This window comes from Leptolyngbya sp. NK1-12 (genome assembly GCF_032598965.1).
In the GTDB taxonomy this organism is placed as follows: domain Bacteria; phylum Cyanobacteriota; class Cyanobacteriia; order Elainellales; family Elainellaceae; genus Elainella.
Genome location: NZ_CP053587.1, coordinates 689131 through 746801 on the forward strand (window position 1 = coordinate 689131; position 57671 = coordinate 746801).

The window sequence follows — 57671 nt, forward strand, 5'->3', positions numbered from 1 at the left end:
CTCCCACCAGACTCATCTGTTCCAGAAAACTCCTGATCTCTCTTCACATATTTCAATCAGCGCTATATTCTGAGAAACTTAAACCAATCCATTGCGTAAACCATTCTCTATCTTCCCCTGGCGAGGCTCACGAGCCGCATCTCCCTTACCCCCCTCCTCGCTTCTCTGTCCGTGCCAAAGAAACCTTCTGCGACCGTTTTGTTTTTCCTGCATGGAGCGGTTGCTCTTGCACTACTCGATAGGGTTCCAGCCTCTCTGTTCCGACCGCAAGATAATTTGTTTCGCTCCATTGACTCAGACGTTCGACGTTGCTTGAATCGGCAGCTAGGAGATGTTCTTCGATCAATTCACAGAGTAAATGAATCACCAAAATCTGCACCTCTTGAATTCTCTGAGTTTCTAGCGCTGGAATCACAATCGCAATATCAGCCAAACTGCGCAACTCACCGCCATCGCCACCCAACAGCGCAATTGTTTTCACGTTGAGCCGTCGGGCCGCCTGAAAGGCCGCAATTACGTTTTTGGAACGTCCGCTGGTGCTGATTCCCAACAGCAAATCATGGGCTTGGGCAAAGGTTTCCACCTGGCGCGCAAAGATATCGTCATAGCTAACATCGTTCGCCCAGGCAGTGAGAAAGGCTGAATCCGCCGAGAGCGCCATCGCCGGTAGTCCAGCCCGATGCGGACAGCAAAACCGCCCCACCAGCTCCGCCGCAAAATGTTGGGCATCCGCCGCACTACCTCCATTGCCGCAGATCAGCACCTTGCCGCCGCGCGCAAAACAAGCACTCATAGCTTGGGATGCCGCTTGAATTGCCGGACGCAGCAGCCGTTGCGAGCGCTGTACCGCGCTGATCACCGCCTCAAAGCCCCGATCCAGAATCGCTAACTGGCTGGCTTCTCCATCTGTGACTGGGCTAGCGCCGCTCAACACCTCTTCATACAGTGCCGCCACCGCACTCGTCACCTTTGGCCAGGTAAAATGCTCTTGACAGCGCCGGATCGCCTGTTGTCCCAACAAACTCCGGAGCGGTGAATTTTCGGCTAGATGCAGCAGCCTTTCGGCTAACAGTTCGGGCGCATTCGGCGGCACCAGATAGCCGGTCTCGCCATCTTTGACGGTGAATTGAATCCCGCCCACCCGCGAACCAATTACCGGCGTGCCGCAGGCCATCGCTTCTAGGGGCGTAATCCCAAAGGGTTCGTACCAGGGCGTAGTGACAAACACATCCGCTGCGCTGTAGTAATACTTCAGCACTTCCCGTCCCTTGCGTCCAGCAAAGGTGACTCGTGCGGCCACACCCAACTCCTGAGCAATCGCGCTTAAGCGACCAATTTCAGGCGTCAGTGCTGGATCGGGCGTATCGGCTTCACCACCAACGATCAGGAGCCGCGCCGCCAAGGATTGCTGCTTCAGCAGACAGGCAAAGGCCCGAATCACGTTGTCCACTCCTTTGCGCGGCACCATGCGACCAAGCTGGAGAATTAGGAACTCATCGGTAGACAATCCCAGCGTCAGGCGGGCATGGGCTTTATTGATTGCCCAAAACTCAACCGTATCAAACCCGCAGGGAATGACGCGAATACGATTTGGGTTGGCGTGGTAGAGCCGCAGCAGATCGTCTCGGTCTTGCGGGCACTCGGCAATCAGAAAATCAGCTTCCTGCACAATCCGATCCTCGATCGCAAACCGCTCATCGGGAAACTGATCGGCATCGCCTTGGTGCAAGCGTCGCACTCGTCCCAGGGCATGAAACGTGACAACAAACGGGATTTTCAGCAACCGTTTAATATCCGCTGCTACAAGAGCAGACATCCAAAAGTTAGCGTGAATTAAATCATACATCATATGTTGACGGCACCAATCCAACACAAATGCCGTAAACTCATTGATGTAAGGCAACAGCTTTTCTTTCGGTAAATTCATCGGTGGACCAGCAGGCACATGAATGACACGCACACCCTGCTGCCATTCGGCGACATCAGGCAGATGCTGATTGTCGCGCCGCGTAAATACATCGACCTGGTAGCCAATGGCCGCCAAATGTTTTGCTAATTGGCCCACATAGACATTTTGGCCACCGCTATCTACGCCACCAAAGATACCGAGGGGCGTGGCGTGTTCACTGATAAGAGCAATACGTTTAGTCATGATTGAGGAGGAGGGTAGGAGAATGAGGGAGATGCGGCTCGTGAGCCTCGCCGAACGAGGGAAGGTGCGGGAGATAAGAAAGGATACAGTTTGCGTTTGGTTCGGTTTATTTCTGAAGGAGGTCAAAGGAAATCTTTAAGTTGTCATCTACTCAAGGAGTTAGGAGCAGGACGTGAGGTTAAGCGGTGAGGGACTCAGGGCAACGGCTTGCTCAAAGGCATTCTGCCAGTTTTGGGTGAATCGCTGGATATTGAATCTTGCTCTAGCTTCGGCTTTCGCTTGCTGGCCTAATCGTTGTGCCAGATCGGGATCAGCAATCAACTCCTGCATGAATTGAATTAAGGCATCAATATTGGTGTCGATATAACCAGATACATTATTTTGAATCACCGTTACCAATTCAGTAGTCGCAAGTCCTACAATCGGTAGACCCAGCATCATGGCCTCGCAGACGGCTAGGCCCAAGCTGGTATACCGCACCGGATGAAAGAAAAATCGATAGCGCGATTGAAAGGCAGCTAACTGGGCATGGGGAATTTCACCTAGGCCACCGAGGGATGCCGCATCCATGCCGACGAGATCCAGCGGTACTTGCTGACGGGCAGCCTGAAATACATCAGATCCCAGTCGCCGTCCCCGCGTGCGCAACCCGTTAGCCACCACCAAACCCCGCGCCAAGTCGCCGCTGTATTCAATATCCTCTGGTACAATCACGCCATGCTCAATCACGCAAGTTGGGGTGCGGTTGCTGTCCCACATCAGGCGATTGAAATGGGTGACATGTACGAGTAGAAGATTGGGATCATCAACGACATGCTGAGTATCGGTTGGATGTTGACGTGGCGGATCGTGCTCTAGGTACAATCGCGGTAACTGTCGCTGCGCCTCAGACAAAATCTCGTATTGATCGATTTCATAATTACGGCGCGATTGAAATAGAATGCAGTCAAACGATTGATGGCGCACATCGTCAGCCGCAATGTCGTGCACATTATCGCCCCAAGCAAAGCCGCCTAAGCGTCCACCATAGCCCTCTGGTTTACCGGGTTTGACCGGCAGATAAAACTCGTGGGAAGCTTGAGTTAGATAATAAAGGTAGCTACCGTGGACATGCCAAGTGAGAATTCGTAACCGCATGATTCAGTACAGGAGGTTGAAAGTTGGATTCAGCGTTGCTTTGATTCGAGGAAGCACACAGGCCGGTGGCATTCACAAGATGCAGGTGATAATTAACAGTAGACACCGGATCGAGGGGAGGAGTAACACAGTGCGAGAGCACATTGCCACCGAACTCCCGCGACTGACCGATCCGAATCGGAATTGCGGCTAGGTAGCAGAGGTACGCCATTGTGTAGGGGGATTGATCGGATTCCGTAAAAATAATTGCGGCATCGAAACTACAGTGACGTACCGTTTCAATCAACTGAGTCAAACAGGTTGTAGCCAAAGGAGTAGACCGATCACAAGTCAGATTCAATAGTTTCCATTTAACATTCACATTCACATCCATAGCTACATCGGCATCAACCACATCTACATCAACTACATCTACATTAGCGGCTACAGCATTAGTAAGCAGTACGATCTCAGTTTGGGGCAGGGCTTGGCGCAAGGCTTGCAGAGCCGGTGCAACCTGATCCTCTAGCCCTGCTCCAGGAAGGCAACACAATAACCGCTGCATTGTCTGCCAATCAGGACGCATAGGCCATCTCCTGGTGTAGTAAGTCTCTAGCTTCTGCTAAAGTGGCCTCTACTGAGCAGCGACCCGTTCGACTCATCGTGTCATTGCTTGCCGCGAGTTGGATCACCCGATGACGCTTCTGGTCTAGAGGTGCCCAACGGTGGGGATCTGAATTAGAAAAGAGCACTACGCTTTTGACCTGTAGGGCTGCCGCCAGATGGGAAATACCCGTATCGTTGCAAATCAGCAGTCGAGCCTGTTTTAGCAAAACGGCTAGGGCACCGAGGCTAGTTTGCCCAGCTAGGTCGATACTGGGAAACTGCATCGTGCGAGCTACAGATTGGGTCAGACCAACCTCAGCATTCGTGCCGGTCAGCACAATTTGAAAGCCCTGAGCAGCCAGAGCATCAGCTACGGTAGCAAAACCTTGAGCAGACCAGCATTTGGTTTGCATACTCGCGCCTGGATGAATGCAGATGTAGTTTCGGGGCTGGAGTTCATAGGCCGATACAATTGCCTTACACTCATGCCAATCGGTTTGCCAAAGCGGAAATTCCAACTTATCTCCCTGTAAGGGAATGCCTAAAAACTCCAGCAGACGTAAGTGTCGCCAAATTTCTGGTTCCCGTTCTGGATAAGCTAAGAACCGTTGGGGATCGGGACAGGGCTGTCCTACTGGGAAAAAGCCCGCCGTTTGTTTTGCTCCTAACAGCGTTGTAAAGCTATTGATCATTAATCCACTGCCATGCATTTGCAAGGCTAAATCGAAACTGACCTGCTGCATTTGCGCCAGAAACGAGATTGTTTGCTGGGGAGAAACCGGCGCTTCTGGAATCCCAGGATAGCCTGGAAATTGCAGCCAATTCTGAATATAGCAATACCGCTGCATGAGATCAGCTGTTTCCGGCAACCCGATCCAGGTCAATCGTGCTTGCGGCAGCGCCCGATGCAAAGCCCGCAAGGCAGGAACCCAGCAGAGGAAATCGCCCAAACCAGGTAAGGCCCGTACCAACACAACAGTCCGAGGTAGGGGATGTCTTAATCGATGCTCTGCCTTCAGCAATCCCATCTTTTTACTCTTGTTTGTTTCTTGTTTGTTTCTCGTTGATGTCTCACGCTGCATCGACAAGTCTAGAGAGCCAAATTGCTCGAACCATTGCTGAATAAGTGCAAGCTAATAATTTCAGTCAATCGAATTGAATCAAGTAAATCAAACGTACCAATGCATGGTGTTATCCTAGTTGCTCCATTTGTCAAGATTCATCGTGCAATTGCATAAAGAATCAAATTTTTCACGAAGCCCAATTATGCAATTGCACACTTAAGAAAGATGACAACAAAAAACTGGGAAAGATATTCCTTCCCAGTTCATCACTTCGCATATTTGAATACAATTTCGAATGATCTTGTTTAGGATCTTGTTTAGGATCTTGTCTAGTTTCCACCGATTAACAGAAGCTAGAAACGCTGTTTGCGGCAGCGGGACAAGATCTCTCTGCGTTGTTGCTTCCAGAATGAAAATTCAGGCTGATCGCCCAAGTCCTTCAATCAGATAACCCAGCAAAGATTTATCAGTCAATCTGCTGATCTCTGACGAGGGCTTCACTGCGTCAAAGCTAAATCTACTTCTGATTCTAGCTTTTGTTTAGCAGCCTGAAATTCCTCACCTAATTTTTGCAGCATTGACTCATCCATACAGGATTCAACGGCCTCAAATAGCTCACTCTCTTCCTCCTCGATATGATGCAGCATCGTCTCTTGGAGGTAGGTCAACTTGGTTTGGAATTCCTCGTCTTTCGGATTGAGCGATTTCATCTGCTCCAAGAGAATTTTGGCAGAGTTGTGCTCAGACTCAGCTTCTTCTACATACTGCTTCGTCTCCTCATACTCCAGCATTGCTGGATAAAACACCAACTCCTCTGCTTTGGCATGCAGTGTCAGTTCCTTATAGATCTGATTAAAACAGGTGTGAGCTTTGGCTCCCTTAGCCTCTGCCATTTGCTCAAACAGCTGCTCTACCTTTTCGTGATCAGCCTCAATTAAAGAAAGAATGTCTTTCGCTTGCGTCTTCGTCATTTGAGTTCTCCTCAGGATCAAGCAGGTTGATTGCTATCAAAAACTGCATCGGCATACTATTTGAAAGTGCCATTGCCGTCGAGGCAAACCATCATCCTTTTGGTGGAATATCAAAGTCAAGAAGCGATGCCGTACAGCGTTTACTCTGCCCAAAGACAGACGTTACTGATCTATTTAGTTTCTAAGCTTAAAGAATTACACTGAAGCTAGCTCGTTGTCGTTGAAACTACACAGTTTTCATCTGCTGAGTTCAACGAGTTGAGCAAGCTAGCTGTCAGAGAAAAGAGAACGATTTAATCCAGCTCAAATTCAGGTGCAATGTCATGAATCAAGAACAATCAAGCAATTCAGTCGAAGCGGGCGCTGATAACTCTGATGAAAATTCTGGCATGAAAGCCGCTGCAATCAATCAGAATCCTGAGATTTCTCTAGAAGAAGCACGCAATGCTGCCGAGGGTAAAGCCAACAATGCTGCTGGAGGTCCTGCTTCTAGTACCGCAGAAGAGCATGTGCCCAGCACATCCGATCCCAACGCTTCAGATTTACCCAGCGCCAGGTAAACAAAACACGACCTGTGCGGCAATCAATCGCTGTAGATAAATCGCTGTAGATAAAAAGTCACAAGTAAGGTGGTTACGATTATCGATTGGATTAGGGTTGTCATTGGTCACGAGTTCTTCATGTAGGCAATCTCCCCCTACTGACCAATAGCAATTTGACTACTAGCCAATGGCGATAGGCAATGACGATAGGCAATGACAGTCAAACCATGAGTCATTGATCACCTTCCCATAACTCATTTAACAGAATTCCTAAACACCTGATTCAGTTCACCACTTTTCACAATTTAGGCACGAGATAGGCAATAGGCAGTAGGAAGACTGAAATATGAGTAGGATCCCGTTATTACACCAGTATGTAGAAGCCGCTTGCAAGCGGTTATTTGACCTATATCAGAGCGCTAGTACTTCATCCACGCTGCTACCTGATCTGCTGCCGATTGCCCTGAAGGAAATTGGCATCGTCTGTGAAGAGCTACAGATTGCCCTGAAGGAACTTAACCAACAAACCCAAAAAATTTCCGATACTCAGACTGAGGTCCAGGCAGAACGTCGGCGTTATCAGCATCTGTTTCAACTTTCGCCTGATGCCTACCTAATTCTAGACCAGGAAGGCAATATTCAAGAGATCAATCGGGCAACGGCAACGCTACTGAACCTACCCCAATCATTTTTGGTCGGAAAGTCTTTCTTTTGTTTGGTTGCCAATGAAGATAGAGCCTTGCTAAAGGAAAAACTAGCCCAGTTAGCCCACCAACCCTGTGTTGAGCTTTCCCTATCTGTTTCGCGCTATCCTACGGCCTTCTTTGATGCCGAGCTGACTGTGACAGGCGTGACCGAATCATCGGATGGTTCTTATATCTGCTGCATTCTGCGCGACATCACCACCCAAAAGCGAGCTACCGTTGCGTTAGAAGACTACATTCACGATCCCAGTCATAGTCACTCCCTGTACCACTACAGTCGAGGTGAGATTATTGCCCTAGAGCCACAGACCCTTTGGTTTGTAGCCCAGGGAGCCGTTAAGTTAACAACCCTGTCTGAAAGGGGTGAAGAAATTTTGGTTGGCATAGCCGGAAAATCAACGGTGTTTGGTTCCAACCTGACGGCCCTACCGACCTATCAAGCAACAGCCTTATCCAGGGTAAAGCTGGCGGCAATCTCTCTGCCTGAAATTAGCCAATCAGCCCAGCTTTTGCAGACCGTTCTCACAGCCATCAGTCAGCGGCTGCGGCAAACCGAAAGCTTTCTAGCGATCCATGGGCAAATGCGCGTAGAGGATCGGTTCAAGCAATTGTTGTTTCTGCTACAGCAAACCTTTGGACAACCGACTGAAAAAGGAACGCGGCTAGAGATTCGTCTGACACACCAGGATTTTGCTAGCGCTTGCTGTACAACCAGAGTCACAATTACCCGCTTGATTACCAAATTGCAGCAGGAAGGCAAGCTAGAAATCGATTCCCACAATCATCTCATCGTGAAAGAAGCCCTGTTTCAAAAAGATAAGCAGAGGCCAGCTTAGGAATACATCATTTGCTTGGATAAGCAGCGTATCGAAAATTGGAGAAATTAACCGTGAAAGTCCCACCAGAAATTACCTACCGAGGAGTTGAAAAAACCGACGCAATCGAGGCGCTGATTCAGGAAAAGATCGCCAAGCTGGAGCGGGTCTGTGATCACATCAGCAGTTGCCACATTGCGATCGAAAAGGAGCAGGAGCGTCCCCGTGATCGTTCACCTTACCGTGTCCGGCTTGATATCACAGTTCCTCCGGGCCACGAACTAGCTGCAGAAAGCACGATGGGGCATCAAACCCAATATGCTGACCTGGATGCCGTGATTCGCGATGCGTTTGAAAAGGCATGGCGACAGCTAAGAGATTTGTCGAAGCAACAGCAGGAGTATGGCAGAGGCAAAACCAACGACGGTGCCCAGGCCACAACAGCACTCGTGACAAAACTCTTTCCTGAACAGGGATACGGCTTTCTCAAAACGCTGGATGGACAAGATATTCATTTTGTACGCAATAGCATTCTCCACGATGATTTCGATCGCTTAGAAATTGGTACAGGAGTGCGGTTTGAGGCGATCGAGGACGAGGATGGAATTCTACACGCGACCACCGTGCAGATTGTGGATAAACCGGGTGCCAGTGTCGGCGATTCGGCTGAACCATTGATTGAGCCGCCGTTGGGTTGGGAGTAGTGGTTGAGAAAGATGGCCCTATAGCTCCATGCCGAATAAGTATTAGTCTGAAACCAGAGTAAAGCGTGTAGGGTGAAGCCAAGCCATGGTCAGACAAATCTCATAGACTAAAGCCACACGAGAGCAAATGCTTGAATACATTCGACAAGAGCGGTGAGTGAGTGAATAATTTAGGGATCAATCATTGAAAATTGCTTTCCCAGTAGATAAAATGGCAGAGTTAGAGATTGGTCAGTCAATCAAAATTGGCTTAAATTCAGTCCTATTAACTGTTGAGGAGACTCGCAGCCCGTCAAAATTTATACTAAAATAGCCGAAAAATTACTGACTGACATTCAAAATCTATTCGCTTCAAGGTATCAAGATATTAATATAATAACGTTCCCTATTTATCTATAGAGCAGTCGCATTTAGGCGCTAAGATGTGGGCATACTGGTCTGGTGTCAACCTCCGTTGATCAGGAGACCCGGCCATGGTTCCTCCAGCTTCATATCTGACTTCAGCCACTTTTAAACGCAAGCTGCCGTTGCGGTTGCTGCTCATCATTCCTTTTCTGCTGCAAATCTTCGCCGCCGTTGGCTTAACTGGCTATTTATCACTGCGAAATGGGCAGAAAGCGGTCAATGACCTAGCGGCCCAATTGCAACAAGAGACGAGCAACCGGATCGATCAACACCTGGATGCATTTCTTGACTCGGCGCGTAAGTTGAATGAAACCAGCGCCTATACCCTAGGGTCAGGCTTAATAGATATCAGAAATCGAGTAGCGGTCGGGCAATATTTTTGGAAGCAGGCTAAAACTTTTAATTTAGGCTACATTCTACTGGGGTTAAGGTCGGGAGAGTATGTGGCTTCCGGTCAGCTACCGGGGGATGATCGCTGGTTTGTGGAGGACATTGCTCCCCAAAAGTACGGCGATGCCAATGTGCGGCTTTATGAAGCTGGTCCACAGGGAGAGTGGGGTAAACTGGCCTTTCCACCAGCTCCCTATCCTTACCAGACCACCGATTGGTATGAAACAGTGATTCAAACCGGTCAACCAAGTTGGACTCCGGTTTATGCCTGGGAATATCCTCCCTATCCCTTGGCTATCGCCATCAGTCATCCTGTTTATGACCAAAACCGCAACTTGATCGGAGTTGTTTCCACCGATCGGCGCTTGAGTCAGGTCAGTGATTTTCTGAGGCGATTGGAAGTTGGAAAAACCGGCAAAACCTTTGTTGTTGAGCGCAATGGCTTTCTAGTCGCTAGCTCCAGTGAAGAAGCGCCTTACCGGGTGGTGGATGGCCAAGCCAAACGCATCGCTGCAACCGATAGCCGTGATCCATTGATCAAAGCCGCTGCTGAATACTTGTTCAACCAGGCTGGCTATACTGGTAAGCCAACAGATGCCCAGCAGCAAGAGTTTTGGCTGAATCACCAGCGGCAGTTTCTCCAGGTGGTTCCTTGGCAAGATGAACTAGGGTTGGATTGGTGGGTAGTGGTGGTGATTCCGGAAGCAGACTTTATGGGTCAAATCAACGCTAATACCCGCACAACTATTCTACTTTGTATCATTGCATTAATCATCTCAAGCATCTTAAGCATCTACACCTCTCGCTGGATTAGTCGTCCGATTCTCCGGCTCAAGCAAGCTTCCGAAGCGATGGCTAACGGACAGCTTGATCAGCAAGTCGAGGAATCAAACGTCAATGAATTGGGTGTGTTAGCGCAATCTTTTAATCGAATGGCGGCTCAGCTACGGGAGTCATTTACCGCTCTCGAGACCACCAACCAATCGCTAGAACTGCGAGTGCAGGAACGGACGGCTGAACTGCAAGAGGCTAAAGATGCTGCCGATCGGGCCAACAGAGCTAAGAGTGCATTTCTAGCAAACATGAGCCACGAACTGCGCACGCCTCTGAATGGTATTTTAGGCTATGCTCAAGTTTTACAAAATTCTAGAAGCCTGACCCAGCAGGAGCGCAAAGGCATCAAGCTAATTTACGACTGTGGTACGCACCTGTTGACACTAATCAACGATGTGCTGGATCTGTCCAAGATCGAAGCCGAAAGGATGGAGCTATTTCCGCATGGGCTGCATTTTCCCGCTTTTCTAGAAGGCATTGCAGAGCTTTGTCGGATTCGGGCTGACCAAAAGGGTATTCACTTCATTCGCCAGTTTGATCCAACGCTGCCCCTCGGAGTGTGGGTGGATGAAAAACGGTTACGCCAAGTATTGTTAAATCTATTAGGTAACGCGATTAAGTTTACCGACCACGGTAGTGTTACCTTCTTGGTTGAAGTTATAAACCACACGGCCATAGACGATCAGGTAACACAAGTTGCGAACGAATCTTCCCTCACTCATACGATTCGTTTTACAGTTAAAGATACGGGTATGGGAATAGCAGCAGACCAGCTTGAAAAGATTTTTCTGCCGTTTGAGCAGGTGGGAGAGACTCAGAAGCGAATTGAAGGCACCGGCTTAGGACTGGCCCTGAGTCAGAGGATTGTCGAACTGATGAACAGTAGCCTCCAGGTGCAAAGCGAACTGGGTCAAGGCAGCACCTTTTGGTTTGAATTAGCAGTTCCAGAAGCGTCAGAATGGGCCGCTGCAACGCGGGTGACTCGCCAGGGAAGCATCACTGGCTATCAAGGCCATCGCCATACAATTCTGATCGTGGATGATCGCTGGGAAAATCGCTCTGTGATTGTTAGCTTACTAGAACCGTTGGGCTTTGAGGTGCTCGAAGCTGACAATGGGAAAATGGGCTGGGAAACCGCACTCGCCCATAAACCTAGTGTAATCATTACGGATTTGATGATGCCGGTCATGGATGGCTATCAATTGCTCAAGCATATACGCGAATCAGATGCCCTATCAGATGTAATTGCGATTGCTTCGTCTGCTAGTGTATTTGAGAGCAATCAACAGGAAGCAATTGATGCCGGTGCAAATGTATTTTTGCCTAAACCGGTTCAGGCCGATCTGCTGCTGCAAATCTTACAGCAACAGCTAAAGTTGACATGGGTGTATGAACAAGCCGAAGCAGATCAGGCGGAGCTGTATGTTGGCACCATTGAACTTGCCGAGATCAGGCTGCCAGCGAGGGAAGTGTTAGAGCAACTGCTCACCCTGATTCAAGATGGGGATACCAATGGTGTTTTGCGACTGGCCCAACACCTGCTGGAATCGGAAGCAGCCTTGGCTCCTTTCGCCCAACAAGTTATCCAGCTAACGAGTAAATTCCAGCTCAATCGCCTACAAACTCTGATTGCAGACTATCTTGATCAATGCTGAAGCAGTATTGAATACGGAAGGGATTCTATCATGGCACCAGTTGCAAGCAACGGATTCATTTTAATTGTGGATGACAATTCAACCAATCTGTCGGTCCTTACAGAAGCACTGAGCGGCGCTGGATTAGACTTCCGGGTTGCTATGAATGGAGAAAGTGCCCTCGCCCTGGTTGAACGGCATCGCCCCGAATTGATTTTGCTGGACGTGCAGATGCCTGGCATTGATGGGTTTGAAACTTGCCGTCGGCTCAAAGCTAATCCAGCAACTCAAGCTATTCCAGTCATCTTTACAACCGCCCTTGCCGACAGAGACAGCAAAGCCCAAGGCTTCTCGCTTGGGGCAGTCGATTACATTCCCAAACCATTTGATCAAACGGAGGTGCTAGCCAGATTGCGGGTGCATTTACAGCTCAAACAGCTAACCGAATCACTCGAAGAACAGGTACGTGAACGAACTGCTGCCCTACAAAAAGCGCAGGTGCAACTCGTGCAGCAAGAAAAGCTCTCTAGCCTGGGCGAGATGGTGGCAGGCATTGCCCATGAAATTAATAATCCGATCAATTTTATTGCTAGCAACATGCAGCCGCTCCAGGAATATATTGCTGCAATCACAGAAATTTTGCATCTGTATCAGCAGGAATACCCGTCGCCATCGCCAAAACTGTTGGCGGCGATCAAAGAACTAGATTTAGAATTTGCCCTGGGAGACATCACCAAGATCCTGAACTCGTTTAGACTGGGCACCGAACGCATCAAGACGATCTCGACCTCGCTCCGCACCTTTTCCCGCTCGGATAGTGAAACTCAAGTTCTGGCAGATTTGCATGAAGGACTAGACAGTACCCTGCTGATCCTCCAGCATCGGCTCAAAGGAAAAGGCCATTCTCCTTGCATTGAAATCCTCAAGGTCTATGGCGCATTACCTCCCGTTCTCTGCTACCCAGGCCAAATGAATCAGGTGTTTATGAACCTGTTAGCCAATGCAATTGATGCCCTAGAAGAAGCGGCACTGCAGGGCAAATGGACTAACCAAACCCCTCAGATCCGGATCACAACTGAAGCAAAAGCCGATCAGCGGGTAGCAATCACCATTGCAGATAACGGGATTGGGATTTCAGAATCCATCCTCCAGCGCTTATTCGAACCACTATTTACGACAAAACCCGTCGGTAAAGGGACCGGCTTGGGGTTAGCGATTGCCCACCAGATTATTGTGGAAAAACACAACGGCACCCTCAGCGTCAATTCTCAAATCGGGCAAGGGGCGGAGTTTGTGATTGAGTTACCTGTGATTGGGTTACCACAGTGCTGATCCTATCGTAAATCAACCGCCGTAGAACGAATCATCCGGTCGATCAGGTTGGTCAACCGCTCAACCCATAGTAAGCTATTCAACTTAATTAAAACTAAGATCAGGGTGTTATCGCCGCCCGAAGGGCGACAACACCTCCTTTGGGTTTCATATTTAATTATGTTGTTCTACTTAATGATGTAAAAAGGCAGCAAATTGAGGGAAACAGCACTTAAACGGTCCAGAGATCGACAATCTGATTAAAATGTCACTACAATTGTGAGTAAGAGGTGCGGGTAGGCGGTCGATACAACCCAGCCTCTACCTCAAGAAAAAACGTTTAAGACTCTGTTGCAAGAGCAGTTGCAAGAGCAGTTGCAAGAGCAGTAGTTTACTCGCTTCTTTTACTATTGCTGCTGTTTACTCTTACTGCCTCCTAGCTTCACTGTCTTTTTCGTGATCTGCCTTATAGCCCTAATGTAGGCTATAGGTAAATTTTCTTATGTTCGATTGCAATACCTAGTTGATTAAAAAATCGTTTACTTATAACTGACGGTTAGTCTGACTGAGTAACGCATGCAGATTTGTGTAAAGGATTTAGCCAAGAGAAGCTATCTCGTGTTCAGAGCCGCCTGCGTCTAATTTTCGTAGTCTGCTAGCACATGGTTGGCATCTAGAATACCAGCCAGGACAGCAATGCACAAGCATTACGCAACTGAATCCGTATTTCATCGATAAACTGATGTATTTAATCTTTACCCAGGGAGGCAATATCCACAACATCAAATCTTCATATTAAAAATCGTTAATAAATCTACAGCTAAGAAGCAAATTTCTTTGTTATCTTGTTTGTGTTCGTTTGAATATAGCCCTTATATTCTCCACTTAACTACTGTTTCTCCTACTGTTTCTCAATTGAACTACTGTTGCCAACCAAATTCCTGCTTAAAAAACATCACTCTACTCCACAACAACACCCCAGCAACCACCCAACTGCTACTGCCTACGGCAACGCTGCGCGACCCACAGAAGCCAGCTACCACCCATCTACCGTTCGGCTGAGCCGCTCACGGCGAAGCCCATCCACTCCTACTAAACCTTGAGCAAGGAAATCAGTCCAATGCTGAACCTATCTAAACCGACAGAATTCACTAAGCCAGAAGCTAACTGTTTAGCCAGCTATGTGCTGGAAATGCTGACAGCCATCAATGTCGATGCCCTGAAGCCCTCCTTTACGCGGCTGCCAGAAGATCCCTACTTAGAAGGCCATTATCGGTTCAGGCGGCTTTCCCACTTTCAGGTGATGGGCAATCGGTTAATTCAAATGCCCCATCGTCGCCTGTTTCAAAGCAAACAGTACAATCCGCTGTTGGGAGATGTGATTCGCGAGTATGCCGAGCTAGAGGATGAGTTGATTCAGCTCGAAGACTTTCAACGATTGATTTGGGAATTCTTCCAGTTCTGTCAGCTTTGTTCGGATTCCAATGAAATCGCCGTGCACCAAATTCGCACTACCGCATCCTCGCAACAGTTAGGCAATCCCGCACCCGAAGGCATTCACCGCGATGGGGTTGATCTAGTCGGAATTTTCTCGGTCGATCGGTACGGCATTGACGGCGGCGAAACCCATCTCTACAAAACCAAAACCGACCCACCCGCCTTTAGCAAAGTTCTTAATCCAGGCGAATTTCTGGTATTCCGGGATGATCAATATTTCCACTACACCTCACCGGTCAAGACTGTAGATGTTGAGCAGGGTACGCGCGATGTGTTTGTGCTCACCTGCCCCGGTTTATTTCCGCCAGACGCCTAGGAGTTTGCTATGACAATGCTTGATCTGGATTGGATTCGCGCTCAGTTCCCGGCTCTGTCGCAGACCCTCAACGGCCACCCCGTTGTATTTTTGGATGGGCCAGGCGGCACCCAAGTTCCGAGGCGGGTGATTGAGGCGATTAGTCACTACCTGCGCAGTTCCAACGCCAATGCCCACGGAGCCTTTGTGACCAGTCGCCAAACCGATGCGCTAATGGAACAGGCCAGAGCTGCAGTTGCCGATTTTCTGGGCTGTGCCGACGATGAAGTCGTATTGGGGGCCAACATGACGACACTGACCTTTGCCATCAGTCGGGCGATTGGGCGCGAGTTGCAGCCCGGTGATGAGGTGGTGGTGACCAGCCTCGACCATGACGCGAATGTGGCTCCCTGGCTGGCATTGGCGGAACGCGGTGTGGTGGTTCGCACGGTGGATATCCACGAGCAGGACTGCACCCTAGACATGACCGATCTGGCTCAGAACATTACCGAACGGACCAAACTCGTGGCGATTGGCTATGCCTCGAATGCGGTCGGCACCATCAACAATGTGGCTCAAGCGGTGAGGCTGGCGCGAGCGGTGGGAGCTTGGGTGTTTGTGGATGCGGTTCACTATGCGCCGCATGGTTTAATCAACGTGCGCTCGCTGGACTGCGATTTTCTCACCTGCTCGGCCTATAAGTTCTTTGGCCCCCATGTCGGTATTCTCTACGCTAAACGCGAGCATCTGGCGCGTCTGCGTCCCTATAAACCTCGCCCTGCGCCGGATCAAGTTCCGTTTCGTTGGGAGACCGGCACGCCCAACTTTGAAGGCATTGCCGGAGTGGTAGCCACGCTTGATTACCTGACCGAATTGGGGCGGCACACCTCACCTATAGTCACCACTCGGCGTCAGGCCCTCAATACGGCGATGGTAGCCATTCAGGAATATGAACGCATCCTTTCCGAGGCATTGATTCCCCATCTGCAAGAAATTCCCGGCATCACGCTCTACGGCATTACTGACCCGACGCAGTTTGTCTGGCGCACGCCTACAGTGGGTCTGCGGATGGCGGGCTATTCTCCCTTGACTCTGGCTGAAGCCTTAGGCGAGCGGGGTATTTTCACCTGGAATGGCAACTTCTATGCCCTCAACTTGACTCAGCGGCTGGGAATTGAGACGAACGGCGGTTTGCTGCGGATCGGCTGTACCCACTACAACACCATCGAGGAAATCGAGCGGTTGCTGCATACGCTGCATCAGTTAGCGCTGCATCCGGTCGCCGCCTGATAGGAGGACTATGAACAAAATTCTCGTCACTGGAGCGAGGGGACAGATTGGGAGCGATTTGGTCAGTGCCTTACGCGAGCACTATGGAGCGACAAATGTGATCGAAAGTGGTTGGCGAGCACCGCCCCATCTATCTGAATCACAGCTTTTTGAAAGCTTAGATGTTACCGATCAGCGCCAGCTCTACAAATTGATTGAATACCATCAGATCGATACAATCTACCATCTAGCCGGAGTTCTATCCGCTAAAGGAGAACAGCATCCAGAACGCTGCTGGAACGTAAATGTTAACGGTTTGCGCAATGTACTAGAGGCAGCAAAATGCTTCGGCATCCAGGTATTTTTTCCCAGCTCCATTGCCGTTTTTGGTCCCCATTCTCCCAAACTCGACACCCCCCAAGTCACGGTTGAAGATCCGACTACGATGTATGGGATCACTAAGGTAACGGGAGAATTACTCTGTCAGTACTATGCTCAGCAGGGCGTCGATGTCCGCAGTTTGCGCTTACCTGGAATTATTAGCTACAGCGCTCCTCCTGGCGGCGGCACCACCGATTTTGCTGTCGAGATGTTCCACGCCGCTGTTCAGTTCGGCACCTACACCTGCTTTGTCCGTCCCGAAACCCGCCTGCCAATGATGTATATGCCGGACGCAATTCGAGCCATTCTGGGTCTAATGCAGGCTGCCCCTACCGCGATTACTATTCGCTCCAGCTACAACATCACTGCCGTCAGCTTCTCCGCCGCCGAACTCGCTGCCGAAATTCAAAAGCATCTCCCTGATTTTGTCTGCCACTACAAACCCGATTTTCGCCAAGCCATTGCCGACTCCTGGCCCTCGGTGATTGACGACTCCAGAGCACGTGCCGACTGGGGATGGAAACACAAGTATAATTTGGCGGCGATTGTGGAGGAGATGATTGGGGAGATAGGATTCAGGAGTCAGAAAGCTGGGAATTAAAAGGTGGGGGGTTTGATTTGGGTTAGTTCCACAAGTGTTGATCCAGAAAACCAGCGTAGATGCAAACTTCCGTGGAAAGGAGATGTATAAATGAAAACTAAAATGTTAGTAGAAAGCTTCCAGGATCAGTCAATGGTTCTGTGTCGCTTCGTTGCCTGAGCCGCCCACAGATGAATCGCGGGCTATTGAAGTAAGTCCACTATACGCTTGCGTTCCCGCAGGGTAGGGGACTAAACCTCTTACTTCGTCTGCTACTCTGCGAGCAGGCTGCTCCTACAGCAGACTTCCGCGATTAGCCCGCCATGGATTCGCGGCTGGGAGAAGTACGAAGTCAAACGCTGGATTGACCCAAAACTCTGAACAGACGCAGCTTCAACCAATTCTACATTCTGACTCCTGTCTCCTGTCTCCTGTCTCCTGTCTCCTGTCTCCCAACAATTATGAAACCCTCCCTCTCCCTCTTTCAATCAATCCTGGATGAGATCGATCAATCGCATCTCACCAAAACAGAACGGATCTTAACCACACCCCAGGGTGCGGAAATTAGCGTTGCCGGGAATCGCCAGGTGATAAACTTCTGTGCCAACAACTATTTGGGGTTGGCGAATCATCCAGGCGTGATTGCGGCGGCTCAAGCTGGTATTGCTGAGTATGGCTTTGGTTTGGCGTCGGTGCGGTTTATTTGCGGCACCCAAACTATTCACAAACAGCTAGAAGCTAAAATTTCAGAATTTTTGGGTACCGAGGATACGATTCTGTATACATCCTGTTTTGACGCGAATGGAGGTTTATTTGAAACAGTGTTAGATGCGGATTGTGCTGTGATCAGTGATGCCCTCAACCATGCCAGCATTATTGACGGAATCCGGCTTTGTAAAGCACAGCGCTATCGATATACCCACAGCGACATGCAGGAGTTGCAACAATGCCTGGAAAAAGCCCGTTCTGCTAAAATCCGCCTGATTGCTACCGATGGAGTGTTCAGCATGGATGGCGATATTGCCAAGCTAGAGCAGATTTGTGACCTGGCCGAGCGCTATGACGCTTTGGTGATGCTGGATGATAGCCACGGAACAGGAGTATTGGGTGCAACCGGACGTGGTACGGCAGAACACTGTGGAGTCATGGAGCGAGTCGATATTATCACCAGCACGCTGGGTAAGGCATTGGGCGGTGCATCGGGAGGCTTTACGTCGGGGCACAAAGTAATCATCGATCTCTTGCGGCAGCGATCGCGCACCTATTTGTTTTCTAATACATTGGCCCCTGCGATTGCTTACACCAGTATTAAAGTAATCGATATGCTTAGGCAGACCGATCAGCTTCGTCAACAGTTGATGGAAAATACCCGCTATTTTCGTCAGCAAATCCAGCAGCAGGGCTTCGAGATCAAAGCGGGGATTCACCCAATTACGCCGATCATGCTCTACGATGCCAAACTGGCGCAGGAGATGGCGCAGGCGCTGCTAGACGAAGGTATTTATGTGATTGGGTTCAGCTATCCGGTGGTACCGCAGGGGCAGGCGCGGATTCGGGTGCAGCTATCGGCAGCCCATACCCGCGAGCAGTTGGATCAGTGTATCGATGCTTTTACACGGGTTGGTCAGCGTTTGGGCGTCATTCCAGCCTGAAGGAGCCAGCCTGAAGGAGTGAACCATGATGGAATTACGAGAGGAATTACGAGAACAGATCCATATTTCACCTGATCGCCTGGATGCCTTGAATGCCGTTTTGGTTGATGCAGAGATGCAGGTGATCAATGACGTTCTGGCGATTGTTGCCAAATACGGCACGCCAGCAGAAATCAACGCTAAAGCTGAGCAGGCTATGCAGCTCTCTACCTTGCTACGACAGGTGGAACAGATCCGGCCTGATTATATTCCGCAACTGCATTGGCTGAAGGAACAGGCCGAGAACCAGGCTTTTATCAGCATTGCCGACTACCGCCGCCAAATTTTGGCTGACGCTGCCGCCAATATTAACTTTGCCGATGCATTTGCTGTAACGCTAGAAATCAGCGCTTGCCAATATTTTCCCTGGATTATTGCCGCCGCTGAGCAGGTGATAGCTCGCCAAGAGTTGCTGCCCGCTCGCTTCATTCAGGTGCGCAATATGAAAGAGCAGGAGGCCGATGGGGATCTGGTTGCCATTCTCGCCGCAATGCAGCTGATTGGCGCTAGTTTCGTCGCCACACTCGATACCAAAGGCACCGACGGTTCCAACATTCATCTAAACGGACCCAGCACCATTACTGGCTACTTTGGTGGAGTCGGTCAACCCAATGCCCATGCACTGCAATGGTTGGATGAATATCTTTATTACTACACCCGCTATGGAGTACGGCAGGTGTTGAATCTCAATCCCGGCACCGTGTTGCTCGGCTATCTGCTACATCGCCTTGGGGTAAATATCGAGTTCAAAATTTCTGTATTCATGGGCAACGACAACCCTTACTCGGCGCTGTGGACCCTGCTGACCGCCAAACTGTTTGCCAGAGATGATGGCTCTACGCCACTAGTTGGCTTCAACTGGAGCAATTCGGTAGACAACGACACCATTGAACGCACTGCTCAGATGCGACAGGCGCTGGGTTTGGAACAACAGGTGCGGTTTGAGCATCACATCACCGAAACCTGGAAGAGTATCGTGCGGCAACCCTACAATCGGCGGGATGAGCTGTTGGCCCTCGCAGATCACATTCCCAACATTTCGGCCAAGCATGAGGGCGGCGATCCAGCAATTGAACGAACTCGCGAACATCCTTCTGATATTCTCGATTATTTTCGTGATAAATCAGAGATTATTGCCGCTGGCGATTGGCAACACCTGACGCTGAATTTCCTTGATAAGTTAGATGCCGTGAATCAAACAGCCCAGGCATTGACCAAGCGGGGGTTGGCGTTTGTAGCAGCCAGGAAGCTGCATCGGTGAAAAGGTAAGTGAAAAGGCAAAAAACATGAATTAGGCTGGAGCCGCTCCCAACAGGCCCACAACACCAAATAACATACTCAGTCGCTCCCAAGCAATCAGGCGCTGGTAGGCATGGTCACTTCGCTGCTGTTGATACTGCACGAATGCAATCCCTAGACACAGCATGGTAACAGAGGCAAAACCACCGAAGACCAGGGGATGCACCATCGGCAGGTAGAAGAGTGCAATCGGGATCGAGATAATTAGCAGCACGACTAGCCCCCAGGCAATAAAAAAGGCCGTGTTGGCTCCCCAGCGATTGGCGACAGTAACCACACCTTGACTACGATCACCTTCTGCATCGTGCACATCCCAGATCAGCTCTTTGGCTAAGGTATAGCAGAACAGGAATCCAGTCGGATACAGCATGGCGAAGGGTTGACCAACCACTAAACTGCCCAGAAAGATCAAGGCGGATACGATTGCGGCAACAACCAAATTACCGAGGATACCGTTAACAAGCAGAATATGGGAGTAGTTCCATAGTAGAACAATACTAATAGCCACAAGCAGGAGTGGGTAGATCCCTAGTGGAATGGCAGCTAACACCGCCAGCCCAAACAGCCCAACCGCCAGCCACCAAGCCTCTGGCAACGATAGGTTACCCGATGGCAGTGGGCGTTCCGGGTGATCGATGCGGTCTTTTTCCACGTCCCAATAATCATTGATCACACAGGCAGCAGAAAACATTAAAGCCAGCACCGTAGCCGTCAGCAAATAATCAGACAGCGGCAGGGTTTTGTCGAGGGCATAAACCGTAGCCCAACCTGCCATACCGGCTACAATCGCCACGGGTAAGCGCAACAGATGAACTAATGCCTGAATCGAATCGATGCCATCTAGTTTCGCTAGCATAGAACGCACCTATAAACTCAAAGTAATTTGGAAATTGCCACCTGCATTCGCTCTAATGCCTTATTGATATTTTCTAAGGAGTTCGCGTAGGAAATTCTTAGGTATCCATCGCCATATTCACCAAAGGCTGTACCTGCCAGCACCGAGACGCCCGCCTCTTCCAGCAGATAATCGGCCAGGGCATTACAATTCAGCGGCAACTGCTGGACATTGGGAAAGGCATAGAAAGCACCTGCCGGTTTGAGGCAATGTATACCCGGAATTGCGTTTAAACCCGCCACGACCACATCCCGCCGCCGTTGGAATTCGGCCACCATTTGATCAACAAAATCCTGGGCTTCTCTCAACGCTGCCATGCCCGCAATTTGGGTAAAGGCACAGGTGCAGGAGTTGGAATTGATCATCAATCGCACGATGCCTTCCACCAACGGTTTGGGCAGAACACCGTAGCCGAGTCGCCAGCCGGTCATGGCATAGGTCTTGGAATGACCATCGAGCAGAATTGTGCGGTCCCTCATGCCCGGAAACTGAAGCGGACTAACGTGGTTACCGTCATAGAGAATGCGCGAGTAGATTTCATCCGACAGAATATAGAAATCGTGGCGCTCGGCCAGTTCGGCAATTGCAGCTAGATCTTCTGCCGCTAACAAACCGCCGGTAGGATTTTGGGGCGAATTCAGGATCAGCAAGCGGGTCCGGTCCGATACGGCTTGGCGCAAATCGTCAAGGTGAAACCGAAAGCCCACATCTTCCTTCAGCGGCAGCGGCACGCCCTTGGCCTCCACAAACCGAATCACCGATTCGTAGATTGGAAACCCCGGATCAGGATAGATCACTTCATCACCGGGATTTACCAAAGCCATCAACGTGAAGAAAATAATCGGTTTGGCTCCGGGCGTCACCACCACGTCACTCGGATCAACGACAACTCCACGGCTGAGGGTAATATATTCAGCAATCGCTTCCCGCAGTTCCGGCAGTCCTGCCGCTGGAGTATAGCCTGTGTAGCCATCCTTCATGGCCCGAAAGGCGGCTTCACAGATGGGAAAGGGGGTCGGAAAGTCGGGCTGGCCGATTTCGAGATGAATAATCGAGCGGCCCTGCGCCTCTAGCTGTTTTGCCTTAGCAAATACATCAAAGGCAGATTCGGTTCCTAAGCGACTCATTCGTTCGGCAAGTTCCATCGGCAACACCTCATGGATAATTTACGAATAAACTTCAGGATTGACACAGTGGGGCAAGCGCTTGCCCTGGAGTCCGGCGATTAGATTTTCGATGGCCATCGTCGCCATTTTGGTGCGAGTCTGGCGGCTGGCGCTGGCAATGTGGGGCGTGATGATCAGATTTTCTAGCGTCAACAAAGGACTATCGGACGGAATCGGCTCCGGCTCGGTGACATCAATCGCCGCTGCCGCAATCTTGCCCTGACTAAGTGCACGATACAACGCAGCCGGGTCCACCACAGCCCCTCTGGCCGTATTGATTAAAACCGCTGAAGACTGCATCTGCTCAAACTGGTAGTCGCTGAACAAATGGTGCGTTTGCGGTGTTAGGGGCGTATGAATCGTGACAAAATCTGCCCTAGCCAGCAGTTCCTCAAACGCAACAAACTCCACACCCAACTGCTGCTCCAACTCCGGCGAACAGCGGGTTTGATTCGTATAGAGAATCCGCATCTCGAAGCCTTTGGCACGGCGAGCAACGGCCTGCCCGATCCGGCCCAGTCCCACAATTCCCAAGGTGGCGCCGCCCACATCCGCTCCCAGCAGCAAATCCGGCTCCCAGGTCTGCCATTGATGAGCGCGAGTAAGCCGCTCCGCTTCCACCACTCGTCGAGCCGCCGCCATCAGCAACGCCCAGGCAAAGTCAGCCGTCGCATCCGTCAGCACATCCGGCGTATGCCCCACCGGAATTCGTCGCGCCGTTGCCGCCGCCACATCGATATTGTCGTAACCGACCGCCATCTGGCTAATCACCTTCAAATTCACACCGGCCTCAATCAAGCGGCGGTCAATCGGATCAGTCAGCAGGCAAAGCAACCCATCCACCTGCCGAATCCGGTCGAGCAACACCTCATAAGGCGGCGGCTGCCGTTGCGGCCACACTTCCACCGAGGCGAAGGCGTCGAGGGCGTCGAGGCTAGCAGGGAGGCGGCGGGTGATCAGGATTTTGGGCATGGTTTGGGAGGGGGTGGGGGGTAGGGGGTGAGGGGTGGGGGGTAGGGGGTGAGGGGTGATAATGAATGTTGGATGGGATGGTTATTGGTTCTAGTTAGTTAGGTGTCGTTAGGTCATAATGAGGTCACGATGCTTTTACATGGGCGGTGGTTTAACTTAAATATCGGCAATTGGTCGGATTTAAGATGATTTGACGTTGGCTACTATTTACTATTTGTTTACAAGTTACTATTTGTTTACAAAACACCAAGAAAATCCAGATTTACCAGAGAATTCCACAGTACCTATTACACCTCCCCCATCTCCCCACCCCCTACTCCCTACCCCCTACTCCCTACCCTCCACCCCTCACCCATAACACTCCCTAAGAACACGCCGCATGATTTTATTTGAGGCCGTCCGGGGGAGGGCATCGAGGATGACTAGATCGTGGATTTTGAACAGGGGGTTGAGCTGATGGGCGATGGCGGTTTGCATGGCTGCTTTTAATTCTGTCTGGGTTTGTTGGGTCTGGGGTGCAAGAGTGGCATAAATAATTAGCTGACTCGGTCCGCCGTTGGGTGGGGAGAAGGCAATGGCGGCAGCTTCTTGGATTCCAGATACGCGGCTGACGACCTGTTCGATTTCGGCAGAACTGACTTTGATGCCGCCCAAATTCATCGTGTCATCGACTCGGCCACAGACGCGGTAGTAGCCGTTGGGGAAGCGTTCGATGTAATCGCCGTGGCGACGGAGGGGGGTGGGAGTGGGGGGGGAGGGTGATCGGGAAAGTTTGAGATTGGCTTCTGTCTCCTGTCTCCTGACTTCCCCAAAATAAACCCGATGATGATCTTGATTTAGCAATTCGGTGGACAGGCCGATCGAGGGGGGAATGATGAAGGCTTCGCCTTTGTTGGCGGGATAATGGTCGGCATCGAGGATGATAAAGTCGAGGCCGAGGGCGGGGGTGGTGAAGCTGGCGGGAGCACAGGGCTGGACGAGGGTGCTGGTAATGTAGCCGCCGCCGATTTCGGTGCCACCGCAGTATTCGATGATGGGTTTGTAGTTGGCTAATGCCATGAGAAACAGCATGTCTTGTGGGTTGGAGCATTCACCGGTGGAGCTGAAGGCTCTGATGGCGCTCCAGTCTAATCCGTGCATGCAGTGGCTGGCTTTCCAGGCGCTGACCAAACTGGGCACAACACCTAACATTGTTACTCCTGCATTTTGGATAAATTCACCATACTCGCGCGTGGTGGGGGCACCGTCGTAGATGGCTAGCGTGGCGCGGTTGATCAAGCTGGCGTAGATCAACCAGGGTCCCATCATCCAGCCGAGATTGGTGGACCAAGCCAGGATGTCACCGGGGTGAATGTCGTGGTGTAGATGGGCATCGGTGGCGCATTTGATTGGGGTGGTGTGGCTCCAGGGGATGGCTTTGGGATCGCCGGTGGTGCCGGAGGAGAACAGGATATTGGTGTGGGCCGCGGGCTGAGCTGGAATCGGGTCGAAGCGTTCGTTAGAGCTGAGAAAGTCAGGCCAGGGGAAATCACCGGGTCGTAATCGGACGCTCGCAGTCGGTTTAGATGAATCTCTAGATAGAACAATTGCTGGAGGAGCCGCTGCCTCGATCACTTTGGCATAGAGCGGTAGCAGTTTCCCACAGCGTTGGATGTAGTCTTGCGTGAAGACCAGTTTGGCTTTGGCGATTCGTAGCCGGGTAGCAATTTCAGCCGCCGCAAAACTGTCTGCAATCGATACCACCACTCCACCCACCTGGATAATGCCAAGGTAAATCGCTACCGCCTCTGCCGTCATCGGCAAATCGATCGCTACCGCATCGCCGGGTTGCATGCCTAAATCTATTAGGCCGTTTGCTACCCGATTCGCCAAAGCTTTTAATTCTCCATAGGTCCAGCGGTTCAGCGGTTGATTTTCCGACTGAGCCAGAATTGCCGGAGCATCTTCTGCGGCTTGAAAACAGCTTTCGACAATATTCAGCCGCGCATCTACTAGCCAATCAGGAGATTCTATCCCATGAGATAGATCAACCAATTGGGTGTAAGGTTGCCGGAAGCGGATTCCCAACCGTTCAATTATCAGACTCCAGAAGGCGGCGCGATTCTGAACTGACCAGGCATGCAGTTCGGGATAGGAGCGGAAATTGAGCTGGCGCATCAATGCGGCGATGTGGGTCGCCTCGATCTGTTCGCGCGTGGGAAACCAGGCGGGCGGCGAGCCTTGTTGGCTATTCCACTGTTGGCTATCCCCCTCAGCAAAGGTCAGTTCGTATAGCAGTAGGTGCAACGAGAAGGGATGATGGGGCTGGAGCAGATCGCGAGTTAGGGTTTGCCAAGCATCAACTGCTGGTAGGGTCAGACACAACTCGATTTGCGGTAGAAGGGCAATCGCTTCATCCTTGTCTACACCGCACTCAAGCAGTTGCGCTAGTAACCCCTGCTGCATCATTGCCGCTGCCTCATGTTCTAACCTCACAGTCCAATCTCACATTTCAACCTCACAGTCCAGTCTCACAGTCCAGTCTCACAGTCCAATCCGATGCTGCCGGTCGCTTTCTAAGCCATCCCAAAATACCGCGATGGCATTGAGAATTTCCTGGCCGCCCTGAATGAATTTGGCTCGCTCAAAACCGGGTTGGAAATAAACCGCCTCTAGTTCTTCCAGCGTGTGACCCGCATGTTGGGCTTCTACGCGATTGTGCCAGGTGAAAAAGGCTAAGCGCAACTGGGGATGGCGAGTTTGTTTGATGCGCGTTAATCCGTCCTCTAGCTCCTGCCAGAACCCTGCCGCCGCCCAATTTTCCACAGCAAAGCTGGCTCCCTCGGCAATGTTGGGGTCGTCGCTGCCGTAGAGCCGCTGCAACTCATCGCAGAAATACAGCGTTGTAGCTGTGCCATGCTTGCGTTGACCAATATCTTCGTAGTGCAATCCCAGCCCTTCAGCCACGGCAGTCAACCATTCAAAATGGGCCGCCCGAAATCGACAAATGCCGCCATCTACCGTACCTGTGGTACTGACAAACTCGGGATCGCCTTCCCGGTCTTTTTCCTCATCACTTTTGGCGGAGGCATCGACTGAGCCATCGAGTTTGCGATAGATCACGCCCAGCTCATTCAGCAAAATCTCTCGACTGGCACGGGACTGTTGCAAAGTGGGCGAATTGATCACCTTCAGCAGAGCCGCCACCAAAAACTGATTCGAAAACACCGAGAATTGGCGAATAAAATGGCGCAGCTCGACATCGCTGGCTTGACCAGTCCGAAACCAAGCTGTATAGGCATTAGCCGTGATGATGCGGTGCTGCAAAAACTCCCGCTCGACCTGATGCAGAAAATCCTGGAACTCATCCACCTGCTGCGGCGTTAGCTCACCTCGATCTAAGCGGTCCTGAATCCGTGCAGAAACCGTGAGGGAATGAGAGGACGGTAATAGAACTGAACTCATACGGGAACTACTCCTAAACCGCGAAACGAATAACAAATGACCGGAATTGTCTAGCTCCTCCAGCTCAATGGGTACTGCATATCTTCTATATCAACCGCCTGCCGCGTCAGTTGCAACGGGCGAAACGTGTCAATCATCACGGCTAGTTCATCGGTGCGTTCTTTGCCAATCGAGCCTTCATACATGCCCGGATGGGGACCGTGGGGAATGCCATTGGGGTGAACCGTAATCGATGCCGGCTCAATGCCTTTGCGCGACATAAAATTCCCTTCGACATAGTAGAGCACCTCATCGGAATCCACGTTGGAGTGATTGTAGGGAGCCGGAATCGCTAAGGGGTGATAGTCAAACAGACGCGGCACAAACGAACAAATCACGAATCCAGGTGCCTCAAAGGTCTGATGTACTGGCGGCGGTTGGTGAATCCGTCCGGTAATCGGCTCAAAATCAGCAATATTGAAGGCGTAGGGATATAGGTAACCATCCCAGCCAACCACATCCAAGGGATGGTGCAGATAGAGATAGGTGGTGATTCGATTGCGAGCTTTTACCCGTACCTCAAATTCACCAGATTCATCGTGGGTTAGGAGGTGTTCCGGCGGGCGCAGGTCCCGTTCGCTGTAGGGTGCATGTTCCAACAATTGCCCGTAACGGTTGAGATAGCGGGCGGGCGGTTCGATATGGCCTTGCGCTTCGATAATTAGCAAACGCTGAGCCACATTTATATCCGGCACCATGCGCCACATCACTCCCGTCGGTATCACCAGATAATCGCCAGCTCGATAGGGCAAGATGCCATACTGAGTCTCTAAAAAGCCGCTGCCCTGATGAACAAATATCACCTCATCCCCATGGGCAAATCGATACCAATAGGACATCGGTTCCGTCGGATGGGCCACCGAAATGCAGACATCTGCATTCGCCATTAACGGAACCCGAGCGCTAATCGCATCTCCCTGACTTAAGGCTTTACCCGTGCGCAGATGCCGATGCCGTAACGGCCCCATCTCCTCAAACTCCAGCATCACCATCTGCTCCAGCCGAATTTTCTCAACCTGAGTCGGCGGATGCAGATGATAGAGCAACGACTGAACACCCGTAAACCCGCGCAATCCCATCAGCTCCTCATGGTACAGCGAGCCATCCGGCTGACGGAATTGGGTATGTCGTTTAGGGGGGACCGTGCCCAGACGGTAGTAGTACGTCATCGCCGCAACTCAAAACTTAAAACTCAAAACTTAAAACTCAAAACTTAAAACTCTATCAAAGGTTGCCTCTTAGCGCTTGTTCCCGTTCAATCGCCTCAAACAATGATTTGAAATTGCCTTCACCAAAACTTTCAGCTCCGTGGCGTTGAATGATTTCAAAAAAGAGGGTCGGACGATCTTCCAACGGCTGCGTAAAGATTTGCAGTAAATACCCCTCCTGATCGCGATCAACTAAAATTCCCAGGTCTGCTAGCCGTTCAATCGATTCATCAATCTGACCGACTCGCGCCGCCAGATCTTGATAGTAGGTAGACGGTACATGCAAAAACTCGACTCCGGCTTGCCGCAGCTGGGTGACGGTTGCGATGATATTAGCGGTAGAGCAAGCGATATGTTGAATTCCCGGCCCCTGATGGTATTCCAGATATTCTTGAATTTGGGATTTCCCTTTGGCGGGAGCGGGTTCGTTAATCGGCAGTTTGATTTTACCGGAACGGTCCTGCACAACTTTAGACGACAAGGCCGAATAGTTGGTTGATATAGCGTCGGCATCAAATTGGACCAGAAGCTGAAACCCCATCGTGTCGGCAAAAAACTGCACCCAGTGGTCCATTGCCCCCTGCTCAACATTGGCAACGATGTGATCAATCGCTTGCAGCCCTGCATCCGCATCGGGTGAGGTAGAGCGCGATTGAAATGCTTGAAACTCCGGCGCGAAATTGCCCCGGTAGTCCCGCCGATCGACAAATTTGATCAGGACATCTCCATAGGCATGAATGGCACTATAGCGGAATAGGCCATGCTCGTCTTCCACCAACGTCGGAGGTACTGCCCCCATCGCTCCCCTAGCCGTTACGGTTTTGTAAGCAGCTATCGCATCGGGCACCTCCAGCGCAATCACCGCAACGTGATCGCCATGTTTCAGCACCTGCTGAGCAATTGGATGATCAAGCGTCAGTGCTGTACTCAAAACAAACCGAATATGGCCCTGTTCAACTAGATAAGAAGCGACCTTGCGGCTGCCCGTCTCTAACCCTCGATGGGCCGTCGTTTTAAATCCAAAAAAAGCCTCGTAGAAACCGGCTGCTTGTCTAGCATTGCCGACATAGAATTCTAGATGATCATAACCAAGAATCGGAAAGAAATCAGTCATTAGATTCCTCCTGAGTAGAGGAAATACAAGCCGTGAACACTCTTCGAACCAATGCAAACTTTTAATAAGTTACGCTTAGAGCTTGTTTGTAAACAAAGATTGAGATCCCCCTAAATCCCCCTTTTTAAGGGGGACTTCAGAGATTTGACTCGGTTCCCTCCTTATTTAAGGAGGGTTAGGGAGGATCAGATGTGAAGTCGATTCTAGCCTCTTAAAATTCATTTACAAACAGTCTCTTAGAAAATGTTTATCAACTAATTTTTATCAACTAATTGTTTATCAATCAGGTTGCGTACTAATGGTGCCTACTAACGGTGTAAGTAATTACATACTACATCTGAATTAATCGCGTGAATAATTGTCAACAGAAATTACCAAAACCAATCGGAGCAGAAAGCACAACCAATAGCTGAAGCGGCAGCTAAATAACAAAAGAAATTTGTACAGGACAATATTGTAGAGTTGCTAAATTGCTCGCTTAAGCAGAGTTCCTAAGGCTTCTTGAATCAGTGGCAATGGGAAACTGACTAATTTGAGAAGCCATAATTAGATTATAGATTCAACTTTCTCAACTCGCCCAGTAAAATTAATTCATAAAATTAATTCATAAAATTAATTCACCGGTTCGTTTGATGCTGTTTCATCTGCTTTCAATCTACGGAATATTTGGCGTTACTTCATGCGTCTAGAGAAATAAATGTCATAGCACCAAGCATGATTAACAGCAGGAATATCCCAAGCAATGGCATGATCCCACTCGATCGGTCTTTTGTTCTGTTTGCTAACAAGAGTCAGGGGAACGAGAATCAGGACACCAAGAAGCAGATGCCGTTTGCAGTAGCTTGATTGATCGCATATGCTAATCTTGACCTGCCCAGGTTAAAAACCTTAAACCCAACAATGGGACTTGAGTAATCAATGCCTTCTCTGACTATTCCAATAGCGACTCTGCCCGCTAACCAACCCCGCTCCAGCCATACTGAGGCCATGCGCCAGGACACTATTGCCTATTTAGAACACCTCGCTCAGCAGGGAGACTACCTGCGCATTCCGTTGGCTTTTGGTTTAAGCGCTTATTTCATCAATGACGCTGAGGCAGTGCAGGAGATTTTGCTCAAGCAGGCTCGTAAGGTTGAGAAGCCGTGGAATGTCAAACAAGTTGCCAAGGGGGTGTTTGGTGAAAACCTGTTCACCAGCGATGGCGAGTTATGGCAGGTATTGCGCTCCACACTCCAGCCAGCATTCCAGGCTAAGCGGCTGAATGCTCAGGTTGATATGATGGTCGATACAACCCACTCCCTAATGGCGTCGTGGCAAGTAGGACAAGTAATCGATATTCCGACCGCCATGATGGATCTGACGCTGGGAATTACAACCCAAGCGCTGTTTGGGCAAGACTTACGCCAGAGTGCTACTGCCACATCGCTGCTGCGCTTTTTAGATTTATTCTCGGAGCTGATCAGTCGTTTTCCCTTGCCCCTCTGGATTCCGACCCCAAAGCATCTCGAAATTAAACGCCACTTTCGCCTCATTAATAACTATTTCAAAACGCTGGTTGCAGCACGGCAACAGTCGGGGCAAGATAACGGCGATGTGCTGTCGCTGCTAATTCAGGCGCAAAAGACAGACTCCTCTGATCGATTGAGCGATCAGCAAATTTGCAATGAGGTTTCCAATCTCTTTGCGGCTGGCTATGAGGTGGTTTCCCACACGCTAGCATTCACCTTCTATCTGCTCTCACAGCACCCGCAGGTTGAAGCGCAGCTCCGCGAGGAATTGGACAATCTGCTAGGTCAGCGAGCCATTACCGCCGCCGATTTGCCGCAACTTACCTATCTAGAGATGGTGCTGAAGGAGTCAATGCGACTGCTGCCAGTGACGACGGTATTGGGGCGGCAGGTGGTCGAGGAGATTCAAGTTCCTGCCGGCTACAGGCTTCCAAAAGGCAGCCTGGTCCTGATCTCCCCCTGGACCCTACAGCGCCGAGCAGATTACTTTCCAGACCCTCTCAAGTTCGATCCAGAGCGATTTCGAAACCCGGAGGCTATCCCCAAGTTTGCCTATTTACCGTTCTCTGCCGGTCCGCGAGTATGCATCGGCAACCTGCTAGCAATGATGCAGATGAAAGTAAATTTGGCTGTCTTATTGCGAGAATACCGCTTTTCAACTGTGCCGGGCTATCAGTTTCAACCCATCTACCGCTTCAATACTCGCCCGCAGAATGGTTTACCAATGGTGATAACGCCATCTACCCATTCACCCAATCCTGATCACCAGATAGGTGTAAACTAACACATGTTTGACTATTTAGTGATATACATTAAACAACATAAGCTGTTGCTGTTTAACTTGCTGTTAAACTTGTTGTTTAACTTGTTGTTAAACCTGATATTAAAAGATAGAAAAGGGAGACAGATAGCTGATCCTTTACAATGCAGAATAGAATTGAGCTAAATGTGTTACAGTTTTCTGCAGCTAATATGACGAAATAATATAACAAAAATGACAGTCACAGTATTCCAAGAGACGACTGAGATGAGCTAGAATTGGGGAAAATGTTTTCCTCTAGTCGTTTTGCTGAATCAAAGTTTGAAATTTAAGGGTTTGAAATTTAAGGGTTTGAAATTTAAGGGTTTGAAATATTTTCAAACTTCTGACTCCTATGCTCCCTCCCCTCCACCTCCTGCTTACCTCCATCGTGGACTATGCTGGCCTGTTTCCACCCGCGCAGCTCAATTTGTCGGAAGCAATGGCTACCTATGCCCAGGCGCAGTCGTCTCCCCAGTCGTGGATGCTCAATTGCTTTATTTTGCCCGCCACTCATCTCTCCAATTGGATCAAGCTGCTGCCTCAATTCAGCCATTTTTCCATCCAGCCTTGGCCGCTGAGTGTGATTCTTTCCCAAAACTGGACTACTGAACTGGAGCAAATCCAGTCGCTCATCGCCGCTGAAAAAGGCGACCGGCTGCAAATTCGGACCTTAGAAGTTGCTCCCCTGCCGCCAAGCGCCATCTCGACAATCAGCCATCAGTTGCCGCCCGAAATCGAAGTCTTTTTTGAAATCCCCTTTGACGCTGAGCTAGAGCCATATCTCCAAGCATTGCACCAGGCCGGCAGAGCCGCCAAACTGCGCACCGGGGGCATCAATTCAGACCAATTTCCTGGCTCATCCCAGCTAGCTCAGCGAATTTTGGCCTTAGCAGAAGCTGCTATTCCCTTCAAAGCAACGGCCGGCCTGCATCATCCACTTCGGAGCCGCTATGCATTGACCTACGCAGCCAACAGCCCAACCGCAACCATGCACGGCTTTCTCAATCTAGCGATCCTAGCGGCATCGGCCTATCAGCACTCTCTCTATCAGCACTCCCTGCCCCTAGAACAGGCGGTTGCCCTCCTGGAAGAAACCTCGCTCGCCCAGTTTCAATTCAGCAACACAGCCATTAGCTGGCGCAATCAGCTCCTTTCTACAGATGCCATCGCCCAGACTCGTCAGCTATTCTTTCGCTCATTCGGCTCCTGCTCCTACCAAGACCCCATCACCGATCTGGAGCAGCTAAAACTTCTTTAGATTTTTGCAGGAGCCAGGCTTCCCAGAGCGTCAGCCGACGGGAGCCAGAAGTCAGGAGCCAGGAAGTCAGCAACCAATTCCAACCCTCCCCCATCTCCCCTCGTTCGGCGAGGCTCACGAGCCGCATCTCCCCCATCTCCCCCATCTCCCCTCGTTCGGCGAGGCTCACGAACCGCATCTCCCCCATCTCCCCCATCTCCCCTCGTTCGGCGAGGCTCACGAGCCGCATCTCCCCCACCTCCTCCACCTCCCCAACATGATCTGCTCCACCGACGCTACCCACAATCCCGATCTACGCAGTTGGCTCGAATCCGCCAACCAAGCCGACACGGATTTTCCGATTCAAAATCTGCCGTTCGGGGTATTTCAAACTGGCATGAACGGGCCACGGATTGGGGTGGCGATTGGCGACCAGATTCTCGACTTAGCCGCCTGTACTGCGGCCGGAGTCTTCCAAGAGCTGCCAGAGCCGCTGCAAGCCGCCTGCGCTGCTGCAAGCCTCAATCCCCTGATGGCGCTGGGAGGAGCCGCTTCCTTGCCGTTACGCCACCATCTCAGCCAGTTGTTGCAAGTCGGAGCCACCCATCCGCCGGCTGATCAAATTTTGGTGCCGATGGCCGAGGCTCAGTTGCTGTTGCCGGCCACCATTGGCGACTATACCGATTTCTATGCTTCGATTTTTCACGCCACGAACGTCGGCAAGCTGTTTCGCCCCGATCAGCCTTTACTGCCCAACTACAAATATGTGCCAATCGCCTACCACGGACGCGCCTCATCGATTGTGGTCAGCGGTACGACGATCAAGCGGCCTTCTGGGCAACAAAAGCCCGCTAACGCCAGTGCGCCCGTTTTTGCTCCGTCGCAAATGCTGGATTATGAGCTAGAGGTGGGCTGTTTTGTCGGCACTGGGAACGAACTCGGCCAGCCGATCGCCATCGACCGGGCAGAAGACCATCTGTTTGGGATTTGTTTAGTCAATGACTGGTCCGCTCGCGATATCCAGGCGTGGGAATATCAGCCGCTTGGGCCGTTTCTGTCTAAAAGTTTTGCCACCAGCATTGCCCCTTGGGTGGTGACGCTGGAAGCTCTAGCGCCGTTTCGTGGTGAAGCCTTCGCGCGGCCAGCTGACGATCCGCCCAGTTTGCCCTACCTGACCTCGGCGATGGACCAACAGTGTGGCGCGATTCACCTGACGTTGGAGGTCTGGCTATCTTCGGCTCAAATGCGTCAAGCTCATTTGCCGCCTTTGCAGGTCAGCCACAGTTCGCTACAGCAGCTCTACTGGACCCTGGCCCAAATGCTGACGCACCATAGCAGCAATGGCTGCAATCTGCGGACCGGGGACCTATTCGCCAGCGGAACTGTTTCGGGACCAGAGGCAGGTATGCAGGGCTGTTTGCTGGAGTTAACGCAGCGTGGCAGCAATCCGCTCGTTTTACCGACTGGGGAAACGCGGTCCTTTTTAGCCGAGGGCGATGAAGTGATTCTACGGGGTTATTGCGAACGTGAGGGCTATATCCGCATTGGGTTGGGCGAGTGTCGTGGGCAAGTCATCTCAAATTAATACTAACGAGGTAGCATCGGCAACATTCATCTATTTATAATGTGGTTAGATGCACAATGGCTTCTGATCGCTACGTTCTACCATCAACTCTGAATTACCTGACTCTGATCACTATGCTCTGAGCAACTCTGAGCAACAAGTTTTGAGTGGAAAGTTCATAACGCTTGCAGTTTTTTCTCCAGGTTAGTTGTCGTTTATTTGTCGTCTATTTAGAGTGCTGCTGGCTTAAAGCACCTTAATCTAAAGCAGCAGAGCACTCGTTTATCGATTGGTTAGAACACCATTGGCTAAGACGCTGACTGCGCCTAATGCTGAGCATATTCAGTAGATCGCAGATCATGTTGAGATCCCCCCAACCCCTTACAAAAGGCTACGGTGCATACACAAGTCCTCTCGGCCCCCTAAATCCCCCATTCATGGGGGACTTTCAGTCAACGTTAAACCAATTTTTCCCATGCTTTAGACCAAATCAGGTTCGGAAGTCCCCCATTTATGGGGGATTAGGGGGCTAAAACGCCTCGAATCCTAACCAACTCGATTTGTGTGTACACCGTAGTTACAAAAGGAAGGAACCGTAGGCGAAGCCTGTGCCTAGCACATACCAACCGTAGTTTGAAGTCCCCCTTATGTTGGCGAAGCCTGCCCTGCGGGGAAAAGGGGAATTGTGCGATGCACACGCTGCGCGAACAAACCCAAGTCTAGGGATCAAAACAAATTTGTTTTCAATCGATTGATAGTGCTTAGCATCTTTTTGCAGTCACTATTGGCTGATTAACCCATTGCCTGATCGTTCCTTTCTGAGTTCTAGCCAAACACAACGATTAAACAGCTCAGGAGAATTGTAATGAAGCGGATTGAAGGAAAATTTATTGGCAGCGGTGGCCTCGATCTGTACTATCAAAGCTGGCATCCCGACCCGGAAACAACAGAAAAAACTCAAGCAACGGTGGTGATGGTGCATGGCCTGGGTGGACACAGTAGCTTATTTGAACCGGCTGTCGAGTATCTCGTGCCCCAAGGCTACGAAGTGTACAGCTTCGACCTCCGGGGTCACGGACGTTCACCTGGACAGCGAGGCCATGTTAATCAGTGGGCAGAATTCCGCGAAGATCTGCACCAATTTATGCAGCAGGTTCATCAGCAAAACCCAGACCGTCCCTGTTTCCTCTGGGGTCACAGCTTGGGCGGTACGATTGCGCTTGATTATGCCCTCCATTCACCCGAATTTTTAGAAGGCTTGATCGTAACAGCACCTGCGTTGGACAAAATTCGCGTTTCGCCGTTTAAGCTAGCGCTTGGCTACCTGCTGTCGCGGATTGTGCCTCGATTTAGCCTCAAGATCGGTCTGCGCAACGATGTCTGTCTCAAGAACCCTGAAATTTGCGTCGCCTATCTCCAAGACCCACTGCGTCACGAATATGGCAGTGCGCGGTTGGCGACCGAGTTTTTTGCTACCGTTAACTGGATTTATCGCCATATCTCCGAGTTAAAGGTGCCGTTGCTGCTGCTGCACTGCCGGGAAGATGAAGTCACCCTAGCCGAGGCGAGCCGAGAATTTTTTAAGCAGATTATATTTCTAGATAAAGAGCATCGTGAATATTCAGGTTGCTACCATGATTTATACATTGATGGAAATTATCAGGTGTTAGCCGATTTGAACCACTGGCTAGAGCGACACACTGGGGAAGATGATCAGTCCTTTACTCCCTGTCCGTCTTAAGAGGGTGGATGGGGGGAATTGGAGGGGGGTGCTGTTTCGGTGTTGCTGAATTGCAGTAAGATGCCCTCCAGACGTGAGTGAGATGCTCACACGACAAGGACAATTACGCAACCGTGCGAGCATCTTGTTCACGGATTCATAGCACTATTCAGCAACGTCGCTGTTTTTAATAACTGTTTTTAATAACTGTCTCGAGCAGGCTGCCCTAATTACTCTCAGAAAAGCTTCAAAAACTTAACATTTGAGACTTATTTTCTCAAGAAATGTATAAAGCCTGACATTTTCATAATTGACTCGCTAGACTAAAACTAACAGCTAGAGAGAGTTAGGCGTATTAGAGCCAAAATCTCAAAGCGTTTGTCTATTATTACTAATTGCTACTAACCTGAAAGGAGATTCTGGATTCAAAACTCAGGAATCAGAAGTCAGCATCCGTCTTACAGGTTGCATCTCAAAACTGGTGATTGGTCATTTATCTGCTCAGAAAACCGCAATGACATTAGAATATCACTAAAAGCATGTCACCAATGGTGCTATTGCCAGTGCTAGTGCCAGTGCTATTGATAGTGTCATTTGTGATTCATTTTTACTTCCAAAAAGGCTCTACAGAAAATTGGTGATTTGCAAATCATTCACGAAGTTTGTGGCGTGAGGATGAATTTCAAGGCTGGTTACTATGCGTTGCACACCCAGGTAGCAGGTGGGCATTGTCAACCCTTGGATTAGGTTCGCCATTGGCCTTGTCTGTCCTGTGTGAGTAAACAGTAACTAGACTGTAACTACTGACCAATCACCAGAAAAATTCTACTGGCCAATCACCAGAAAAATTATTGAGCAAACACTGCATCAAACATGCATCAAACACTGCATTGGAGAAGGGTTTCTTCTTCTAAGAGAAATGGTATGCACTAAAACGACTCAACAAGCTGCACCAGAAGCCAGATCACAAGGCGCATCAAAAGGCGCATCAGAGGAAGTGGTCCGAGGATATACCCTACCTTCACTTCTAAATGATGCCTGCGTTGATACTCCCAATCCCCATGCCTTCAACCAATGGACGGAAGCCGGATGGCAACCGCTATCCAATCAGGCATTTCGAACGGCGGTTGAATCTTTGGCGCTGGGATTAGTGGAGTTGGGGTTAAAGCAGGGCGATCGGGTTGCCCTACTGATGCACAGCGATATTCACTTCTGCATCGCCGATCTAGGCTGCCTGCTAGCCAACTTGGTAGATGTCCCGATTGATCTAACCCAAACCCTCGAACATATTATTTTTGTGCTGCGGCACAGTGAGGCCAAAGTTCTGATCATTTCCAATTTGGATTTGTTGACCCAGATTGCGCCTTATCTGGAAAACACCGCATTGCAGCAGATCATCATAGCCACAGTACCAGACCACTGGACCCCAGCGACTGCATCCACCTCCAAGTCGGCCCAGAGCAAGGCTGAGCCAATTCCTGAAACCGCCTGTCTCGATGTGCCGATGCTGCTGCATCCGGTTGCCAATCACCCGGCCGGTTCCTTTCCTTGCCATCTGCCGGTTTATTCACTAGCCGCCATTCAAACTAAAGGTCAGGAGGTAGGGCCAGAAACTGAATCGCGACTCCAGCAGTTGCATGCCAACTTGCAACCGTCTGATTTGGCGACGATCGTTTACATCCCCGATGAACATGGCCAGCCCCAGGGAGTCATGTTGACCCACGAGAATCTGTCGGCCAATGCCCTCACCTCGTTTGCCGTGATTCCTGGTTTGAGGCGCAGTGCAGAAGTTGTCCTTTCTTTTCTGCCGTTGAATCATGTTCTCGCTCGTACCCTACTGTACGGTCACATCAGCCAGGGATACAGCATCTATTTCTCTAATCCGAATCATGTAATGAAGCATCTCCAGCAGGTACATCCGACCATCCTCGTAACAGTGCCGCTATTGCTGGAGAAAATTTATAGCAAGATTCTGGAAACCAGCCAGAAATCCGGGTCGGTTCTAGAGCAGGTCCTGTTGCGCTGGGCCTTGGCATTGGCTCGGCAGTACGAACTGGGCAATCCTCCGCGAGGAGTGTATGCCCTTCAGCTCAGGCTCGCCGACTGGCTGGTGTTTGCCAAATGGCGGGCACTGTTTGGCGGGCAGCTTACCTATCTAATTTGTGGTGGAGCGACCCTGCGCACCGAATTAGCGAATCAGTTTGCCGCTGCCGGACTGCCGATCATGAACGGCTATGGTTTGACCCAGGCCAGTGCGGTCGTCTGCTGCAATCGGGGTGAACTGAATCGGGCGGGTACGGTCGGCACTCCGATTCCGGGCGCAGAGGTCAAGATCGCGGATGATGGCGAAATTTTGATCCGCGGCCCCTATGTCACACCGGGCTATTACAAAAATCCGGCAGCAACTCAGGCAGCGATCGATCCAGAAGGCTGGCTGCACACCGGCGATCTGGGTCAATTTACCACGGAAGGGTTCCTGCAACTGACTGGGCTGAAAAAAACGCTGTTCAAACTTTCGACCGGCAAATACATCGCGCCCCAGCCGATCGAACAACGGTTGAACCAATCGCCCTTTGTCAGCGAAGCCATTATCGTCGGGGCCGATCAAAAGTTCTGCGCGGCTCTGTTGGTTCCCAATCTGGAGGCGTTACACAGCTATGCCCTAGAGGTGGGGCTGAATCTACCTGCGGAGGAACTGCTGAAGCATCCCTGTGTACTAGCCCTGTATCAGGCAGTCGTGAATATGGCCAACTGTCACCTGCCCTATTGGGCGACGGTGAAGCGATTCCGCCTACTTCCTGCCACGGTCATCTCTGCGGCGGTTGAAGGAGGCTCTTTAACAAGCTCTTTAACGACCAATCGGTCTCAAACGCTGCAAGCATTGGCTGATGAAATCACTGCTCTATTCGCCGAGAACCCAACGCGAACCATCAAACTCACCAGCTCGAAGCGGAAACACAGAGGATTTTTCAAACCGAAGCAATCTCCAGTTCATGAACCAATGAACGAACCAGTTCATGAATCAGTTGATGAACCAATCGAAGCACTCTGTCCCACAATTCCGGTGACGCCCTGTCCAGTGGTAGCTCAGTCGCTGAACCCCCGTCTGACGACCCTCCGCTCGGTTGTGCCCTTCCTGTTAGGGACTGGAATCAATCTGCCTGATCTGCCGAGCCGAATTGCCAAGTTAACCGCCATTTTTTGACGTTTCAACAAGAGGTTTTTAGCATCATGTTTAAGCCATTCCGAACTGCTGCTGTGCTGGGGGCAGGCGTGATGGGAACCCAAATCGCGGCCCACCTTGCCAACGCCGGTCTGATGGTCGAACTACTCGATCTACCGGCTGCTTCTGCCTCCAAAAATGACCTAGTCGAAGCAGCGTTTAAGAAAGCCCTTAAACAGTCGCCTCCGATTTTCTTTACCGAGAAAACCGCGCATCGGGTCAGGCTGGGCAATTTCGAGCAGCATTTTGACCGCATCGCCAATGTGGATTGGGTGATCGAAGCGGTGGTAGAGAACCTAGACGTGAAACAGCAGTTGATGCAGCGGCTGGAAGCCACCGTTAGCGAACAGACGATTATTTCCACCAACACCAGCGGTTTACCGATTCAGGCGATTGCCCAAGGCCGCTCTGATTCCTTCCGGCGGCGATTCCTCGGCACTCACTTTTTCAATCCGCCTCGCTATCTGAAATTACTGGAATTGATTCCCACTGCCGATACCGATCCGCAAGTTTTGCAACGGATGCAGTGGTTCGGGCGGCTCCATCTCGGTAAGGGCATCGTGGTCGCCAAAGACACGCCGAATTTTATTGGCAACCGAATCGGCATGTATGTCACCATGCTGGGTTTACAAGCCTGGATCGAGCAGGGATATACGATCGAAGAAATTGACGCCCTCACCGGCACGCTGATCGGACGCCCCAAATCGGCCACCTTCCGCACGGCGGATTTAGTCGGACTCGATACTCTACTGTACGTGGCTGAAAATCTCTACCCCGCCATTCCAGACGATGAGAGCCGCGAGACCTTTCGGGTACCGGAAGTACTGCGCAAACTGGTGGCCACCGGCACGCTCGGCGCTAAAACCGGCCAGGGATTTTACAAAAAGCAAAAGGGTGAAATTCTCTCCTTGAACCGGGAGACGCTGACTTATGAGCCAGCCAAACCGCTGAATTTCGATATTCAGTCGATTCAGGCCATCGAGAAACTGCCCCTAGCCGAGCGTCTGCGGGCACTCTACCGTGATTCGGGCCGAGCCGGAACCTTCTTCCGTCAAACCATGCTGGCCATTTTGGCCTACAGCGCCCGCCGGATTCCCGAAATCGCCGATCATCCGATCGATATTGACCGGGCCATGCGCTGGGGTTTTGGCTGGGAGCTGGGACCATTCCAGATCTGGGATGTGCTGGGATTTGACACCGTCTGCGCCGATATGAAAGCCGCCGGTATCCCAATCCCCGGTTGGGTCGAGAAAATGCACCGCAACAACACCGAAAGCTTCTACTGGAATCACTATGCCTATGAGCCAACGTATCAGTACGTGCGGGTAGAAACCCCTGCGGATGAACTATCCCTCGCCGACTTGAAAGCCAATCCAGACTGCATCCTCTGGGAAAATCCAGAAGCAGCCCTGTTGGACTTGGGCGACGGGGTGGCGCTGTACGAGTTTCGCTCCAAAGGCAACACCCTCAGCCTGAATGTGGTCAAGGGATTGGCCGAAGTTCTCGACCGACTGGAAAGCGACGATGCGCTCAAAGGCTTGGTGATTGGCAACGACAGCCCCAACTTTTCCGGCGGCGCAAATCTAGCAGAAATTGCCATGATGGCCCAGTCCGGTCATTTCGATGCGCTTGCCGATCTAATCGTGCAGTTTCAGTCGATTCTGCAACGCCTGCGCTATGCCAGTAAGCCGATTGTGGCTGCAATTCAGGGCCGGGTGTTGGGAGGTGGCTGTGAGCTGGTGATGGCCTGTCCGGAAGTGGTGGCGGCTGCCGAAACCTACATTGGCTTAGTGGAACTCAGCGTCGGCCTGATTCCAGGAGCAGGCGGCATTATGCGCACCGTCGCACGAGCTGTGGAACGAGCCGGCTTTGAGACGCCCGAGGCCGTGCGCCCTTACCTGAAAGCCACCTTCGAGACGATTGCCACGGCTAAAGTGTCGAACAGCGCCTACGAGGGGCAGGCCCTCGGCTTCCTGCCGCCCACCGCGACGATTGTGATGAATGGCGAACGGCGACTGTACGTTGCCAAACAGCAAGTGCTGCATCTCGACCGCCTCGGCTACCAGCCTCCTCCAGCCCAAAACGCCATCCTGGTTTTGGGTCGTCCGATGCGAGCCGTTTTAGAACACGCGGCCTACATCTTCCAGCAGGGCGGTTTTGCCAGTGAATACGACCGCTATTTAGCGAATCAATTAGCCTACGTCATGACCGGCGGCGAGCTAACTACAACCGCATTTGTCTCAGAAGACTATCTGCTCCAACTCGAACGCGAACGCTTCCTGCCGCTGCTGCACCAGCCGAAAACGCAGGCCCGGATTGGTCACATGTTGAAAACGAAAAAGCCACTGCGAAATTAGAGATGGAGGAGATGCGGCTCGTGAGCCTCGCTGAAGGAGGGGAGATGAGAAAGGTGGGGATGATGGGGAAGACAATATGATGAACATAGGGAAATGAAATTATGAAAGACGCATATATTGTTAGCAGTGTCCGTACTGCGGTGGGTAAGGCTCCTCGCGGTACGCTTCACACGATGCGGCCTGATGACATGGGGGCCGTTGCTGTAAAAGCAGCGATCGAGTGTGTTAAAGGACTGGAGCCAGCGCAAATCGATGATGTGATTTTGGGCTGTGCCTTTCCGGAGGCGGAGCAGGGCTTTAATCTGGGGCGGATTGTGGCCCAGCGGGCTGGATTACCCGATTCGGTAGCGGGCTGTACCGTGAACCGATTCTGTGCCTCTGGACTGCAAACGATTGCAATGGCAACCCAGGCCGTTATGACCGGACAGGCGGAGGTGATGGTGGCCGGAGGAGCCGAGTCGATGAGTTTGATTCCGATGGGAGGACACACCCTTGCTCCTAATCCCGACCTGATCGAGACAGCACCGCAAGCCTACTGCACGATGGGCTTGACCGCCGAAAATGTAGCCCAACAGCACCAGATTTCCCGTGAGGATCAGGATGCCTTTGCTCTGCGCTCGCACCAACGCGCCCTAGCCGCGATCCAAGCTGGCAAATTCGCCGAGGAAATTGTGCCGCTTCAGGTACGCGAAACCGTCTACAGCGATGATCACCTGGAAACTCAAGAAATCCTGTTTCAAACCGACGAAGGACCGCGTCCCGACACCAGCCTAGCGGCCTTAGCCAAACTACCGGCAGTGTTCCATACCCAGGGATCGGTAACGGCGGGAAACGCCTCCCAAATGTCGGATGGAGCAGCGGCAACGGTGGTGATGAGCGAGCGCATGGTGAACCAATTGGGCGTAAAACCAATCGGTCGGTTACTAGGATTTGCCACCGCCGGCGTGCCACCCGAAATCATGGGCATTGGTCCAGTCGCGGCTGTTCCGAAAGTGCTGCAACAGGTGGGTTTAACGCTGGATGATATCGGTTTAATTGAGCTGAACGAAGCCTTCGCCGCCCAAAGCCTCGCCGTGATCCGCAAACTGAATCTAAATGAAGAGATTATCAACGTGAACGGTGGTGCGATTGCCCTCGGACATCCTCTGGGTATGACCGGAGCCAAACTAACGGCTACAATCCTGCACGAAATGAAACGCCGCCATGTGCGGTATGGTCTAGTAACCATGTGCGTTGGTGGCGGTATGGGAGCGGCGGGGGTGTTTGAGAATTTGATGGGGTGATGGGGAGATGCGGCTCGTGAGCCTCGCCGAACGAGGGGAGATGGGGGAGATGCGGCTCGTGAGCCTCGCCGAACGAGGGAAGATGGGGGTGATGGGGAAGGTTATTTGATGGTCCAGTGTGGGGAGTTATTAATTAGATGGACAATGCCGCTGAGAATTTGGTTGTAGGTGGCGTATAGGGTTCTGCCTTCGGGTGGGTCTAGATAGTGGCATTTGACGGCGAATTTAATCCATACTTGGGTTTCTGCGACCTCGGCTTCACAGTCGTTGAGTTTAGCGACAAAAGCAGCTTGATAACGCCGTTTTCTCCACGCTTCCGCTAAATTGGCACATACCGAACGAGAGGATCGCCGCATCTGATCGGTCAATGCATACCGCTCCTCGACCGGAAATCTCTTAGACAACTCAAAAATCCGCATTGCCGCCTCAAACGCCATCTGGTAAACCACCAGATCCTCATGACTCCTAACCAACCTCACCTTCCCCATCTCCCCCATCACCCCTCGTTCGGCGAGGCTCACGAGCCGCATCTCCCCCATCTCCCCTATCTTTCCCATCACCCCTCGTTCGGCGAGGCTCACGAGCCGCATCTCCCCCATCTCCCCTATCTTTCCCCTACTCCTCAATCAACAATCGGAGAAACCCCATGCTCCAACCAACCATTAGCATCCCTAGTTTTCTGATTCTCGTTTTACTGCTCGGCTACCTGGGCGTTCCCCTCTGGCTGTGGACAATTTATCTGGCAGCTGTGTTGTTTATATTCAATTCACCATTCTGGCTCTGGGGATTGTTTGGCATCATAGCCGTGATGCTGAATTTATCTCTTGTGCGTCGCTCTTTGATTACAGCTCCAATCATGCGAGCGATTCAGAGATTCAATGTTTTGCCTAAGATCTCAGAGACGGAAAAGGCAGCAATTGAAGCCGGAACGGTTTGGGTCGAGGGCGAGTTTTTCTCCGGTGCACCCAACCTGACACGTCTAGCTGAACAGCCCTATCCGCAGCTCACGCCGGAGATTCAAGCCTTTTTGGATGGGCCGGTCGAGCAGGTCTGCCGCATGGCAACGGATTGGGAAATCTATCGCCGCAAAGATCTGCCGCCGCAGGTGTGGCAGTACCTGAAGCAAGAGCGCTTCTTTGGCATGATGATTCCCACCGAATACGGCGGACTGGGGTTTTCTAATCTGGCCTATAGCACGGTGATGGTGAAGCTGGCGTCGCGCTCGTTTATTCACACGGCTACGGTAGGGGTGACGAATTCCCTGGGTCCAGCGAAGCTGCTGCTGAATTATGGCACTGCGGCCCAGAAAGATTACTATCTGCCGCGTTTGGCCAGAGGCGACGAGATTCCTTGTTTTGCCCTGACTGAACCCCAAGCCGGATCGGATGCGGCCAGTATCACGTCCGAGGGCATTGTCTTTCGCGGTGAAGACGGTAAGCTATATCTGCGTCTCAACTTCCGCAAACGCTACATTACCTTGGGAGCGATCGCCACGCTGATCGGGCTGGCTTGCAAACTGCGGGATCCGGAGAATCTACTTGGCAAAGGCGAACAGGTCGGCATTACCTGCGTGCTGGTGCCGGCAGATACGCCGGGAGTCATCCTGGGGCGACGGCATGACCCAATGGGCGTTCCGTTCTACAATTCGCCAATCGCAGGTGAGAATGTGGTCGTGCCGGTCGAGCAGATTATTGGTGGGGTAGAGCAGGCGGGTCAGGGCTGGAAGATGCTGATGCAAACCCTAGCGGCCGGTCGCGGCATTAGTTTTCCGGCTACCTGCACCGGCATCGCTAAGCTGGTGACGCGCGTGACAAGTGCCCATGCCACGGTGCGCCGCCAGTTCGGCCTCTCGATTGGCCGGTTTGAAGGCATCGAGGAACCTTTAGCCCGGATTGCCGGATTCACCTACCTGATGGAAGCTGCCCGCCTCTACACCTGTGCCGCTGTTGACCAAGGAGAACGGCCCGCGGTGGTGTCTGCGATTGCCAAGTATCACTTCACCGAACTGTCGCGTCACCTGATCAATGACGGCATGGACATTCTGGGCGGCTCCGGCATTTGTCGCGGACCCAGAAACCTGTTGGCGAATATCTACACCGCCACGCCGATTCCGATTACGGTAGAAGGCGCAAATATCCTCACCCGCACGATGATGATCTTCGGTCAGGGCGCCATTCGCTGTCATCCCTATGTCTACCAAGAAGTTACTGCGCTCCAAACCGGAGATGTCATCGCCTTTGATCAAGCTCTCTGGCAACACATGGGCTTATTTGTTCGCAATAGTTTTCGCGCCGTTTTGCTCCATTTATCGCAAGGTATGATTGCTCGTTCTCCGGTGTCGGGACCCACGGCCAAATATTACCGCAAACTGGCTTGGGCCTCTGCCACCTTTGCCAGCCTCACCGATCTGGCGCTGATCGGGTTAGGCGGCAGCCTGAAGCGCAGAGAAACCCTGACGGGTCGTTTTGCTGATGTTTTGTCCTGGCTGTATCTGGGTACGGCTACCCTACGGCGATTTGAGGCGGAAGGACGCAATCCCGACGATTTACCCCTAGTGGACTGGGCAATGCAGTACAGCTTTGCCCAAATTCAGCAGGGCTTTGAGGGGATTTTCGCCAATTTTCCCATTCCGGTTTTGGGTGCCCTGTTCCGAGGGCCGGTTAGTGCTTGGTGGCGCTTCAATCCGCTTGGTAGTTCACCCAGCGATGCCCTCGGCCATCAACTCGCCCATGCCCTGCAAATTCCAGGTCAAATTCGCGACCATCTCACCTCCCATATCTACCTACCCAGCCATCCAGACGAAGCCCTGGGTCGCCTAGAGCAAGCCTTTCGCCTCAGCGTGGCCGCAGAAGATATTTTGAAAGCGATCAAAACCGCCAGTCGGGCCGGCCACCTGCCGCAGGCCAAACCGGAAACACTACTCGATGCTGCTGTAGCTGCCGGTGTGATCACCCTGGACGACGCCAACCTCGTGCGCGAAGCCGAACTCGTGCGCAATGATGCCATTCAGGTAGATACCTTTACCCTGGAGGAATACCAGCAAAATCAGCCATTGCCAGAATTCCATTCGGTCGAATATCGCTAGTTGACCCTTGAAATCACGAAGGTTCAGGCAGGAAAGGATATGATAAAACCTATCACCGTCGATTCCAGCTTTGTCTACGGTGAGTGAACTTTAGGCGTAGCCGGTGTAGCCGATGGTAGCGATTCAGCTTCGACAATTCGAGATCTTGCCGGGACAGTCATTGCTGCTCCATGGTATAGGTTGGTCTGAGTTTGAAGCCATTCTGGCGGAACTGGGAGAGCACCGCAGTATTCGGATTGCCTATGACAATGGTTGGTTAGAGCTAATGACCCCACTGCCCGAACACGAGTATTTCAAAGAAACAATCAGCGATGCGGTCAAAGACATTGCAGAAGAACTGAATCTTGACTACGAAAGCTATGGGTCTACAACCTGGCGGCAGCGAGCCAAGCAAGCCGGACTAGAGGCAGACAATTGTTTCTACTTCCAAAATGAAGCTCGCATTCGCGGCAAGCTCGAAATTGATCTAGACCATGACCCACCTCCCGACCTCGCCTTGGAAATCGACATTACCCGCAAATCGCTAGAGCGCTTTCCAATCTACGCTCGGCTGGGTGTGCCCGAACTCTGGTGTTACGACAGCGGAACGCTGAGAATTTATTTACTTCAGCAAGCGCAGTATGTGGAGGTAGCTCAAAGCCAAGTGTTTCCTTCGCTGGCCATTCAGGAGTTGCCCCGCCTGATTGAGACGTATCGCCATCAGGGTCGGTTGGCGTTGCGGCGCGCCGTGCGAGCGTGGGTCAAAACTCAGAAGTAATGCCTTTGGGCAGCCTCTTTTGTCAGATTTTTTTGGTGGATTCTTCTGTCAAACTATAGATGAAATGAAGATGAAATAACGAGTTTTAACAGGAGGAGATATGACTGCACTACACCGATCGGCATCCGCCACTTGGACCGGCACCGTACAGCAAGGGCAAGGCCAAATTAGCGCCACCAGCAATGTGCTGAGCAACACCCCCTACAGCTTTGCCACTCGCTTTGAAAATCAATCGGGAACCAATCCTGAAGAACTCATTGCTGCTGCCCATGCCGCCTGTTACAGCATGGCCCTGACGCTCACCCTCAGCGAAAAAGGATACCAGCCCCAGCAGGTGCAAACCCAGGCCACCTGCACAATTGAATCCCAGAATGGCGGCTTCAAAATCACGACCATGCAGTTAGAAACTCAGGGTGATGTCTCCGGCATTGATGCTGAAACCTTCAATCAAATTGCCCAGGAAGCGGAACAAATCTGCCCGGTTTCTAATGCTTTACGCGGCAGTGTGACAATCAACCTCAAAGCATCTTTGAAATAACACCAGGCTCGATTAACGGGAGTTGGGGCCAGATCTGGAACGATGGTCAGTGAGCAATTGACACAGTTGATTGCAGTTGATTACAGATAAAACTCATCATCCAAGAGCTGCCCCAACGCCTTCAGTAGTGACACCAACTCGAATATCTTCTTAACCAAGATAGCTCAATGCAATCGTTTAGTGACGAGGACGCAGATAAGGTTGGCCTCGATACAGCAAAGGCTGAAAGCTTGACGGAATTTGCACATCTGACGAGTGATTATCGGTCAGCTGCAGTGGGGTCATTAAATACAAGGTCTCCAGTATATAGCGTACCCCTCGATACGACAGATGCAAAGTTGATGAACTGTTAGATAAATCATTAGATGAAGCATTAGATGAGATATCCAGTATATAGCGCACTCCTCGATATAACAGATATATAGTTGATGGATCGTTGAGTGGGTTATTGGATAGATGGTTAGATGACTTTTTAGATGAAGCGTGATTGAATCCTTTCATAGCAGTCCTCCATTTCAAGAGTAATTTAGGAAAGCAAATGAACCAGCAATCAAGACAAAAGCGTTGATTGAATTAGCAACCTTTGCGCATCGAGAAGAACTGCTTTGCAGGTCGGGGAGTTGTGCCCAAGCTAGCGGTAGCGCTCGATCAAATCGCTGTTTCGATTGGCTGGCATAATCATGAGTTTGCCGGAACTAAACCAACAAAATTTCTCAGTTTGAGTCGCTGTTTTGTTGCAGGTGTTGCAGGTGTTGCAGGTGTTGCAGAAGCAAAGCTGAGACGTTTCGGTTCTCCAGATCAGTGATAGTCAGTAACAGCAGGAGATGCTACAGCAATTCACTGTAAATGTTGCAAAGAAACACTTGAAACAACAGGAGCTAACCGATGAAAGCCGTAGTAGAGTTACTGGAAGCTTATCGTCGATCGCGTAGAAGGGTAAATGCACGCGAATTTTTACGCTTAATTGTGCCCGATCCAGATGCCCACGCAGTGACGCTCAACCAATATCGGTTCAACGAGGCAGCTAGCTGCACAGAGCTAGCAACCCTGATTCAGCAACTCGATGGACAACCACCAGAGCTAGTGCGGGATCTCGCCCAGCATTTGGCTGAAGAAGCGCAACATGCCGCATGGCTGACCGAGCTATTAGTTGAGCTAGACTTGAGCGTCGAGAATCCACCCCGACTGTCCTACCTGAGCGAATTCAATCATTTGCTCGATCCACAGGTAAAGCAGCCTCACCACCACGAGGATTTTGTCATTGCGTCCTTAGCGGCTATCAATGCCAGCGAAAAACGCGGTTGTGAAAATTTTGCCGCTCACATTTATGTGCTGAAACAGCAGCCCCAAACCGCAGAGGTGAGCAAAATTTGCCAGACGATCGAGCGGATTTGGGTTGAGGAAGTGGAACATATTCACTGGGGCAATCGCTGGTTGGCTCACATCGCGGCTCAAAGTCCTGCCCATCGTCGCCAAGTAGAAGTTGCCAAACTGCGATATGGCTTAATCGAACAAGCCGCCTACAAGGCCACGCTGGATCTAACCATTGGTGCCGAATGGCGGCGAGTTCAAGACTTAGTCTCGATTGCTAGAACCATGCCGCTGTGGACGGGAATTCAGTATTTTGTCACTCGGCTGCCTCGCACTGTGCTCGCTCCTGATCTGCAAATCACCCGCATCTACTACATTCGGCAAGCATTGCAGCAAAACCCCCAGGAATTTCTCAAACTTCTGCCTACGCTGATCTGGGGGGCATCATGAAACACTATCGCATTCTGACTGTCGATGGGGGAGGCGTGCGGGGGCTGATTTCTGCCATCTGGCTCCACCACCTCCAGCAGCAGTTGAGCCAACCCATTCAAACCTATTTCGACTTAATTTCTGGCACCTCTAGCGGCAGTATTATTGCCTGTGGTTTAGCCGCCGGCATCGATACCCAAACCCTAGTGAATCTGCTGCTCCACGATGCCCAACTCATGTTTCCCTCCTCCAAGACCAGCATCTGGCAACCGTTGAGTTGGTTGTTTCGGGATCCCTATCGACATCCAATTTATGACGGAACTGCGATGAGCACATTTCTGCAGCAGATGTTTGGCGGAATGCGCTTCGGTGAGCTTGTGAAACCCACGTTAGCAACCAGCTACGACATGCTGAATCGCACACCCCTACTGTTTCACAGTACCGATTTGGCTCACGCCAACTTGCCAGTTTGGGAAGTTTGTCGGGCCTCTACTGCAATTCCGGCCTATTTCCCGCCCCATACCGTCTCTCTGCAGGGGCAAGCCATTCCCTGCATTGATGGCGCATTTGCTGCCAAAAATCCGACTATGAGCGCCATTGCAGCAATGTTCAAGGCAAATCAACAGGTAAATCAACACTCTACTCAACCGCTCAATCTCGATCAGATTGTGGTCGCCTCTTTTGGGGTTGGACGGTTGAAACCTGAGGTGTCTGCGGCACAGGCCCGCCGTTTGAGAGCGTTAGCATCGGCAGTACCGCTAGTCCATGCCTTGGTGGATGGTCCTGCCGATCTGACTGACTCTCTCGCCGAACAAATGCTGGCTGCCAATCATTACTTTCGCTTTCAAACCGCGCTCGCAGTCGAGGACAAAGTAGACGATACGGATCCAGCTCATTTAAACCTCTTAGCAGACGCGGCAGAGACTTATATCAACGGCATTGGTAAAGCCAAACTCGATGCCCTTGCCCAACTTTTGACCCAGTCTCAACAACGGACAGAACGACCCATTTCGCTTTGGCCCGTTGCCGTGCGATCGGCATGTTAAAGCTGCAATCTTGATTGCGCAACATGGTTTTGAATCAAATTCCATCCAATGCGGTTTGGTAGGACCTCGGTTCGTTCACCATACCGCAGTTTTGATATTTCAGCTCGATAGATACAGGGTTGCCATACTAGTTCTTAGTTTTGAGTTTTGAGTTTTGAGTTTTAAGTTTTAAGTTATGGAACCTGCACAATGTAGCCTGTTGAGCTTGGTGCTCTGTAGCTCAATCAAAGGGAAATGGTACAGATGAATAGACAGAGAGTCATAGCTATTTTTCCATTCATTATGCATGTATAAATTCGCACATCAATTTCAGCAATTCTTTAGGCTTCTCTCAGCGCTTTCTCAGTTTTTCCCCCAACCCTGCTTAGGTCAACCAGCCAGTATGGATAGCACAGACTAACCAAGTGCTATTTATCTACTGAGGGAAGTATGATCGACTCTATTAAGGCATCTCCAGCCGGACTCGGCCTCGTGGACCAAGCGAGGCGCAAGAAACGGTGGAACAAAACGGCCGAAGTTTGGTGCAGTCAGGCATTTACATCGAGAGCAACGCTGAGTCGCTTTTGGGCTGGTCAGGCAATCCGTAGCGAGATGTTTATCGCCATCTGCGAAGCGGTCGGGGTAGATTGGCAAGCAGTAGCAGAACCGCATCCGGCCAACGATCCATCGCATCGTCAGGCTAGTGACCGTACTGCGCCAAACTCCACTAACTCGAGTCAGGAAATAGGCTCCTACATAGAACCGTACTGGGACAGACCTACCTGTCCAATTTGGGAAGAAGTTCCAGAACCAGCGTTCTTTTGTGGCCGCACTAGCGAGTTGCGAACCCTTGAAAACTGGATTGGATCGGATCGCTGTCGTTTGGTCGGACTACTGGGGCTGGGTGGAATCGGCAAAACGGCTTTAGCCGCTCAGTATACCCAATTACATCGAGATGAGTTTGAATTTGTAATCTGGCGCAGTCTCAGCCCTACTCTTTCACCCGCCCAACTCCTCACCGAACTGCTCCAAACCCTGTCAGGACAACAATTCAATCAGAGCAATCAGAGCAATCAGAGCAATCAGAGTGAGAAGCCAGACAGCCAAGTCCTGATTCAATACCTACGCGCCCACCGCTGTTTAATTATCCTGGACGGAGTAGAAACCCTTTTGCCGAGTCAGAGAACGACAGATGATAGGAGTCAGTTAGCAAATGCAGAATATCAGGCTGAATATATCCAGCTACTAACTAAACTAGGCGAAGCCAATCATAGAAGCTGTGTTCTGTTTACCTCTAGAGAATACCCATACCAGCTATCCAGGCTTGAGGGCGAAGCCTTTCCCGTTCGCTGCCTGCATCTGGGTGGGCTATCCCCGACCGCAGTTCAGCAACTCGCTCAAGCCAAGGGCAATCTAATTGGCGCAGTAAGCGAGTGGGCGGCCCTAACCGAGCGTTATGCAGGTCATCCCCTAGCGCTAAACCTAGTTGTATCAACAATTCGCAATCTGTTTGGCAGCAATATTACAGCTTTTCTGACTCTGCTTGACCACAGCCCTTTCCTGATCGAAGAGGTGCAGGAGTTATTAGAAGCACACCTGGATCGACTTGGTAGAGTACCCCAAGATTTGCTGAGTTGGTTAGCGCTCAACCAAAAGCCAGTTACTCTGGAGGAGCTACAGGAAGGACTTGCCTATTCAATTTCAACCAGTGAACTGATGCAGGCCATTGCTACACTCCAACGGTGTGCTCTAATTGAAATCACCACCGCATCGAGCTGTAGTCATATTGGTCAAGAAACAGTGACGCTGAAGTATACAACAAATTTACTAATTCAACAAATTAGCTGGCCATTTGGCAGGCATTTTGCCACTACAACCAACTCGAATAACATGAACATACTCAATGAGCAATCAGATACACCTGAAGAAATAGCAATGTTTAATATCAGACAATCTTCTCATCCTGAGCGAAACAGAGAATCTGTGCTCAATTAGGTCAACAAGCCATTTACCCTACAGGCAGCCTGATGGATCGTTAAAGAAATTGCTGTTAAGCTGCTGAAGGCTACTCAAACTGCCCCCCTACCATTCCTAGCGTACATCCACCGTTTTCGTTACTGGTTGGCGTAGCTTGCCGTTGGCTGAGGGCTAGAATCCTCTACTCAAATTAGCTGTTTCGCACTTGTACGCATAAGACCATTTCCCTTTGATTGAGCTACAGATCACCAAGCTCAACAGGCTATATTGTGCAAGTTCCATAACTTAAAACTACGTGCTCTGCACAGGCTACGCCACCAAAACTCAAAACTAAGAACTGGCATAAGACCGTGACATTTCGTGCGACTGAAGCTTGATTTCCTCCTCAGGAATGACTTAGCCTCTAAACTAATGATTTTCTCTGATTGAATCAGAGTTAGGATAATGAATCAACTCAAACAAAAATTCAGCCTGATCATTCCGTTCGCATTATCGCTGATGGTAGGATTGGCAGTTCTGATATTTACCCCAATAGCCACCGCCCAAACGCTGACCTCAACTGAATTGCCAGCCGTAGAATGGTTGAAATTTCAAGTTCCAGCGGCCCAGCAGCCTGACTTCATTGCACAAGACGCAGCGATTTGGACGCCCGTTTTGTCTAGCTATCCAGGGTTTCAAACCAAAGAGATCTGGACGAATCCAGACCGCCCTGATGAGTTAGTCATAGTGATTCACTGGGATAGTTTTGCTGATTGGCAAGCCATTCCCAAGAACGTTCTTGATCGTACCACTGAAAAATTTCACGCGGCAATGAACGCCGAATATACACCAGAGGCAACAGGATTTCGCCTAGCATGGCGTTCTGATTCGGAATAAATCACCTGGGTTATGACACTGTTCCACAGATTACAGGTCCACAGATCACAAAGGTCGAAGGTCAAATGACAAAAGCGCTTGATTTCCCTGTTGGCCATCCAGCTGCCAAGTCTACCCACAAACTGCCGCTGCGTTGGGTGCTAGTTGTTCCCTTTGTTCTGCAAATTTTTGCCACAGTGGGATTGACCGGCTGGCTGGCTTTGCGTAACGGACGGGAGGCAGTCAACACGGTAGCGGCCCAACTGCGCAACGAAGTGGCAACGCGAGTGCAAGAACGTTTGCAAACCGGCATGGAGGTTCCCCACCTGATCAACCAACTGAATGCCAATGCCCTCAGCCTCGGTCAGTTAGATTTATCGGATCTGCCCAGCCGCGAACGCTACTTTTGGCGACAGATCAAAACCTTTCCCCAAGTAACTCACACCTTCATTGGCACAGCCGCAGGAGAATATATTGGCGCTAGACGCCTACCCGATGGCAAGCATCAAATCGATGTGATTTACCAACCTCAACCGACTGGCGAGGTTTACTACTATCCCACCGATGAGCAGGGTCGGCGCAAGCAACCACCCCAAATTGGCCCTGAACTCGATACGCGGGTGCGCCCTTGGTATCAAGGGGCGATAGCGGCTGGAAAACCAGTCTGGAGTCCAATCTATGTCTCAGCCGATGGCGGTCTGGCCCTGAGCGCGGCTGAACCCGTGTACGACAACCAAGGCAAGTTTCAGGGCGTCTTGGGTACGGCCTTTCTCTGTGGCGAGCAGGTGAATGAATTTCTGCGCAGCTTTCAGGTGGGTAAAACTGGACAGGTATTCATCATGGAGCGAACCGGCGATCTCGTCAGTACCTCCACCGCCGATCCGGCCTTTATTCAAACCGGCAACAGCACCCAGCGGATTCCAGCCATAGCCAGCCAGAACTTACTGACTCGACAGGCTGCGCAAGCTCTGCTGAATCAGTTTGGAGATTTTCGCCAGATCAATCAATCGCATCAACTCGATTTCGAAATTGACGGAGCCAGACAATTTCTGCAGGTGACGCCCCTGAGCGATGGCCGAGGCTTAGATTGGCTGATTGTCGTGGCTGTACCGGAGTCCGATTTTATGGCCCAAATCAATGCCAACACTCGCACCACCATCCTGTTGTGCTTGACGGCGCTTGGGTTGGCCATCGGATTAGGAATTCTCACCTCTCGCTGGATCAGCCAGCCGATTCGTCGTCTGCGAGAATCGTCCAGAGCCATTGCCAGCGGTGAATTCAATCAACGGGTTGATGGGGAAGGAATTGACGAACTAGCAGGTTTATCCCAGTCCTTCAACCAAATGGCCGAACAGCTCCAAGCCTCTTTTACTGCCCTGGAACGCACCAACGCGGAACTGGAGAATCGCGTCGAACAAAGAACCGCCGAGCTAAAGACGGCAAAGGAAGCAGCCGACGCCGCCAACCAGGCCAAAAGTGAATTTTTGGCTAACATGAGCCACGAGCTGCGCACACCGCTGAACGCGATTCTTGGCTTTACCCAAATTATGAGCCGCGATCCGCTTCTCACTACCAGGCAGCAGGAAAACTTGCACATCATCAGCCACAGCGGTGAACATCTCCTAGAAATGATTAATGATGTGCTGGAGATGTCAAAAATCGAAGCTAGACGCATTACTCTGAACCAAAATTGCTTTGACTTACGAAGCTTTTTGAATACATTGAAAGAAATGTTTAGACTGAGGGCCGAATCTAAACATCTACAGCTGATTTTTGAATCTAGTTCTGACCTACCTCTGTCTGTCAAAGCAGACGAAAGCAAGCTGCGGCAGGTTTTGATCAATCTGCTGAGTAACGCAATTAAGTTTACTGAAACCGGACATGTCATAGTCCGAGCAGCAGTTAATCACAGTTATAAATTAGGAACAGCCAGTGAAGTAGCATCTTCAGATTTTGATAGCCAACAACCAATAAATCAAAAACCAGACGACATTCAACCAATCATCATTCATTTTGAAGTGGAGGACACCGGCCCCGGGATTGCGGCGGATGAACTAGAAGCCATCTTTGAACCCTTCACCCAAAGCGAAACCGGGCGACGCTCACAGCAGGGAACGGGGTTGGGCTTACCAATCAGTCGCCAGTTTGTTCAGCTCATGGGTGGCAAACTCACCGTTACCAGTACTGTCAATCAAGGCACCCGCTTTCAGTTCGATATCCAGGTTCAACCGACAGAAACAGCCGAGCAATCGGCTCAGTCCTCCTTACAACGGGTCATTGGGTTAGCTGCCGATCAGCCAACCTACCGGATTCTGATCGTAGACGACCGCTGGGAAAATCGTCAGGTCTTGATCAGACTGCTGACGCCAATCGGATTTGAAGTCTGCGAAGCAGAGAACGGTCAGCAGGCGCTAGAGCGATGGCAACAGTGGCAGCCCCACCTGATTTGGATGGATATGCGGATGCCGGTGATGAATGGCTATGAGGCAACGCAGCAGATTCGGGCACGGGAGCAGGGGGAGGATGCGGCTCGTGAGCCTCGCCGAACGAGGGGGGAAAATGGAGGAGATGGATTGGCTGCTCGCGTTACGAAAATTATTGCCCTCACAGCTAGTACGTTTGAAGAAGACCAAATGGCAGTTTTTAAGGCAGGCTGCGATGATTTTGTCCGGAAACCGTTTCGTGAGTCCACTATTTTTGAGAAGATAGCAACCCATTTGAGTGTGCGTTATGTTTACGCAGCCAGCGAGCGAGTCGCAGCGGCTGAACCGACCGAACCAGACAGCCTGCCATCGTTGGAAGCGGCTCTAGCACTCATGCCCGTTGATTGGGTAAGAACACTACGACAAACAGCACTACAACTCGACGGTAAGCAAATTTTGCAGCTGATCGAGCAAATTCCGGCAACTCAAACGCTGCTGATCCATAGCCTCACCGATTTGGTGAAGAACTTCCGATTCGATAAGATTACAGATTATGCTAACGAAATCTTGCAGCAGGAAGGTTAATGGCTCAGACGCGGGCAGAGTTCTCTAGAGCAAGAATTGTGGTGGTCGATGACACACCCGAAAATTTGCATGTCCTATCCAGCATGTTGACCGAGCGTGGATATGATGTTCGCGGTGTAACCAGTGGCCTGTTCGCATTGCAAGCTGTAAAAGCCGCCCCACCTGATTTGATACTGCTCGACATCCACATGCCTGACATGGACGGATATGACGTTTGCATGGCGTTAAAAGCCGATCCGCAGACCTATCGGATTCCTGTCGTTTTTATTAGTGCGCTGAACGAAGTTATCGATAAAGTCAAAGCCTTTTCGGTTGGAGGAGTAGACTACATTACCAAGCCGTTTCACCTAGAGGAAGTGCTGGTGCGGGTCGAAAATCAGCTAAGTTTGCTCAACATGCGGCGGCAGTTAGAACAGCAAAATGCCCAGCTTCAGCAGGAAATCCAAGAGCGTAAGCGGGCGGAGGCTACCTTGAAGGAAATGCTAGAACTGCGCGAAGACCTATCGCGGATGATCGTGCATGATTTGCGCAATCCCCTCACCACAATTCTGCTCTACAGCGATTTTCTCCTGCGTCGAGGAGAACTGCAAGATCGAGCTAGACAGAGTGCTGAGGTGATTCAATCAACTGCTCAGCAGCTAGAGGCCATGATTAATGATTTGTTGGTCATGGCCAAGATGGAATCGGGAAAGCTGATCCTCAACTGCACTGAGGTTGATTTGAATTATCTGGTGATGGAAGTGGTCGAACATTTACGAGCAATTGCCGACCAAAAGCAGATTCAGCTAGTTGCTCAACTTCCCGACCAGAAACAGAGTGTTTCTATCGACGCTAATTTGTTCCGTCGCGTTTTGGACAACTTGATCTCGAATGCGATTAAATTTTCTCCTGCCAATCGTTCAGTGATTGTAGAAGTCGCCTATCCAACGATTGTCGCCACGAACTCACGCTGCAAACAAGCCAAAATTTCTGTAATCGACCAAGGTTTGGGAATCACCGAAGACCTCCAGCAACAGATTTTTGAAAAGTTCACTATCGGCGACTTAGTCAAAGGCGTACCCCAACTAGGGTTAGGATTAGCATTTTGCAAAATGGTGGTTGAGGTTCACGGTGGCAGCATTTGCATTGAACCCAATCAACCCCAAGGCTCGATCTTTATCCTGGAAGTTTAACCCAATTAGCGATATACATCACTGCATCACTTCACCGTATCTCTGCCTTTTAACAGAGCTGAATTTATCCTAAGGTGGAAGCCCAACAAACAGGCAGCCAGTATTCTATAAGACAAATCGCTTCAATATCTTTACTTGTCCTGGAGAGCAGGTAACTGTTAAGAGTGTCGCACACAGTCTCTACAAAACGGCGGCAACGCCACCCAACTGCCCGGCAATACATATTAAGGAGAAAAATCATGACCTCGAAAACTCCTCCTGATGATCGACAAGATGACGTTAGAAACGACCCACAGGACAATCCTGGACTTGATACCGAAGTTCCTGTTACAGAAGAAGGCGATACTCCACTGGATGAGCGTCGTCGGATGACGGGACAAGAAGCCGGTACTGATGTCCGCCCAGGCGCTGAGTCTGAAGCTCCTGGAGGGGCTGTGACGCGTCCAGGGTTACCCAACCAAGGGACAGACTCCCGCTAAAGAGACTGATATTTCTATTGGAGTATTTAGAGTATGAGTTGGTGAGAAAGCTGTATACCAACTCATACTTTTATCGTGATGGTCTATAGAAGCAAATTAAGAAAAGCATTGATATAGTGTTTGCCACAACAATATTTCTGTCCTAACTGTCGTGGCGACGGCTATAATTTCTGATACCAAATTAGAAATATTCGATTAGAATGAAACTAGAAAAAGGAGCAAATTTCCAAACGCTTGGAAATC

At 50.8% G+C, this 57671-nt stretch carries 42 protein-coding genes; 28 read left to right on the plus strand and 14 right to left on the minus strand.

Translation table 11 applies throughout. The features are described 5' to 3' along the window. Positions 1 to 145: 145 nt before the first annotated feature. From HJG54_RS31215 to HJG54_RS31235, 5 genes are all read right to left on the minus strand, one after another. Positions 146 to 2152 carry a glycosyltransferase gene (locus HJG54_RS31215; RefSeq protein ID WP_316437029.1) on the minus strand — a complete coding sequence of 669 codons (2007 nt, stop codon included), beginning with the start codon at positions 2150 to 2152 and terminating at the stop codon, positions 146 to 148. Positions 2153 to 2311: 159 nt separating this feature from the next. Further along, entirely contained in the window at positions 2312 to 3289 is a 978-nt protein-coding gene (locus HJG54_RS31220; RefSeq protein WP_316437031.1) for a glycosyltransferase, read from the minus strand. Then, complete coding sequence (locus HJG54_RS31225; protein WP_316437032.1) at positions 3252 to 3854, minus strand: glycosyltransferase family 9 protein; 603 nt, start codon at positions 3852 to 3854, stop codon at positions 3252 to 3254. The genes HJG54_RS31220 and HJG54_RS31225 overlap by 38 nt, the downstream gene beginning before the upstream one ends. Then, complete coding sequence (locus HJG54_RS31230; RefSeq protein WP_316437033.1) at positions 3844 to 4902, minus strand: glycosyltransferase family 9 protein; 1059 nt, start codon at positions 4900 to 4902, stop codon at positions 3844 to 3846. Before HJG54_RS31230 ends, HJG54_RS31225 begins: the two co-directional genes overlap by 11 nt. A gap of 533 nt (positions 4903 to 5435) precedes the next feature. Continuing rightward, complete coding sequence (locus HJG54_RS31235) at positions 5436 to 5909, minus strand: hemerythrin domain-containing protein (protein ID WP_316437034.1); 474 nt, start codon at positions 5907 to 5909, stop codon at positions 5436 to 5438. 323 nt (positions 5910 to 6232) lie between these two features. On the opposite strand from HJG54_RS31235, the gene HJG54_RS31240 reads away from it, so the two are divergent. The 10 genes from HJG54_RS31240 (at position 6233) to HJG54_RS31285 (ending at position 20222) form a co-directional block, all read left to right on the plus strand. Then, positions 6233 to 6469, plus strand: coding sequence for a hypothetical protein (locus HJG54_RS31240; RefSeq protein WP_316437035.1), 237 nt, complete (start codon positions 6233 to 6235; stop codon positions 6467 to 6469). Between the two features lie 328 nt (positions 6470 to 6797). Further along, positions 6798 to 7991 carry a PAS domain-containing protein gene (locus tag HJG54_RS31245; RefSeq protein WP_316437036.1) on the plus strand — a complete coding sequence of 398 codons (1194 nt, stop codon included), beginning with the start codon at positions 6798 to 6800 and terminating at the stop codon, positions 7989 to 7991. Between the two features lie 53 nt (positions 7992 to 8044). Continuing rightward, on the plus strand, positions 8045 to 8674 hold the full coding sequence (locus HJG54_RS31250; protein WP_316437037.1) for an HPF/RaiA family ribosome-associated protein: 630 nt from the start codon (positions 8045 to 8047) through the stop codon (positions 8672 to 8674). A 473-nt stretch (positions 8675 to 9147) separates the two neighbouring features. Continuing rightward, positions 9148 to 11958, plus strand: a complete 2811-nt coding sequence (locus tag HJG54_RS31255; RefSeq protein ID WP_316437038.1) for a hybrid sensor histidine kinase/response regulator — start codon at positions 9148 to 9150, stop codon at positions 11956 to 11958. Between the two features lie 30 nt (positions 11959 to 11988). Continuing rightward, a complete protein-coding gene (locus tag HJG54_RS31260) occupies positions 11989 to 13269 on the plus strand; it encodes a sensor histidine kinase (protein WP_316437040.1) in 1281 nt (426 codons plus the stop codon). A 1099-nt stretch (positions 13270 to 14368) separates the two neighbouring features. Beyond that, a complete protein-coding gene (locus HJG54_RS31265) occupies positions 14369 to 15061 on the plus strand; it encodes a 2OG-Fe dioxygenase family protein (RefSeq protein WP_316437042.1) in 693 nt (230 codons plus the stop codon). A gap of 9 nt (positions 15062 to 15070) precedes the next feature. Next, the gene (locus tag HJG54_RS31270; protein ID WP_316437043.1) at positions 15071 to 16330 is read left to right on the plus strand and encodes a cysteine desulfurase-like protein; all 1260 of its coding nucleotides are present in this window, start codon (positions 15071 to 15073) and stop codon (positions 16328 to 16330) included. 10 nt (positions 16331 to 16340) lie between these two features. Then, positions 16341 to 17291 carry an NAD-dependent epimerase/dehydratase family protein gene (locus tag HJG54_RS31275; RefSeq protein ID WP_316437044.1) on the plus strand — a complete coding sequence of 317 codons (951 nt, stop codon included), beginning with the start codon at positions 16341 to 16343 and terminating at the stop codon, positions 17289 to 17291. Positions 17292 to 17731: 440 nt separating this feature from the next. Next, the gene (locus HJG54_RS31280; RefSeq protein ID WP_316437045.1) at positions 17732 to 18922 is read left to right on the plus strand and encodes a glycine C-acetyltransferase; all 1191 of its coding nucleotides are present in this window, start codon (positions 17732 to 17734) and stop codon (positions 18920 to 18922) included. Between the two features lie 25 nt (positions 18923 to 18947). Next, the gene (locus tag HJG54_RS31285) at positions 18948 to 20222 is read left to right on the plus strand and encodes a hypothetical protein (RefSeq protein WP_316437046.1); all 1275 of its coding nucleotides are present in this window, start codon (positions 18948 to 18950) and stop codon (positions 20220 to 20222) included. Between the two features lie 30 nt (positions 20223 to 20252). Here HJG54_RS31285 and HJG54_RS31290 read toward each other — a convergent pair whose 3' ends face one another. The 7 genes from HJG54_RS31290 to hppD all read right to left on the minus strand — a co-directional run bounded on the left by HJG54_RS31290 (position 20253) and on the right by hppD (position 29098). Beyond that, positions 20253 to 21116 (minus strand): geranylgeranylglycerol-phosphate geranylgeranyltransferase, encoded by an 864-nt coding sequence (locus HJG54_RS31290; RefSeq protein ID WP_316437047.1) that lies wholly within the window; start codon positions 21114 to 21116, stop codon positions 20253 to 20255. Between the two features lie 17 nt (positions 21117 to 21133). Next, positions 21134 to 22300, minus strand: a complete 1167-nt coding sequence (locus HJG54_RS31295; RefSeq protein WP_316437049.1) for a pyridoxal phosphate-dependent aminotransferase — start codon at positions 22298 to 22300, stop codon at positions 21134 to 21136. 21 nt (positions 22301 to 22321) lie between these two features. Further along, complete coding sequence (locus HJG54_RS31300; RefSeq protein WP_316437050.1) at positions 22322 to 23293, minus strand: 2-hydroxyacid dehydrogenase; 972 nt, start codon at positions 23291 to 23293, stop codon at positions 22322 to 22324. A 348-nt stretch (positions 23294 to 23641) separates the two neighbouring features. Continuing rightward, entirely contained in the window at positions 23642 to 25768 is a 2127-nt protein-coding gene (locus HJG54_RS31305; protein WP_316437052.1) for an AMP-binding protein, read from the minus strand. Positions 25769 to 25816: 48 nt separating this feature from the next. Beyond that, positions 25817 to 26737, minus strand: a complete 921-nt coding sequence (locus HJG54_RS31310) for a hypothetical protein (RefSeq protein ID WP_316437053.1) — start codon at positions 26735 to 26737, stop codon at positions 25817 to 25819. Between the two features lie 50 nt (positions 26738 to 26787). Continuing rightward, the gene (locus tag HJG54_RS31315) at positions 26788 to 27945 is read right to left on the minus strand and encodes a homogentisate 1,2-dioxygenase (protein ID WP_316437054.1); all 1158 of its coding nucleotides are present in this window, start codon (positions 27943 to 27945) and stop codon (positions 26788 to 26790) included. 55 nt (positions 27946 to 28000) lie between these two features. Beyond that, on the minus strand, positions 28001 to 29098 hold the full coding sequence (hppD, locus tag HJG54_RS31320; protein ID WP_316437056.1) for a 4-hydroxyphenylpyruvate dioxygenase: 1098 nt from the start codon (positions 29096 to 29098) through the stop codon (positions 28001 to 28003). A gap of 918 nt (positions 29099 to 30016) precedes the next feature. Between hppD and HJG54_RS31325 the strand changes: the two genes are divergently transcribed. Both HJG54_RS31325 and HJG54_RS31330 read left to right on the plus strand, forming a co-directional pair. After that, complete coding sequence (locus HJG54_RS31325; protein WP_316437057.1) at positions 30017 to 31390, plus strand: cytochrome P450; 1374 nt, start codon at positions 30017 to 30019, stop codon at positions 31388 to 31390. A gap of 370 nt (positions 31391 to 31760) precedes the next feature. Next, positions 31761 to 32666 (plus strand): hypothetical protein, encoded by a 906-nt coding sequence (locus HJG54_RS31330; RefSeq protein WP_316437058.1) that lies wholly within the window; start codon positions 31761 to 31763, stop codon positions 32664 to 32666. On the opposite strand, the gene HJG54_RS31335 is transcribed toward HJG54_RS31330, so the two are convergent. Beyond that, entirely contained in the window at positions 32635 to 32895 is a 261-nt protein-coding gene (locus HJG54_RS31335; protein WP_316437059.1) for a hypothetical protein, read from the minus strand. The two genes, HJG54_RS31330 and HJG54_RS31335, sit on opposite strands and share 32 nt — an antisense overlap. Positions 32896 to 32922: 27 nt before the next feature. Here HJG54_RS31335 and fahA point away from each other — a divergent pair, with 27 nt between their 5' ends. The 5 genes from fahA to HJG54_RS31360 all read left to right on the plus strand — a co-directional run bounded on the left by fahA (position 32923) and on the right by HJG54_RS31360 (position 42792). Next, positions 32923 to 34230 carry a fumarylacetoacetase gene (fahA, locus tag HJG54_RS31340; RefSeq protein ID WP_316437060.1) on the plus strand — a complete coding sequence of 436 codons (1308 nt, stop codon included), beginning with the start codon at positions 32923 to 32925 and terminating at the stop codon, positions 34228 to 34230. Positions 34231 to 35074: 844 nt separating this feature from the next. Then, on the plus strand, positions 35075 to 35950 hold the full coding sequence (locus tag HJG54_RS31345; protein WP_316437061.1) for an alpha/beta hydrolase: 876 nt from the start codon (positions 35075 to 35077) through the stop codon (positions 35948 to 35950). Between the two features lie 898 nt (positions 35951 to 36848). Further along, positions 36849 to 39134 carry an AMP-dependent synthetase/ligase gene (locus tag HJG54_RS31350; RefSeq protein WP_316437062.1) on the plus strand — a complete coding sequence of 762 codons (2286 nt, stop codon included), beginning with the start codon at positions 36849 to 36851 and terminating at the stop codon, positions 39132 to 39134. A 26-nt stretch (positions 39135 to 39160) separates the two neighbouring features. Continuing rightward, positions 39161 to 41509 carry a 3-hydroxyacyl-CoA dehydrogenase/enoyl-CoA hydratase family protein gene (locus tag HJG54_RS31355; protein WP_316437063.1) on the plus strand — a complete coding sequence of 783 codons (2349 nt, stop codon included), beginning with the start codon at positions 39161 to 39163 and terminating at the stop codon, positions 41507 to 41509. A 101-nt stretch (positions 41510 to 41610) separates the two neighbouring features. Beyond that, positions 41611 to 42792 carry a thiolase family protein gene (locus HJG54_RS31360; protein WP_316437064.1) on the plus strand — a complete coding sequence of 394 codons (1182 nt, stop codon included), beginning with the start codon at positions 41611 to 41613 and terminating at the stop codon, positions 42790 to 42792. A gap of 101 nt (positions 42793 to 42893) precedes the next feature. Here the strand turns inward: HJG54_RS31360 and HJG54_RS31365 are convergent, their stop codons facing one another. Continuing rightward, positions 42894 to 43382: a four helix bundle protein gene (locus HJG54_RS31365; protein WP_316437065.1), complete on the minus strand. Its 489-nt coding sequence runs from the start codon at positions 43380 to 43382 to the stop codon at positions 42894 to 42896. 56 nt (positions 43383 to 43438) lie between these two features. Here HJG54_RS31365 and HJG54_RS31370 point away from each other — a divergent pair, with 56 nt between their 5' ends. The 11 genes from HJG54_RS31370 (at position 43439) to HJG54_RS31420 (ending at position 57428) form a co-directional block, all read left to right on the plus strand. Next, on the plus strand, positions 43439 to 45877 hold the full coding sequence (locus HJG54_RS31370; RefSeq protein ID WP_316437066.1) for an acyl-CoA dehydrogenase: 2439 nt from the start codon (positions 43439 to 43441) through the stop codon (positions 45875 to 45877). A 112-nt stretch (positions 45878 to 45989) separates the two neighbouring features. Beyond that, on the plus strand, positions 45990 to 46634 hold the full coding sequence (locus tag HJG54_RS31375) for a Uma2 family endonuclease (RefSeq protein ID WP_316437068.1): 645 nt from the start codon (positions 45990 to 45992) through the stop codon (positions 46632 to 46634). Positions 46635 to 46734: 100 nt separating this feature from the next. Then, a complete protein-coding gene (locus HJG54_RS31380) occupies positions 46735 to 47172 on the plus strand; it encodes an OsmC family protein (protein ID WP_316437069.1) in 438 nt (145 codons plus the stop codon). Positions 47173 to 47755: 583 nt separating this feature from the next. Then, positions 47756 to 47977: a hypothetical protein gene (locus tag HJG54_RS31385; protein ID WP_316437070.1), complete on the plus strand. Its 222-nt coding sequence runs from the start codon at positions 47756 to 47758 to the stop codon at positions 47975 to 47977. An 80-nt stretch (positions 47978 to 48057) separates the two neighbouring features. After that, on the plus strand, positions 48058 to 48933 hold the full coding sequence (locus HJG54_RS31390) for a ferritin-like domain-containing protein (protein WP_316437071.1): 876 nt from the start codon (positions 48058 to 48060) through the stop codon (positions 48931 to 48933). Continuing rightward, positions 48930 to 49958 (plus strand): patatin-like phospholipase family protein, encoded by a 1029-nt coding sequence (locus tag HJG54_RS31395; protein ID WP_316437072.1) that lies wholly within the window; start codon positions 48930 to 48932, stop codon positions 49956 to 49958. The genes HJG54_RS31390 and HJG54_RS31395 overlap by 4 nt, the downstream gene beginning before the upstream one ends. 429 nt (positions 49959 to 50387) lie before the next feature. Continuing rightward, positions 50388 to 51932, plus strand: a complete 1545-nt coding sequence (locus HJG54_RS31400; protein ID WP_316437073.1) for an NB-ARC domain-containing protein — start codon at positions 50388 to 50390, stop codon at positions 51930 to 51932. Between the two features lie 426 nt (positions 51933 to 52358). Further along, complete coding sequence (locus HJG54_RS31405) at positions 52359 to 52790, plus strand: TIGR03792 family protein (protein WP_316437074.1); 432 nt, start codon at positions 52359 to 52361, stop codon at positions 52788 to 52790. A 65-nt stretch (positions 52791 to 52855) separates the two neighbouring features. After that, positions 52856 to 55777: a hybrid sensor histidine kinase/response regulator gene (locus HJG54_RS31410; protein ID WP_316437075.1), complete on the plus strand. Its 2922-nt coding sequence runs from the start codon at positions 52856 to 52858 to the stop codon at positions 55775 to 55777. After that, entirely contained in the window at positions 55777 to 56949 is a 1173-nt protein-coding gene (locus HJG54_RS31415) for a hybrid sensor histidine kinase/response regulator (protein ID WP_316437076.1), read from the plus strand. The genes HJG54_RS31410 and HJG54_RS31415 overlap by 1 nt, the downstream gene beginning before the upstream one ends. 239 nt (positions 56950 to 57188) lie before the next feature. Beyond that, positions 57189 to 57428 carry a hypothetical protein gene (locus tag HJG54_RS31420; RefSeq protein WP_316437077.1) on the plus strand — a complete coding sequence of 80 codons (240 nt, stop codon included), beginning with the start codon at positions 57189 to 57191 and terminating at the stop codon, positions 57426 to 57428. The last annotated feature ends 243 nt before the right edge of the window (positions 57429 to 57671 follow it).

Bases quoted from the DNA above. Each gene is read 5' to 3' on its own strand.
- HJG54_RS31215 (WP_316437029.1), bottom strand. From the start codon at position 2,152: ATGACTAAACGTATTGCTCTTATCAGTGAACACGCCACGCCCCTCGGT.
- HJG54_RS31220 (WP_316437031.1), bottom strand. From the start codon at position 3,289: ATGCGGTTACGAATTCTCACTTGGCATGTCCACGGTAGCTACCTTTAT.
- HJG54_RS31225 (WP_316437032.1), bottom strand. From the start codon at position 3,854: ATGCGTCCTGATTGGCAGACAATGCAGCGGTTATTGTGTTGCCTTCCT.
- HJG54_RS31230 (WP_316437033.1), bottom strand. From the start codon at position 4,902: ATGGGATTGCTGAAGGCAGAGCATCGATTAAGACATCCCCTACCTCGG.
- HJG54_RS31235 (WP_316437034.1), bottom strand. From the start codon at position 5,909: ATGACGAAGACGCAAGCGAAAGACATTCTTTCTTTAATTGAGGCTGAT.
- HJG54_RS31240 (WP_316437035.1), top strand. From the start codon at position 6,233: ATGAATCAAGAACAATCAAGCAATTCAGTCGAAGCGGGCGCTGATAAC.
- HJG54_RS31245 (WP_316437036.1), top strand. From the start codon at position 6,798: ATGAGTAGGATCCCGTTATTACACCAGTATGTAGAAGCCGCTTGCAAG.
- HJG54_RS31255 (WP_316437038.1), top strand. From the start codon at position 9,148: ATGGTTCCTCCAGCTTCATATCTGACTTCAGCCACTTTTAAACGCAAG.
- HJG54_RS31260 (WP_316437040.1), top strand. From the start codon at position 11,989: ATGGCACCAGTTGCAAGCAACGGATTCATTTTAATTGTGGATGACAAT.
- HJG54_RS31265 (WP_316437042.1), top strand. From the start codon at position 14,369: ATGCTGAACCTATCTAAACCGACAGAATTCACTAAGCCAGAAGCTAAC.
- HJG54_RS31270 (WP_316437043.1), top strand. From the start codon at position 15,071: ATGACAATGCTTGATCTGGATTGGATTCGCGCTCAGTTCCCGGCTCTG.
- HJG54_RS31275 (WP_316437044.1), top strand. From the start codon at position 16,341: ATGAACAAAATTCTCGTCACTGGAGCGAGGGGACAGATTGGGAGCGAT.
- HJG54_RS31280 (WP_316437045.1), top strand. From the start codon at position 17,732: ATGAAACCCTCCCTCTCCCTCTTTCAATCAATCCTGGATGAGATCGAT.
- HJG54_RS31285 (WP_316437046.1), top strand. From the start codon at position 18,948: ATGATGGAATTACGAGAGGAATTACGAGAACAGATCCATATTTCACCT.
- HJG54_RS31290 (WP_316437047.1), bottom strand. From the start codon at position 21,116: ATGCTAGCGAAACTAGATGGCATCGATTCGATTCAGGCATTAGTTCAT.
- HJG54_RS31295 (WP_316437049.1), bottom strand. From the start codon at position 22,300: ATGGAACTTGCCGAACGAATGAGTCGCTTAGGAACCGAATCTGCCTTT.
- HJG54_RS31300 (WP_316437050.1), bottom strand. From the start codon at position 23,293: ATGCCCAAAATCCTGATCACCCGCCGCCTCCCTGCTAGCCTCGACGCC.
- HJG54_RS31310 (WP_316437053.1), bottom strand. From the start codon at position 26,737: ATGAGTTCAGTTCTATTACCGTCCTCTCATTCCCTCACGGTTTCTGCA.
- HJG54_RS31315 (WP_316437054.1), bottom strand. From the start codon at position 27,945: ATGACGTACTACTACCGTCTGGGCACGGTCCCCCCTAAACGACATACC.
- hppD (WP_316437056.1), bottom strand. From the start codon at position 29,098: ATGACTGATTTCTTTCCGATTCTTGGTTATGATCATCTAGAATTCTAT.
- HJG54_RS31325 (WP_316437057.1), top strand. From the start codon at position 30,017: ATGCCTTCTCTGACTATTCCAATAGCGACTCTGCCCGCTAACCAACCC.
- HJG54_RS31330 (WP_316437058.1), top strand. From the start codon at position 31,761: ATGCTCCCTCCCCTCCACCTCCTGCTTACCTCCATCGTGGACTATGCT.
- HJG54_RS31335 (WP_316437059.1), bottom strand. From the start codon at position 32,895: ATGCGGCTCGTGAGCCTCGCCGAACGAGGGGAGATGGGGGAGATGGGG.
- fahA (WP_316437060.1), top strand. From the start codon at position 32,923: ATGATCTGCTCCACCGACGCTACCCACAATCCCGATCTACGCAGTTGG.
- HJG54_RS31345 (WP_316437061.1), top strand. From the start codon at position 35,075: ATGAAGCGGATTGAAGGAAAATTTATTGGCAGCGGTGGCCTCGATCTG.
- HJG54_RS31350 (WP_316437062.1), top strand. From the start codon at position 36,849: ATGGTATGCACTAAAACGACTCAACAAGCTGCACCAGAAGCCAGATCA.
- HJG54_RS31355 (WP_316437063.1), top strand. From the start codon at position 39,161: ATGTTTAAGCCATTCCGAACTGCTGCTGTGCTGGGGGCAGGCGTGATG.
- HJG54_RS31360 (WP_316437064.1), top strand. From the start codon at position 41,611: ATGAAAGACGCATATATTGTTAGCAGTGTCCGTACTGCGGTGGGTAAG.
- HJG54_RS31365 (WP_316437065.1), bottom strand. From the start codon at position 43,382: ATGCGGCTCGTGAGCCTCGCCGAACGAGGGGTGATGGGAAAGATAGGG.
- HJG54_RS31370 (WP_316437066.1), top strand. From the start codon at position 43,439: ATGCTCCAACCAACCATTAGCATCCCTAGTTTTCTGATTCTCGTTTTA.
- HJG54_RS31375 (WP_316437068.1), top strand. From the start codon at position 45,990: ATGGTAGCGATTCAGCTTCGACAATTCGAGATCTTGCCGGGACAGTCA.
- HJG54_RS31380 (WP_316437069.1), top strand. From the start codon at position 46,735: ATGACTGCACTACACCGATCGGCATCCGCCACTTGGACCGGCACCGTA.
- HJG54_RS31390 (WP_316437071.1), top strand. From the start codon at position 48,058: ATGAAAGCCGTAGTAGAGTTACTGGAAGCTTATCGTCGATCGCGTAGA.
- HJG54_RS31395 (WP_316437072.1), top strand. From the start codon at position 48,930: ATGAAACACTATCGCATTCTGACTGTCGATGGGGGAGGCGTGCGGGGG.
- HJG54_RS31400 (WP_316437073.1), top strand. From the start codon at position 50,388: ATGATCGACTCTATTAAGGCATCTCCAGCCGGACTCGGCCTCGTGGAC.
- HJG54_RS31405 (WP_316437074.1), top strand. From the start codon at position 52,359: ATGAATCAACTCAAACAAAAATTCAGCCTGATCATTCCGTTCGCATTA.
- HJG54_RS31410 (WP_316437075.1), top strand. From the start codon at position 52,856: ATGACAAAAGCGCTTGATTTCCCTGTTGGCCATCCAGCTGCCAAGTCT.
- HJG54_RS31415 (WP_316437076.1), top strand. From the start codon at position 55,777: ATGGCTCAGACGCGGGCAGAGTTCTCTAGAGCAAGAATTGTGGTGGTC.
- HJG54_RS31420 (WP_316437077.1), top strand. From the start codon at position 57,189: ATGACCTCGAAAACTCCTCCTGATGATCGACAAGATGACGTTAGAAAC.